40 protein-coding genes and 1 rRNA gene (1 of these 41 only partly in view) are annotated in these 45096 nt (G+C 47.1%); 26 read left to right on the top strand and 15 right to left on the bottom strand.

Going from position 1 to position 45096, the window contains the following annotated elements; genetic code table 11:
• The 9 genes from rrf to QOL41_RS12585 form a co-directional block, all read left to right on the top strand.
• Positions 1–84: ribosomal RNA gene (gene rrf / locus QOL41_RS14290) — 5S ribosomal RNA — on the top strand; the annotation flags it as partial.
• Between the two features lie 138 nt (positions 85–222).
• Positions 223–1065, top strand: a complete 843-nt coding sequence (locus tag QOL41_RS12620; RefSeq protein ID WP_283430046.1) for a hypothetical protein — start codon at positions 223–225, stop codon at positions 1063–1065.
• Between the two features lie 191 nt (positions 1066–1256).
• Positions 1257–3116: an alpha-amylase/4-alpha-glucanotransferase domain-containing protein gene (locus tag QOL41_RS12615; protein WP_283430045.1), complete on the top strand. Its 1860-nt coding sequence runs from the start codon at positions 1257–1259 to the stop codon at positions 3114–3116.
• A gap of 3 nt (positions 3117–3119) precedes the next feature.
• Positions 3120–3809, top strand: coding sequence for a hypothetical protein (locus tag QOL41_RS12610; RefSeq protein ID WP_173653595.1), 690 nt, complete (start codon positions 3120–3122; stop codon positions 3807–3809).
• Positions 3799–4482 carry a lytic transglycosylase domain-containing protein gene (locus QOL41_RS12605; RefSeq protein WP_173653594.1) on the top strand — a complete coding sequence of 228 codons (684 nt, stop codon included), beginning with the start codon at positions 3799–3801 and terminating at the stop codon, positions 4480–4482. The genes QOL41_RS12610 and QOL41_RS12605 overlap by 11 nt, the downstream gene beginning before the upstream one ends.
• Positions 4483–4550: 68 nt before the next feature.
• Positions 4551–5912 carry a TolC family protein gene (locus QOL41_RS12600; RefSeq protein WP_283430044.1) on the top strand — a complete coding sequence of 454 codons (1362 nt, stop codon included), beginning with the start codon at positions 4551–4553 and terminating at the stop codon, positions 5910–5912.
• Positions 5913–5928: 16 nt separating this feature from the next.
• Positions 5929–6507, top strand: coding sequence for an MlaC/ttg2D family ABC transporter substrate-binding protein (locus QOL41_RS12595; protein ID WP_173653593.1), 579 nt, complete (start codon positions 5929–5931; stop codon positions 6505–6507).
• A gap of 4 nt (positions 6508–6511) precedes the next feature.
• Positions 6512–7480 carry a hypothetical protein gene (locus QOL41_RS12590; RefSeq protein ID WP_283430043.1) on the top strand — a complete coding sequence of 323 codons (969 nt, stop codon included), beginning with the start codon at positions 6512–6514 and terminating at the stop codon, positions 7478–7480.
• A complete protein-coding gene (locus QOL41_RS12585; RefSeq protein WP_283430042.1) occupies positions 7480–8184 on the top strand; it encodes a pseudouridine synthase in 705 nt (234 codons plus the stop codon). Before QOL41_RS12590 ends, QOL41_RS12585 begins: the two co-directional genes overlap by 1 nt.
• A gap of 72 nt (positions 8185–8256) precedes the next feature.
• Here QOL41_RS12585 and QOL41_RS12580 read toward each other — a convergent pair whose 3' ends face one another.
• Positions 8257–8643, bottom strand: coding sequence for an HU family DNA-binding protein (locus QOL41_RS12580; RefSeq protein ID WP_163437895.1), 387 nt, complete (start codon positions 8641–8643; stop codon positions 8257–8259).
• Between the two features lie 105 nt (positions 8644–8748).
• Between QOL41_RS12580 and QOL41_RS12575 the strand changes: the two genes are divergently transcribed.
• Both QOL41_RS12575 and QOL41_RS12570 read left to right on the top strand, forming a co-directional pair.
• Positions 8749–9846 carry a tRNA dihydrouridine synthase gene (locus QOL41_RS12575; RefSeq protein WP_283430041.1) on the top strand — a complete coding sequence of 366 codons (1098 nt, stop codon included), beginning with the start codon at positions 8749–8751 and terminating at the stop codon, positions 9844–9846.
• A 241-nt stretch (positions 9847–10087) separates the two neighbouring features.
• Positions 10088–10288, top strand: coding sequence for a type II toxin-antitoxin system RelB/DinJ family antitoxin (locus QOL41_RS12570; RefSeq protein ID WP_072977994.1), 201 nt, complete (start codon positions 10088–10090; stop codon positions 10286–10288).
• 98 nt (positions 10289–10386) lie between these two features.
• Here QOL41_RS12570 and QOL41_RS12565 read toward each other — a convergent pair whose 3' ends face one another.
• Positions 10387–10953 (bottom strand): hypothetical protein, encoded by a 567-nt coding sequence (locus tag QOL41_RS12565; RefSeq protein WP_283430040.1) that lies wholly within the window; start codon positions 10951–10953, stop codon positions 10387–10389.
• Positions 10954–11232: 279 nt separating this feature from the next.
• On the opposite strand from QOL41_RS12565, the gene QOL41_RS12560 reads away from it, so the two are divergent.
• The 5 genes from QOL41_RS12560 (at position 11233) to QOL41_RS12540 (ending at position 19446) form a co-directional block, all read left to right on the top strand.
• A complete protein-coding gene (locus QOL41_RS12560; RefSeq protein WP_283430039.1) occupies positions 11233–12345 on the top strand; it encodes a radical SAM/SPASM domain-containing protein in 1113 nt (370 codons plus the stop codon).
• 28 nt (positions 12346–12373) lie between these two features.
• A complete protein-coding gene (locus QOL41_RS12555) occupies positions 12374–12673 on the top strand; it encodes a hypothetical protein (protein WP_283430038.1) in 300 nt (99 codons plus the stop codon).
• A gap of 250 nt (positions 12674–12923) precedes the next feature.
• Positions 12924–14795 (top strand): calpain family cysteine peptidase, encoded by a 1872-nt coding sequence (locus QOL41_RS12550; RefSeq protein WP_283430037.1) that lies wholly within the window; start codon positions 12924–12926, stop codon positions 14793–14795.
• Positions 14796–15037: 242 nt separating this feature from the next.
• Complete coding sequence (locus QOL41_RS12545; RefSeq protein ID WP_283430036.1) at positions 15038–16873, top strand: calpain family cysteine peptidase; 1836 nt, start codon at positions 15038–15040, stop codon at positions 16871–16873.
• Positions 16874–17046: 173 nt separating this feature from the next.
• The gene (locus QOL41_RS12540) at positions 17047–19446 is read left to right on the top strand and encodes an HD domain-containing phosphohydrolase (RefSeq protein ID WP_283430035.1); all 2400 of its coding nucleotides are present in this window, start codon (positions 17047–17049) and stop codon (positions 19444–19446) included.
• A gap of 61 nt (positions 19447–19507) precedes the next feature.
• Here the strand turns inward: QOL41_RS12540 and QOL41_RS12535 are convergent, their stop codons facing one another.
• Both QOL41_RS12535 and QOL41_RS12530 read right to left on the bottom strand, forming a co-directional pair.
• Positions 19508–20797, bottom strand: a complete 1290-nt coding sequence (locus QOL41_RS12535; protein WP_283430034.1) for a citrate synthase — start codon at positions 20795–20797, stop codon at positions 19508–19510.
• Positions 20798–20828: 31 nt separating this feature from the next.
• On the bottom strand, positions 20829–22121 hold the full coding sequence (locus QOL41_RS12530) for an aminotransferase class I/II-fold pyridoxal phosphate-dependent enzyme (RefSeq protein WP_283430033.1): 1293 nt from the start codon (positions 22119–22121) through the stop codon (positions 20829–20831).
• A 252-nt stretch (positions 22122–22373) separates the two neighbouring features.
• Between QOL41_RS12530 and QOL41_RS12525 the strand changes: the two genes are divergently transcribed.
• Entirely contained in the window at positions 22374–23318 is a 945-nt protein-coding gene (locus QOL41_RS12525; protein ID WP_283430032.1) for a hypothetical protein, read from the top strand.
• Between the two features lie 54 nt (positions 23319–23372).
• Here the strand turns inward: QOL41_RS12525 and QOL41_RS12520 are convergent, their stop codons facing one another.
• Positions 23373–25973, bottom strand: coding sequence for a DEAD/DEAH box helicase (locus QOL41_RS12520; RefSeq protein WP_283430031.1), 2601 nt, complete (start codon positions 25971–25973; stop codon positions 23373–23375).
• A 77-nt stretch (positions 25974–26050) separates the two neighbouring features.
• Here QOL41_RS12520 and QOL41_RS12515 point away from each other — a divergent pair, with 77 nt between their 5' ends.
• Together QOL41_RS12515 and rfbA are read left to right on the top strand one after the other, a co-directional pair.
• Positions 26051–28147: a polysaccharide biosynthesis tyrosine autokinase gene (locus QOL41_RS12515; protein WP_283430030.1), complete on the top strand. Its 2097-nt coding sequence runs from the start codon at positions 26051–26053 to the stop codon at positions 28145–28147.
• Positions 28147–29034 carry a glucose-1-phosphate thymidylyltransferase RfbA gene (gene rfbA, locus QOL41_RS12510; RefSeq protein ID WP_283430029.1) on the top strand — a complete coding sequence of 296 codons (888 nt, stop codon included), beginning with the start codon at positions 28147–28149 and terminating at the stop codon, positions 29032–29034. The genes QOL41_RS12515 and rfbA overlap by 1 nt, the downstream gene beginning before the upstream one ends.
• A gap of 118 nt (positions 29035–29152) precedes the next feature.
• On the opposite strand, the gene rph is transcribed toward rfbA, so the two are convergent.
• Genes rph through QOL41_RS12495 form a run of 3 tightly spaced genes read right to left on the bottom strand, consistent with a single transcriptional unit; the run spans position 29153 to position 31445 of the window.
• Complete coding sequence (rph, locus tag QOL41_RS12505; protein WP_088628574.1) at positions 29153–29878, bottom strand: ribonuclease PH; 726 nt, start codon at positions 29876–29878, stop codon at positions 29153–29155.
• Between the two features lie 11 nt (positions 29879–29889).
• On the bottom strand, positions 29890–30741 hold the full coding sequence (locus tag QOL41_RS12500; protein ID WP_173653570.1) for a prephenate dehydratase: 852 nt from the start codon (positions 30739–30741) through the stop codon (positions 29890–29892).
• A 14-nt stretch (positions 30742–30755) separates the two neighbouring features.
• Complete coding sequence (locus QOL41_RS12495) at positions 30756–31445, bottom strand: C40 family peptidase (protein ID WP_283430028.1); 690 nt, start codon at positions 31443–31445, stop codon at positions 30756–30758.
• 30 nt (positions 31446–31475) lie between these two features.
• Here QOL41_RS12495 and QOL41_RS12490 point away from each other — a divergent pair, with 30 nt between their 5' ends.
• Positions 31476–32237: an acid phosphatase gene (locus QOL41_RS12490; RefSeq protein ID WP_283430027.1), complete on the top strand. Its 762-nt coding sequence runs from the start codon at positions 31476–31478 to the stop codon at positions 32235–32237.
• Between the two features lie 126 nt (positions 32238–32363).
• Here the strand turns inward: QOL41_RS12490 and thrS are convergent, their stop codons facing one another.
• Positions 32364–34301 carry a threonine--tRNA ligase gene (gene thrS / locus QOL41_RS12485; RefSeq protein ID WP_283430026.1) on the bottom strand — a complete coding sequence of 646 codons (1938 nt, stop codon included), beginning with the start codon at positions 34299–34301 and terminating at the stop codon, positions 32364–32366.
• A gap of 439 nt (positions 34302–34740) precedes the next feature.
• Complete coding sequence (locus QOL41_RS12480) at positions 34741–35241, bottom strand: hypothetical protein (RefSeq protein WP_283430025.1); 501 nt, start codon at positions 35239–35241, stop codon at positions 34741–34743.
• A gap of 101 nt (positions 35242–35342) precedes the next feature.
• Between QOL41_RS12480 and QOL41_RS12475 the strand changes: the two genes are divergently transcribed.
• The 6 genes from QOL41_RS12475 to QOL41_RS12450 all read left to right on the top strand — a co-directional run bounded on the left by QOL41_RS12475 (position 35343) and on the right by QOL41_RS12450 (position 41222).
• Positions 35343–37676: a DUF4419 domain-containing protein gene (locus QOL41_RS12475; RefSeq protein WP_283430024.1), complete on the top strand. Its 2334-nt coding sequence runs from the start codon at positions 35343–35345 to the stop codon at positions 37674–37676.
• Positions 37677–37713: 37 nt separating this feature from the next.
• The gene (locus QOL41_RS12470; RefSeq protein ID WP_283430023.1) at positions 37714–38226 is read left to right on the top strand and encodes a ribonuclease domain-containing protein; all 513 of its coding nucleotides are present in this window, start codon (positions 37714–37716) and stop codon (positions 38224–38226) included.
• Between the two features lie 323 nt (positions 38227–38549).
• Positions 38550–38723 carry a hypothetical protein gene (locus QOL41_RS12465; protein WP_158213015.1) on the top strand — a complete coding sequence of 58 codons (174 nt, stop codon included), beginning with the start codon at positions 38550–38552 and terminating at the stop codon, positions 38721–38723.
• 41 nt (positions 38724–38764) lie between these two features.
• Positions 38765–40414, top strand: coding sequence for an ATP-binding protein (locus QOL41_RS12460; RefSeq protein ID WP_283430022.1), 1650 nt, complete (start codon positions 38765–38767; stop codon positions 40412–40414).
• A gap of 3 nt (positions 40415–40417) precedes the next feature.
• Complete coding sequence (locus tag QOL41_RS12455) at positions 40418–40672, top strand: hypothetical protein (RefSeq protein WP_073114676.1); 255 nt, start codon at positions 40418–40420, stop codon at positions 40670–40672.
• Positions 40665–41222, top strand: coding sequence for a MarR family transcriptional regulator (locus tag QOL41_RS12450; protein WP_283430021.1), 558 nt, complete (start codon positions 40665–40667; stop codon positions 41220–41222). The genes QOL41_RS12455 and QOL41_RS12450 overlap by 8 nt, the downstream gene beginning before the upstream one ends.
• On the opposite strand, the gene QOL41_RS12445 is transcribed toward QOL41_RS12450, so the two are convergent.
• From QOL41_RS12445 to QOL41_RS12425, 5 genes are all read right to left on the bottom strand, one after another.
• A complete protein-coding gene (locus tag QOL41_RS12445; RefSeq protein ID WP_283430020.1) occupies positions 41203–41607 on the bottom strand; it encodes a GNAT family N-acetyltransferase in 405 nt (134 codons plus the stop codon). The two genes, QOL41_RS12450 and QOL41_RS12445, sit on opposite strands and share 20 nt — an antisense overlap.
• Positions 41604–42443 (bottom strand): hypothetical protein, encoded by an 840-nt coding sequence (locus tag QOL41_RS12440; protein ID WP_283430019.1) that lies wholly within the window; start codon positions 42441–42443, stop codon positions 41604–41606. The genes QOL41_RS12445 and QOL41_RS12440 overlap by 4 nt, the downstream gene beginning before the upstream one ends.
• 20 nt (positions 42444–42463) lie before the next feature.
• Entirely contained in the window at positions 42464–43396 is a 933-nt protein-coding gene (locus QOL41_RS12435; RefSeq protein WP_283430018.1) for a bile acid:sodium symporter family protein, read from the bottom strand.
• A gap of 53 nt (positions 43397–43449) precedes the next feature.
• Positions 43450–43890: a very short patch repair endonuclease gene (locus QOL41_RS12430; RefSeq protein WP_283430017.1), complete on the bottom strand. Its 441-nt coding sequence runs from the start codon at positions 43888–43890 to the stop codon at positions 43450–43452.
• Positions 43891–43986: 96 nt separating this feature from the next.
• A protein-coding gene (locus tag QOL41_RS12425) for a family 8 glycosyl hydrolase (protein ID WP_283430016.1) crosses the window boundary here: on the bottom strand, positions 43987–45096 show its 3' portion. It continues 480 nt past the right edge of the window; only the last 1110 of its 1590 coding nucleotides appear in the window; its start codon lies beyond the right edge, outside the window — the gene reads right to left on this strand; it ends in the stop codon at positions 43987–43989.

Here is a 45096-nt window from a genome sequence, read left to right as displayed (position 1 = left end):
TTCCCTTTCCGAACACGGAAGTCAAGCCCCTCATCGCCGATGGTACCTGGCCTACGGGCCCGGGAGAGTAGGTCGCCGCTGGATTCACGCCCCTTCCACTGTAAACAGTGGAAGGGGCTTTTTTGTTTTTATACCGAATTTCCCGCCCGCGTCATGCTGACGAAGGTCAGCATCGGCTTCTCGTGCCTGCTAGGGGTTGTTGTTGATTATATTTGATCTTACATGCGTCTGATTAGTTTATTTGCACTCCTATTTCTTCTTGTTGCTTGCAACGAGGAAAAGGAATTTATGACTCCAAAACAGGGTGAAGTTGTTTTGGATGTAGGGGTTGATGAATACTCGTTGAACGGTAAGATTCTCGGAAAGACTGCTACCGATTTCTCTGATGACGATGTGTTGGTAGATTCCTTTAATATTGAATTGAAAAAAATGCGGGAAAACTTGGGGGATGAAGTCCTGCAGATGCTCACGACTGAGAATGATTCTGTAAAACGAACGCAAATCCGTAATGATTATCCTTTAGTCAAAATTCATTATGACAGCAATGTTCCCTATGATGTCTTCTATAAATCCTATATGACGGTTTTATTCAATTTTGATTCATATCAATTAGCTTTTGGATCCAATTATAAAGAAATTTGCTGGTTGCATGAACCCCATGAGCGTACTTGTCTACTTTATTCTTTTTGGTGCGAGCAACTGAATAATGCAAAATTATCGGATGTTCTTTTTGGGACAAATCGTTTTCCTAAGACGCTTGCAAATCTGGATCTCAGTGGTGATGATTTACAATTGTGCGCAGCTCTGCTATCATTGGCTTTGGGCAAAAAAGATGGGAACCTGGTTTACGTGGTTAGTTCGAATGAAACAGGACGGACCGATGGATTTAGAATAGATGTTTTTAAGGAAGAGAAGTGCTTGTGGGAGTTTATAGAAAAGAAGACGGGTTATTCTCATTTGACGTTACGAGTCCAAAATGATATTTTGGTGAAGGATTTTGCCCCAATCATCAAAAAGTTAAATAGCTACGGTTATCAAATAAAATTTGCCGCTTTAGGTAATTAGGGGTTTTAGGGGTGGAACCCCTAGGCGAGTGGGTACTGTAAGCCACGGCGATAGCCTGTCCGCTAAGCAAACATTAGAGGCCGTAGGCCGAATCCCTGTTTGCGTGCGGAGCAGGCTGAGTTGTGGCTGAAAGTAGGGAGACTCTTCTCCCTTTTTTCATAGATTTACGAAAAATTTCTATCCTTTACCATATGAAACCGACGTTATCGTTTGTGTTGCAGTTGCCGCCATCGACGGCGTATGCAAAGCTTGAATCTGTTGTAGAGAATTTGCTGAAGGGCGTCTGCATGATGCTCGATTCGGGTAAGGTGAAGTTTTCGCTGTTCCTGGATGGTCCGACGATTGAGGTGGCGGCCAAGTCCCCGCGCCCGCTTGTATTTGGCAAGTTGCGTCGCGCGATTGAAGACGGTTCGCTTGAACTTTTGGGCGGTGGTTATTACGACCCGATGCTCCCGCTTTTCCCGACGGAACTGCAGTCCATGCAACTCAAGAAGCATAGCAAGCTTCTGTGGAAACATTTCGGCATCGAACCTTCGGGCTATTTCAATTCCTCGATGGTGTGGGAAATGGAGATGACCGAACTCCTCGAGAAACACCGCTTTGAATACGCGCTTGTACAAGAGGCTTCGCTTCAGGATGCTCTAGGCCGCACGACTCCCGTTTCGGGTTGGTATACGGTCGAAGACAAGGGTTCTATCATGCGCGTGGTTCCTGTTTCGCAAAAACTTTCCGAAGCGATTTCGAACGATGACTTCCAGTGGGAACAGATTGCAGAACCCTATTGCCGTGGCGGAAAGGCCGCCGTTGTGGGCCTGGACATTCCGCCTCAGCCGGGTGACATTATCCCGTTCTTTGAACGCTTGATTGAATTTGTCGAGATGAACGAGATTTCGACGAAGACGGTTGCGAGCGCTGTGACCGAGCAGAATACCGAAGGCCGCGTGAGTTTCTTGCTTTCGGCGGGTCGAAAGATTGGCTTGCCGGCAACGGCGAAGACTTGCCGCGAGCTCCTGATTCGTAGGCCCGAAGTCAACCTGCTCCATAAAACGCTTTTGGCTGAATTCCACCGTGCTGCGGCGTTGCTCAAAGGTCACGAACGTGACGACTTTTTTGAAATGCTTTTGCCTGCGATGTCGCCTATCTATTACCGCGACATGCAGGACTCTGAAGGCATGCGCACCCCGATGGTCCGCTGGTGGGGTACTCGCTTTTTGCTGCAGGCCGCGAATCGCTTGACCGACCTCGTGTCCTTTGACGGAATCCGCCTGGATATTGCCGACTTCATGCTCGAAGGCAGCAAGAGCATCTGGGCCGAAAACCACTCGTATTCATTCTTGCTGGACTACCTGGAAGGCGGTATTCTGAATATCTTGAATGCGAAGGATGCCGAAAATAATGTTCTGGGGGCATGGCGTGACGACGGAAATCCGGCTGTCGGGTTCCTTGATTTCTTGATTCCCAATGTGGAACTGAAGGCCGAGAAACTGGACCAGATTCTTTCTGATCGCGAGGGCATGCTGTCTGCCGCATACGATTACCAAATCAAGCGCCACGATGCCGGCACTGATATCGCACTCTTGTCGGATATGCAGCCGGTATTTGAAAACCAGACGTTCGATTTGCATGCCGAAAAGAATTTCGAACTTTCGTCTACGGGTTCTGAATTCTCGGTTGAGTACAAGCTTTTGAACAATTCCGCTGACGCAATTAAGGGATTCTTCGGGACCTTGTTGGATACGGGGCTCCTCGCTTGCGGCCATACAGACAGGGACATTTTGATAGATGGCGTCCCGCTCAAGTTCAATTTCCGAGACCCGCTCATTTTCCCGGATGCATGCTCTCTTGAAATTGCGGACAAGACGACTAGTTCCAGAATTGAGCTTGTGTTCAAGAAAAAGGCCGCCGTTTTGGTGTCGCCTATTTTCGGTGCGTCGTCGCTTGCTGCTCCGGAAGCCTTGCAGGGTATTCGCGTGTTCCCGTTCTGGAAGATCAATCTTGCAAGCCAGACGGAATTTGAATTGTTGATGACGGCTAAAATTTCCAAGAGGTAAACGATGAAATCAGATTTGATTGATATTCAGGTGGAATCTCGCGGAAACGACGTCGAACTTTCTTTGTCGGGCTCACTTGGCCTGCCTCAGCTTTCTGCCGTAAAAGAAAAGCTGGATATGCTTGTCGATGGGCCGGGCTGCTTTTTCTTCTTGAATTTGCAGAACGCTCACTTTACGAGTGACCGCTATCTTGATGTTTTCTTGGAACTCTTGAACCGCGTCAAGGCGCAAAAGTCGGCTTTGATTTTGATTTTTGAATCGGCGGAACAGTACGATTATTTCTCGAAGTATCTGAACATTTTTGAGGTTTACGAGAACCGTAAGGCTTACAAGAAGTCGGGTACGAAAAAGCAATTGCAGCAAATTGGCCTGCATTACGGGCTTCGCTCGGGCATTACCGTGAGTTCGGGTGTCGCTGTTGCGCTGATTTCGTTGATTCTCGGCTGGATGATTACCTTGTTTGTAATTATTTCTTCGCAGGGGCACGAAATCTCTGACAAACAGGCTCAAATTATTGCGCTCCAGAACCAGAAGGACCGCTACATCAAGGAAATTGACAAGCTGGAATCTTCGATTGGCCCGCTCCGTAAGCTAGGAGTGGTGCAAGATACGACAAGGCTCAGTTCCTTCGGACTCATTCAGGATTGGGTGAGCTACCTGGAATATCTAGAGAATACAAGGCGTGAAAAGTAACGTTCGCATATCCAAGCTCACGTTTGCGATTGCCCTGGTGTTATGCTTTGGGGCTTTAGGGCTTTTTGTGTCTTACTGGTATGCGCGTCAAGCTGAAATCAAGGAGTTGGCTGTAAAAGAGTCTGTTTTGCGAGGCGAACTTGAACAGCTTAGCGCTTGGGGCAAGTGGACTATTGACTATGTCAAAATCAGTAGGGCGTTGGATTACCTTTCTCAGGGGCGCTTGACCGAAGAACAGCGTGAAATGCTGACGGAACAGATTTGGCAGATTTCGAGGTCGTATGCGACTGACCCATTGCTTATTTTGGCGGTGGTAGCCCAAGAAAGCCGAGGAAACCCCAATGCCCGCGGCCGTAAACAGTCCGGTGCTTTTTCGGGAGCTTTGGGCCTGATGCAAATCAAACTTGAGACGGCTAAGAAGATGGGGGCCCACTTCGGACTCAATGTCGAAACCGAAGAGGACTTGCTCAAGCCAGAAATCAACGTGACGGTGGGAACCGCTTACTTGATTCGCTTGATTTCTAAATATGGCAATTGGAAGGACGCTCTAATTGCGTATAACTTAGGGCATTCGGCAGTTGACAGAATGCTAGAATCGGGCAAACCTTTGCCGACTAAGTATTACGAGCACGTGATTTCTAAATACAGAAATCTCTTGAGCCTTGAATTTTAGAGACAAGAAGCCGATAACAGGGGACAAGTTGTAGGTGAATTTTTTGCAAATTTGCTAAATTTGAGCATATGTTTCGTGTATTAGCAGTTTTGTTCTTGGCCACATGTGCGCTTGCCGGCGAAATCCGGTATAGCTTGGAGCAGTTTGTGGAAGAAGGACTTGCTGCTGATCCGCAGGTGGCTGAACTCAAATTCGGGACCGAAGCCAAGAAAGACCAGATTCGAAAATTGCAGGCCGAAGCCATTTTACCGACTTTTTATGTGGGCATGATGGTGGGGCCTGCTCCGGGTCTAAAAGATGAACTCCAAAATGGCGATACGGTCGAAGTCTATGATTTTACCAAAATGGGCCCGTTTTGGGGGGTGCAGGCAAGATTTGTTCAGCCTTTGAATTTGGGACAGTATCGTGCTGGCAAAATGGCTTTGGAAGCCGACTTGCAGCAAAAAAGTTTCGATATTGAAAACCAAGTCCACAAGAAAGATGTGGAACTGCAGACCTACTATTACAACTACCTTTTGGCGAAAGAAATGATTCGCATTGCGGGTGATGCGCAGTCGAAGGTCGATGAAGCCTACGAAAAGTTGGAAGAGGCTTTGGACGATGATGACCCGAATGTATCGCAGATGGATCTTTTGAACCTGAAGGCGAAAATGCATACGGTCAAGGAAGGCGTTACCGAAGCCAATTTGGGCATGAAGCGCGTGATGCTTGCTATCCGTTTTTCGCTGAGAATGAATGAAAACGATTCCTTTGTGGCCGACGATTCCGTGTTGGTGCCGCGAACGGAACCATTGCCGTCTTTGGACGAAGTTCGCAATATGACTTTGAAATACCACCCGGAACTGCGCCAGCTTTCGGCAGGAATTCGCGCCAGAAGAATCCAGATGGATTTGGCTGAAGCAAAGCTTGCTCCTGAATTCTTTATCATGGGTGAAGTGGAATATGTCAAGAGCTGGGCTGGTAACAGAAATGTTTTGCAAAAGAGCGCTTTTGCCGAAGATGCTGTGAACAAGCTCGATGGTGTGCTTGGCGTGGGCGTTCGCTATAATTTGAATTTCTGGAAAAATTGGGAAGGCTACCGTTCTGCCCGTACGGATATGCGTAGTCTTCAACTTAAAGAATCTTACGCTTCGGAAGGCTTGATGGCCAAGGCCGAAGAACAGTATTACCAGGTGGTTGCCGCTAAGGAAAAACTGGATGCCATGAAAGAAAGCCTGCGAGCATCTGAAGGCATTCTGAAAGGGGCGGCAATGCAGTACGATTTGGACAAATCCAAGACGGGAGACCTGGTTTCGGCTTATACACAAAACATCACAATGCAGAAAGATTACTATTTTGCGGTATGCTCGTATAATGTGGAATTTGCCCAGTTGATTGCCAAGATGGGTATGTCTCTGAAGGATTTCCACACCATTTATATGAATCAGTGAGCATAAGGGAGAAGATATGGTCAAGAAAATTTTAATTGCAATCGCCTGTGCCTCTTTGGTTGCTTTTGCTGCCGAAGACCCGGTTGCCGCCATCAAGAAAAAAGATGCTGAACTTCAGACTCTTTTGAAAAAGTCTAGCCGCAATGCCAAGGAAACGGAACGTGTCAAGAGCTTGCTCAGCGATTCCTTTGATTTTGCCTTGCTTGCAAAGAAGTCCTTGTCTAGCAAGGATTGGGATGCTCAGGACGCCGCTTCGCAGGAAAAGTTTGTGACGGAATTCCAGCGCATGGTCCGTAATTCTAGCGCCAAGCGCTTGGAACTTTACCGCGCTGATTCTACGATTTATGAACCCGCCAAGATGAAGAAGGATAGCGAAGCCCGCGTGGTTGCTCACCTTTGGAACAAGGGCAAGGAATCGGTGCTGGAATACAAGATGAGCCTGGTCGACGGCAAGTGGAAGGCTTGGGACTTGGTGATTGACGATCTTTCTACCGCCCGCAATTACAAGGACCAGTTCTCGCAAATCCTCAAGAACAAGAGCTTTGCCGAACTGATCGATATCATCAGCAAGAAGGCTGACGAATCGGAGAAGTAACCTTTTGATTTGGGTTCTGGGCGTACTTTGTGCTTTGGCGCTTGTCGCCCTGTTCTTCCCGTTTATATTCTGGGTTGATTTTTCTGCGGACTTTTGTGAAATAATAGTCCGCGTTCGTTTTTTCAAGAAGGTCGTTTATACCTACGAAAAGAAGTTTGGCAAGAAGGAACCGCTTGATGACGAGGACAGTGCGCTGTCTGACGATGAGGGCGGTTCCGTTGCTGTAAATGAAGAGGTTGCAAAGGCTCCAGAAAAGCCTGTGGAATCGAAGGCTGCTCCGAAGGTTGAGCAAGAGTCTAAACCTGAAAAACCGGCTGAGCCGGAAAGCAAACCGGAACCAGAGAAGAAAATAGAACCGGAACCTGAAAAGAAACCTGCAGAGAAGAAAGACGAGCCGAAACCGGTCGAAAAAAAGAGCGAACCGAAGCCGGTTGAAAAATCGAAATCAGATGATGAACCGAAGCAGAAAGAAAAAACTTCGGAAGAGAAAACATCGGACGATGAAAAAGAAGAAAAGCGTTCGCTGACCGATCAGGAATTTTGGACGCTCTTGCTGACACCGGAATTTGATACACGTGCTTGGTGGGCGGTGCGTCATGCTTTGTCCGCTTTGTTTAAGTTGTTCAGAATTCGATTTGTGAATTGCTTTGTAGAAGGAATCCGCTTGCAGGAATACGAAAACATGGGCTATGGCGCGGCGTTGAACGGAATCTTCAAGAGCTATCCTTACATTGGAGCTTGGGATTTCCGTATGGACTGGACGCGCGACCACGAACTGCATGCCGAAGGTCACATGCGAGCATCGATTAATGTTTGCCGTGTGCTGGGCTTGATTATAACAACCCTGTTCTATGGTGGCATTGTGGCGTTTACATTCTGGCGTCGCCGCGCTAAGATTCTTAAGACGGGAGAACTCCCGGAACTGGGCTTTGTCCGCAACAAGATTGTGAAAATGATGTCGGAGGATGACTGATGCCTGCTTTGACTTTGGATAGACTGCTTGCCTCTATCGGATTTGGTTCGCGTAAGGAAGCGCGTGCGCTGGTGCGTATGGGCATGGTAGAAATGGATGGCAAGGTTCTTGACGACCCGTTTATCGAATTCAAGGAACGCCCGGAATCGATTACGGTGAATGGCGAAGAAGTCCCGACGATTGAAAAGCTCTATATCATGATGGACAAACCGCTCGATGTAGAATGCAGTCACAACGCCCGCGACCACCAGTCGGTGTTCGAACTGCTGCCGGACCGTTTTACCGCGATGGGAATCCAGACGGTGGGACGCCTGGATGCAGATTCTTCGGGACTTTTGCTGTTTTCGAATCAGGGCGATTTTATCCACAAGGTGGAAAGCCCCAAGAAGGGCTACCTGAAGCAGTACCGCGTGACGCTAGCGCGCCCGTTTACCGAAGAACAGAAGGCGGAGCTGTTGCGCGGCGTGATGCTTAAAGACGAGCGTCGCCCTGTGCTGGCTCGCGAACTTTCGGTCGATGGTGACTCTGTGTTGATTTCGATTGGCGAAGGACTGTACCACCAGGTCCGCCGTATGTTTGCCGCCGTAGGCAACCATGTGGAAACCCTGAAGCGCGAAGCAATTGGCCCGGTGGTGCTGGATCAAACGCTTGGCAAGGGCGGCTGGCGTTATCTGACGGCTGAAGAAGTTGCCTCGCTGACCTAAGATAAACCCATTAAGATTAAAGCAAAAAGCCTCGACAATGTCGAGGCTTTAAAACTTTTGTGACAAAGTGAATTAGGCTTCTTCTTCGGCCTGAATTTCTTGCGGCTGGGCAGAAATCATGACGTCGCGGTCTTCGGCTTCGAGTTTGGCGTTCACGCCTTCGACCAGAGCTTCGAGACTGTTGATCTTGTCCTTGATATCGTTACTGAACTTGAAGGAGGGAACCATGCGTTCTTCGATAAGGACTGTTTCGCCGGTGCGGGGGTTGCGGGCCGGGCGAGCCTTACGCGGCTTGCAGCTGAAAGTGCCGAAACCACGAATCTCGATGGTGTTGCCTTCGATCAGTTTTTCGCCCAAAAGGTCGAGGAACTGTTCGATAACGGTCTTAATATCGTTGCGCACAAATCCTGTGGACTTGGCGATTTCTTGAATCAGTGCTTGTTTAGTTATATTTGCCACGGCTTAAATATAGGTTTATCAATGAGTTAGCGTACCGGTCCCGCTGAAATTAAATAATTTTTTCGGGCTCTAGTTGCGGAATATTTGTGAATAATTGTGGTTAAAATGTTGAAAAGTTTCAAGCTCAGGAATTTGGATGTTTTTCCGAACACAATTCTTAGCCCCATGGACGGGGTGACGGATGCTCCGTTCCGTAGACTTTGTCGCGTTCTTTCGGGCAATCGCATGGGTCTTTTGGTGTCGGAATTCGTTCCGACCGACGGAGATGCCGTTTTTTGCCTGGATGGCCACAAGCAACTTAAGTTTTTCCCCGAAGAACGCCCGTTTGGAGTCCAAATTTTCGGGCGGTTCCCTGACAGAATGGCCGCTGCCGCTAAAAAGATTGCTGAAAACCTTCACCCGGAGTTTATCGAGGTGAATGCGGGTTGCCCGGCACCGAAGGTGGCGGGAAAGGGGAGCGGTTCTGGCCTTTTGCGTGACCTGCCGCGCCTGCAAGAGATTTTGCACGATGTCCGTGCTGCGCTAGATTCTTCGAGTGTCGATATCCCGCTGACGCTCAAGTGCCGAATCGGCTGGGATGACCAGAGCATTAACGTGATGGAAACGCTTGCGATCGCCGAGGGCGAAGGCGTGGAAATGCTCACGGTGCATGGCCGTACCCGCCTGCAGGGGTACAACGGCCTTGCCAACTGGGAATGGATTGGCAAGGTCGCGGCCGCGGCCAAGATTCCCGTCATCGGGAATGGCGACGTGAACAGCGTCGCGACCGCCCGTGAAAGACTTGAAACCTATGGCGTGTCGGGCGTGTCTATTGGCCGCGGCGCCATGCACAATCCGTGGATTTTCGGACAAATTGCCGACGCCTGGGAAGGTAAGCCGGAACGGCAGATGACTGCTATCGAAGCGCTGGATGTTTTCCCGCTTTACTACAAGTTTAAGCTAGAAGATGGCTCTACCGAAATGGGGGCGCTAGGCCGCCTTAAACAGCTTGCGGCAAGGCTTTGTAAGGGATTTGATGATCCTGAAATGCACGTGCGCCAAACCCTGCTTACCGCACAGAATGCCGATGAATTCTTTAGCCGATTGCAGTCGCTCAAAGAGGGTGTTGCCCGCGATATGTTGTTCTCGCCGGACCGTTTGGTGAACCTGAATGGAGCTAAAGAGACCGAATTGAAGTTTGGTGACCAATTTGTCGGAAGGTAAACATTTTTTTATCTGATTTTTTTTAGATAAACTGCGTCGAATATTTGTTCGAGTTTTTTGAGTTTGTCTTAAAATGAAAGATTGCTGTATTGCAAATGTATTACTGTTGTTTACGGTTTTATAAAACTCCGATGAAACAATTGTTATTTTGTGCGGAAAATGATTATTGTAAATAAATTGTAAATTTGACAACAGATAGAAAATAAGCTATAGTTAAAGAGCTTTTTTAAGGGTAGGAACTATGGCAATAGTAAGTGTAAGAATGGAAGACGAAACAAAAAAGAAGTTCGAAACCTTCTGTGATTCCGTGGGAATCACTGTTTCTGCGGCAGTAAACATGTTCGTGAAGATGACGATTCGTGAAGATCGTCTGCCTTTTGATGTCAAAGGGCATTCTTTTGAACCGCTGGGAAAAGTGGTTCAAGCAAAGGATGTTGGCTAGATTTTTTTTCTTGCTTAATTCATTGTGAAAGTAAAACGGGTCTCGAAATAGAGGCCCGTTTTGTTTTGTGAGAAAGAGGTGTTTGTTGAATTGCTCTTTTATTTCGTGAATGCGGATACTTTTTTCCCGTCAATGGCTAGCCACAGACGGATTGCACCTTTAGATTCTCCCCAACCGTTTGCAGGTTCGACGTATACGAAGCCGCCTTCAATAGAGGCTCTTTTCAGGATTACAGAAGTTGATGCGACTTTTGTAATGAGCGTTGTTTTGGATGATGTTTTCTGATAGTATACATAATATTGGTTGGCTCTTGAAACGGCTTCCCATGACAAATTGATTTCGGCTGTTTTCGCAACATCTGCTACTAACTTTGTAATTGAACCTTGTGGGCACGTTCCTGGTTTTGTGTCTTTTGTTGTTCTTGAACCGCTGCTTCCACGAGAGTTCATAGCCGTGATGACATACCTATACTCGCTGGTTGCTGAAATTTTAGTGCTTGTATCGTTGAATATAATTTTGTTCCCTTTTTGATATTCGTCAGCTGAAATGTTGAAGGTCTGTTCTGTTTTGTCTATTCCAGTGGTTACTCTTTTTCGTTCGATTATATATGAAGTGGCTCCGTTGGAACAATCCCATGTAACAACAAATCCTTTTACGAGATCCATTGCGACGCATTTTAGATTTTTTACGGCGTTAGGCTTCTTTAATATAATACTCCTTTTGTTATTTTGTTTGTAGTTTGTTGTGTAAAATTATATAAAATGTATTATTTGGAATGTAAAATTTTTGTGTAGGAATTAACATTGTTTCGTTTGTAATGCAATGTAATGTGTTGTGTAGTCGTTGTTTTGCTTATTTGTAAAATCTATACTTTGTTAGAAATTTCTGTAAATATTTTGTCTATATTTGTTTGATTTATTATATATTGTTGATGGAAATAGATTATGAATTTGCTATTAAGTTTAACAGAAAAGTGCAATTTACGCTGTAAGTATTGTTATTATAAAACGAGCCAAGTTGATCGCAAGCTTGAAATGAATGATGAAATTCTTGGAAAGGCGATAAAACTTGGCTTGGAAAGAGTGATTAAATTAAAGCACGAATTTTTCAATATCACTTTTTTTGGTGGCGAACCTCTTTTACGAATGGATGCTATTCAAAAGGGTGTGAATCTTGCTAGATCGTTGGTTGAATTTAGACGCTCGGAGCTTCCTGAACGCTTTGAATTGCGGTTTGCCGTGAATACGAATGGAACCCTCTTTAGCGATGAAATTTTGGACTATTTTGAAAAGGAAAAAGTTCAAATATATCTGTCTTTAGATGGGCCTGAGAATAAACACGATATTGCTAGAGTGAAAATTGATGGGTCAGGCTGCTTTAAAGATATTGCTCCGTTTATTCCGAGATTGGTTAATATGGATGCGACCGTGTTGTCGGTGGTGACTCGCGAACATGTGCGAGGCTTGGCTGACTCTGTTAAATGGGTGTTTGGACAAGGCTTTCGTGGGATGTCTACGGCTTTGAATTATGATGGTAAGTGGACTGGTGAAGATTTAGATGCGCTTGCTTTGGAATATCAAAAAATGGCCATGCTTTGGTTTGATTTCAGAAATGCGGGAAAGGATCTTTATTTAGGGACGATACAAGATAAAATTACCTATGCCGTTTTGAATACCAGATTGAAGGATCAATCGTGTTCTGTTTCTAAAGGTGGTTTTGGTGTTGCTGCGAATGGAAATGTTTTCCCATGCAGTCGTTTTGTAACGAGTGCTCCTGGTGCAAAGTATGTTTTGGGAAATGTTTTGAGCGATGGTCTTGAAATGTTTTCTGGTCCGGTGGCAAAAGATTTATGTCATTTTTATGAATCTGATAAACCGGAATGTAAAGGTTGTGCGATTAAATATCGCTGTTCTGCGCATGAATGCAGTTGTACGTCTTTTTACACGACCGGCTCGATTTATGGGGTGTCCCCTGAAGTGTGCACTCATGAGCGAATACTGGTTGCTATTTGTGATGAAGTCCTCGAAAAGCGTCGGGCTCAAGGCGAATTTTTTTAACTCACTAACCCTAAAAAAGGATAAAACAATGGCTACAAAAATCGAAACCAAAGCAGTTGCTGCAAAGTCTACCGCTAAAGCTGCCACCAAAAGCAATAAGGTTCTTGCTTATGATGGAACAAAAGGCATTATCGTTGAAAGATGGGCCTTTGAACATCTCAGACCTGTAAGACGTGGTGGTTCTCTTGTGGGTTACATTATGGACCGCGATCTGTTTAGAGCTGCAGACTTTAAGCAGGTGGAAAAGGCTGTAACTCTTGCAAAGGCTGCTGATACTAAGGTTGCAACCTCTGCTGTGAAGGCCAAAGCTGTGGCCAAGAAAAAGTAATTTTTCCTTGTTGTGAAAAAGCGAAAGTCTAGTTTGCTACGCAAACTAGACTTTCTTTTGTGTAGAGGATGTAATACAAATGAGATAAAATAGTTTTATGAAGTAATATATTTTGGATAAAGTTGTAAAAATAAATAAAAAATGTACTTTATTGTTATGATAACATTATATTGATAATGTTGTTTGAAATCTATAACAACGTAAATCTCTTGCCCTTAACACTCAACTTATTATAAAGGAAACAAATAATATGGCAAATAATAATGACTTCGTTTGTGGTTGCCCAGATCCGTTTAGTGTTGCGGAATTCGTCAGTGGAAAAAGTATTAATTGGTCAAAGGAAAAAGATGACCTTGATACAGTTGCAAAGTGTTTTGGAGTTACTAAACAGGGCTTTATGCGAAATGCAACGGCGCTTTTGAATCCTCAGGTTACTGTAGATGCAAAAGGTAAAAAGTTGGTTCTTTCAGAAGAGAATGCTCGACAAAAACTTGATGAAATTTTGAAAAAAAATGCAAGACCGCTGAAGTCTACAAAAAATATTTCAAGAAAAAATAACGCAAAAAATGTATTGATCATTGATCAGAAACGTGAAAAGATTGTTGATTCGTTGCTAAAAAAAGAAATTGATGTGTCAAAACTGAAACAGAATGTTGAAATTTTTGAAGAAAAGGTTGGTAGTAATGATGAGGTGTTCCTGCCTTCTGGCATGAAATGGCAAGACAAGGGCTACTTCTTTAATGAAATTGTTGATTGGCGAGATGTTTGCCAAAATGGTATTGGAGACTGCTATTTTCTTGCGGCGCTTTGTTCTGTTGCCTATGTTAATCCTTTCTTGATAAAAAATGTGACAGCTTTTCGTGGAAAATGGAATGAAGGTGCTGGATGTGTTGAACGTGAATCTCCGTGGCATGCGATTGATTTCTATGTTCCTGATGGAACAAGTGAAGCTTCTTTAGCATGGAATGATAAAAAGAAAACCGTGCAAACAGTTGTAACTTCAGAAGAGGTGCTTGTTAAAAGTGATGGACTTAATTATGGAGTGTGCGGTCAAAAAGAAAAGTCTTGCATGTTGAATCGTAATCCGCTTCCAACGGCTAAAGCAGATAAGGATTCGTGCTGGGCCGCTGTTTATGAGAAGGCTTTTTCCAAATTTTTAGAGAAAAGTACATCAGATTGTCCAAATATGCTCTCTGTTGGAGATGCTAGGAAAAATGGAAAAGAGGGTGCTTTGATACATGGTGGTAGTGCAAGTAATGCTTTAAAAATCCTTCTTCACACAGAGCAGGTGACTGTAAAGAAACTTGATTCTATGTCGGAAAGTCAAATTTGGCAATGGGCGGTGTCCGCTTCCGAAAATCCGTCTTGTGCGTCGATTCATGGTGAAACGAAGGAAGAAAATGGTACCAAAGTAAGCTATGGCAAAGCTGGAACCGAAGAATATTACTTGGAGCGAGGACTTCACATTTCACATGTGTATTCAGTGTTAAATGGGTATGCTTGTAATGGGAAAAAATATGTAGTTCTCCGTAATCCACATGGAAAAAATAATAGCAATCTTAAAAATAACTCTAAAGTCTATCATGGGAATTGGAAGTATAGCACTGGCTACAACGTGATGGATTCTTATCGAGGATTGTTGGATATTTACAAGGAAGTTGAAGGTAATGATGACCCATATAATTCTAATGGAGTATTCTTGTTGGAAATAGCAGAATTCAAGCGATTGTTCCACGATGTTTCGTATTATAGTGGACCGTCTTTGACCTATGGCTATACCAATTTGGTGTCGGAAGAGCCGGTTCGATTTGTTGAGTTGACCAATAAAATTATGTTAATGGATTTTGCCAAGAGAGTATCGGTGAAATTGGAATGTATTGAGCCAGGCAGTGCCGAGATTGTCTCTCTACCTGCATCTTTGATTTTGAGGGCTAATGGAAAGACTACGATTGATTTGTCGCAAAAGAAAATAAAGGATCGTTCTAAAGTAAGAGTCGTTGTTTTGTCAAGCGGGAATGTACTGCAGAGTCGTACGTATTATTCTAGATATTTCTATTATCATAAAAGTGCGTCTAAAACGATCCATTATGAATGTACTTCAGGTTCAATAATAGAGCTGTAGACTATTTAAGATTGTTTTGGTAGATTAAAGCTCCTCTTGTGTTTACGAGAGGAGTTTTTTTATAGATAGAACTCTGTTGCATTTCAAAGAATATTGAATGTTGTACAAAATAATACATTGTAAACAAAGTAGTAAAATTATTGAAATAATTTACTTTTTGATTACAAAAACATTATATTAGCAATGTTGTTTGCAATCAACATTTAACTCCTAACCCAAAACCTTAAAAAGGAAAATCGTAAATGGCTAATAAAAATTATATTGGTGGTTGTCCTGACCCGTTTAGTGTTGCAGAACTTATTAAGGGCGAACGCATTAATTGGTCAAAGCAAAAGGATGGCTTTGATGCTGTAGCAGAATGCTTTGGCGTTACAAAAGAGGGCTTTATGCAAAATGCAACATCTCTTTTGAATCCGCTAGTGACTGCTGATGCAAATGGCAAACTCAAGGCTGTTTCAGAAGAAGATGCTGAGAAAAATTTGGATGCGCTGCTGAAAAAGCATGCAAGACCTCAAGTGGCTGCTAAAACGTCCAAAAAGGCGACCTCGACTAAAACATTGTCGGCTGCGCAACGACGTAAAAATATCATCAATCTGTTGCTGCATAAGCAGGTGTCTGATAAAGTCAAAAATCAAATGATTGATAATGGTGAAGTTTCCGGTGTTGGAAGCAATGATGATGTGTATATGCCAACAGGAATGAAATGGCAAGACAAAGGATATTTCTTTAATGAAATTGTTGATTGGCGTGATATCTGCCAAAATGGTATCGGAGACTGCTATTTTCTTTCGGCACTATGTTCTATAGTCTATGTTAATCCGTTCTTGATAAAAAATGTGACTGCACTTAGAGGTAAGTGGAATAATGGAGCTGGCGGTACTGAGAAGTATGCTCCTTGGCATGCTATTGATTTCTATGTCCCCGATAGCACGTACTATGAATCGTCGGTAGCTTGGAGTGACAAAAAGAAAACGGTACAGACAATCGTTGCCTCAGAAGAGGTGCTTGTATATAACAATGGCTTGAATTATGGCGTTTGTGGCCCTAAGGAAAAGAATTATCGCATTAATGGAGGGACGCTTCCGACATCTAAGGCTGATATGGATTCTTGTTGGCCTGCTGTTTATGAAAAGGCTTATGCAAAGTTCTTGGAAAAGTGTACTTCCGATTATCCGAATATGTTGTCGTCGAATGATGCTGCAAGAAATGGAACATCTGTAGGTATTATTCATGGTGGTAACGCAGATGCGGCTTTGAAGGAACTTCTGCATACAGAAAATGTTACCACCAAAAGCCTTTCTGCGATGACGGAAAGCGATATTTGGAGTAGGGCAATGTCTGGTCGTAATTGTCCTGCGTGTGCCATGATTTACCGTAGGGTACGAATTGAAAATGGAGTTTCAGTTAACTATGGCAAAGCCGGCACGGAACAGGATTACTTGAATTTGGGACTCTATATTTGGCATGCCTATTCGCTTTTGGATGTCTATAGTTCGGGCAATACAAAGTATGTCGTTCTTCGTAACCCGCATGGATATAATCCTCTGACTCTCAAAAACAATCCTAAAGTTTATCATGGATGTTGGGGGTATAATTTCGGGTATAATATCATGGATACCTATCGTGGCCGATACGATATTTATAGGGGTGTTAGTGGTAATGATGATCCGTATAAATCTAATGGCGTTTTCCTGTTGGAAATTAACGAGTTTAAACGTCTTTTTGATGACATTTGCTACTATGACGGACCGTCGTTGAGCTATGGATCTACAAATTTGGTGTCAGAAGAACCGACTCATAACGTAAAAGTAACCAACAATTATAGCAGTTCTGTGTCTGTAAGGGTACAATATCAGGATCCGGATACGGGATCTACATCTACATGGACGTATGGCTCGTTGGCGCGAAACGGTTCTGCTACGATTGATTTGTCAACGAAAAATATCAAGGATCGCTCTAAAGTGAGAGTTGTTGTTTATGTTGGCGGTAGGTATTCTTATTCTAGGTACTTCTACTATCATAATAGAGCCTCTAAAACACTCAATTTCAAATATTCATCTAGTGGTTTGCGTGAATAGCTGCAAAAAATAGGGAGCCGCGAGGCTCCCTTTATCTATTTCTAACCCCCAATTATTCCAATTTGGACTAATTTATAGGCGATTTTTGGGGGCTTTTTGAAGGGGGAGCTGTTGCAACACCCCTATTTTCTTATATATATTAAAGTCATCTATTGTCCTTAAGAAGGGAAAATATGAAGAACAAAATTTTCGCCTATAAAAATGCGGTGGAGTTCGAAAATGAACTTTTCCTGTTTAGCAAGTGGTACAAGGAACATGGGAATCCTCTCATGTGCTTCCAAATCCACACGGCCATATTGGATCCCGAAAAGCTGAAGCTGATCTGGGATGTTATTGAACGGGTGTTCCCCGATGTCCCTTGGTTTGGCAATTCCACTAGCGGAAATATTGTTGATTGCGAACAGACGGTCGATATTTCGGTGTCTGCAATTATTTTCGAAAAGCCGGCGAGCAAGTTCCGGGTTTTCCAGTATGACTTTTCTAAGGAATCGGTTGGCGGCATTGCGAATGAAATCGTAAAAGAGGCGGACCGCAATCCGTGGGTGAAGGCGGTCGAAATTTACCACTGCATTTCACCGTTCTCGACTACGGCTCTTTGCGAGGGGCTTGACGCTTTAGCTCCTGATATCCAGGTTTTCGGTGGTATTGTCTGTTCGCCTGATATTACGAGCCCGAATTCCTGCGTGTTTTCGTCGGTGGGTGGGTTCTCTAAATCGGGCCTGTTGGTTGTTTTTTATGGTGGTGCGGACTTGCATGTGGATTCCCGTAAGATTAGCGGCTGGAAACCGATTGGCCGTAATTTCCACGTGACGCGTTCCGAGGGCAACATTCTTTATGAATTGGGTGGTGTTCCGGCATACGAAGTCTACAATAAGTACTTGAATATTAAGAATGACAAGAACTTCTTCTATAACGCGCTTGAATTCCCGATGCTTTATGAACATAACGGGGTTTCGATTGTGCGTGCGGCGGGTGCTAGTAACCCGGATGGTTCGCTAACGATGTCGTCTGATATTGACGAAGGCTCTATTGTGCGCTTGTCGTATGGTGAACCGCAGCTGATTGTGCAACGCATTAAGGAAGAAAGCGAAAAGTGCGTAAAGTTTGCGCCTGAAGTTCAGCATATTTTCTCTTGTGCGGCTCGAAAGGCTTTCTGGTCGCAGCGTGAACCGACTTACGAAATTTCTCCGTTCAAGGGCTTGGCTTCTAGTACCGGATTTTTCTCGCATGGTGAATTCTTGCGTGAAAAGGGTCATTTGAACCAGCACAACATTACGCTTGTATTTGCCTCGATGCGTGAAGGTCCTGCGGTAAAGCAAGAACATGTCAAGGTTGAAGATATTCAAGAAGGTATGTCGACGAGGCTTCCGCTTGCGGCCCGTATGGCAACGTTCATTCGCGAAACTTCGTTCGAATTGGAGCAGATTAACAGCAAGCTTCGTGTGATGAACGAACACCTGCAAGATGTCGCGACAACGGATTCGTTGACGGGGCTTGAAAACAGGCTTGCTTTTGATGAAATCCTGAGGAAGATTAGCCAAGAGGACGCCGATGCTTCGGGCACTTGGACTATGGTGCTGATGGATGTGAACGGCTTGAAGTACGCAAACGACACCTTCGGTCACCAGGCGGGTGATGCCTTGATTGTGGCTGCGGGCGAAGCGATTAAGAATGCTTACGGCGCGGCCGGAAACTGCTTTAGAATCGGTGGTGACGAATTTGCCGTGGTGACACATGCTCCGCTGGATTCTCTGTTTGTGCTGTATAGCAACTTGAAAAAGTGCATTGAAGAATACAACAAGGGCGCTTTGTATCACTTGTCTATTGCGGTGGGCGAAAGCCGTTTGCGCAGTGATTCGGGCATTCGCAAGTCTATTAGTGACTGGAAAATGGAAGCTGACTTGAATATGTACCGCGACAAGGTGCGTTACCACAAGCCGGTGGAAAACAACGAAAACCAGAACCTGAAGGACTTGATTTCTTGCTTGATTACGGTGGAAGAAGCAAAGGATTCTTATACGGCGCATCACTCCGATCGTGTGAAGGCTTTCTCAGAACAGATTGCTAGGTTGCTGGGCCTTTCGGAAGGTTCTGTTTCGCTGATTACCCATGCTGCACATTTGCATGATATTGGTAAGATGGGCATTAGCGATAACGTGCTCGGCAAGCCCGGTAAGCTTACGGATGATGAATTCTCGATTATTAAGCAGCATCCGGTGATTGGTGCCAAGATTTTGATGCAGTCCAACTACACCCATGAATTGGTGCAGATTGTGTTGCATCACCATGAACGTTACGATGGTCGCGGTTATCCGGAAGGCTTGAAGGGTGAAGATATTCCTATTGGAGCCCGTATCATCGCTATCGCAGACTCTGTTGATGCAATGACGAGTAAACGTGTTTACCGCGATGCCTTGTCGCTGGATTACTGTCGCCAGGAAATCGAGAAGAACTTGGGCGTGATGTACGATCCGGCCATTGGTAAGGTGGTGTTGGATCATTGGAACGAGGTTGCCGACTTGCTGATGAAACTGCAGAGCGGTCGTCCGAAAGTCATTGATCGCACCAAATAATCTTATAGCGAAAAAAGCCGCCGGAACAAATCCGACGGCTTTTTAATTGCTTCTTTGATAATTAGCGTTTATCGCGGTCGACCCAGGCGCGAGCCGTGTGGCCCGTGTAAATCTGGCGCGGACGGTTAATCTTGGAATTCGGATCGTCGTGCATTTCCTTCCAGTGGGCAATCCAGCCGGGCAAGCGGCCGATAGCGAACATCACGGTGAGCATGTTCGTCGGAATGCCCATGGCACGGTAGAGAATGCCCGAGTAGAAGTCCACGTTCGGGTAGAGCTTGCGTTCGACAAAGTAGTCGTCCTTGAGTGCAGCTTCTTCGAGCTTGAGCGCAATGTCCAGCAGCGGATCGTGGAAATGTTCACGTTCGAATACCTGGTACATGAGCTTCTTGAGCACTTTGGCGCGCGGGTCGTAGCTCTTGTACACGCGGTGACCGAAGCCGGAAAGGCGGAACGGATCGTTCTTGTCCTTGGCCTTTGCCATGACCTGTTCGATGGTCATGCCGCTCTGCTGAATGCGGAGAAGCGTTTCGAGCACGGCCTGGTTTGCACCGCCATGGAGCGGGCCCCACAGGGCGCAAATGCCTGCACAGATACTTGCGTACAAGTTAGCGTGAGAGCTACCCACCATACGCACCGTAGACGTAGAGCAGTTCTGTTCGTGGTCGGCGTGTACAATCAGAAGCGTGTTCAGTGCCTTTTCCATAATCGGATCGGGGTGGTAAGAACGGGCCTTACTGCTGAACATCATGTTCAAGAAGTTGCTGCAGTAGCTGCGTTCTGCTTCGGGGTACACGAACGGTTCGCCGATGCTTGCCTTGTAAGAGAAGGCGGCAATCGTGCGGATCTTCGAAATCAGGCTTGCGGTCGTCAGGTCGAACACGTCGGCGATGTTTTCGTCGTCGTAGAAACGCGGCGTAAACAGACCGATGGCGTTCACGATGGAGCTCAGAATGCCCATGGGGTGGGCACTCGGCGGCATCTGCCTAAAGAAGTGCAGAAGGTTTTCGTGGAGGAGCGAGTTCTCGGTCAACAACGTGCGGAAACGCGCCAGCTGCTGCTGAGTCGGCAGTTCGCCGTAAATCAGAAGCCAAGCGGTTTCGGGGAAGGTTGCCTTTTCGGCTAGGTCTTCGATACTGTAGCCGCGATAACGCAGGATTCCGTGTTCGCCGTCCACGTAAGTGATGGCGCTTCGGGTGCTACCAGTGTTCAGGTAGCCGTAATCCAAGGTCACCAGGCCGGTTTCCTTGCGGAGTTTGCAGATGTCGAGACCGTGTTCGTTTTCAGCACCTTCAACAACAGGGAGCTCGATGCTCTTTCCGTTGTAACTTAAAATGGCGTTGTCGGACATTATTCCTCCAGGAGGTACGGGTTCCCGTACCTTACTTCATCTTCAAAATGCAATTATAGATATTGTCGAACAGCTTGGGAAGCTTTTCGGTCGGCACGGCAGAGAATGCGAGGCGAATCAGGCCGGAAAGCGTGATCGTACCGGTGCTGTAGTCCTTGATGAGCTTTTCGCGGAGCTGTTCTGCGTCAACGCCCTTCGGCTTGATGCACATAAAGTAACCGCTGTTGCACGGCATCGGGTCAAAGGCGTCCTTGTATTCCGGATGGGCGGCCAAGACTTCCTTGATGATGTCGTAGCGCTTCTTGAGGGTAGCGTACTTTTCAGCCTTCTGCTTGGCGTATTCTTCGCTCTGGTAAGCGGCGAGCAGGATCTTCTGGCTGATGCTCGGGGCGTTGGAGATGTTGCCACGGACGGTACCGGCGGCTTTGTCTTCGAGAGCCTTGAGCTGTGCTTCGCTTGCACCCTTGAAGCCGAAACTCATGAAGCCCACGCGGAATCCCCATACGTAGTCTTCCTTGGTCGGACCGTCGAGCTTGACGGCGAGGAGGTTTTCGTGAGCGTCAACGAGCTTCACGAAAAGGGATTCCTTGGTCACGCCTTCTTCGTACACCAGTCCGAAGTAAGCGTCGTCGAGGAGGGCCACCACCTTGTTGCCCTTGGCGGCGCATTCGGTGAGGATCTTGGCGATTTCGACGGCTTCCTTTTCAGTAGCGGTGTAACCGGTCGGGTTGTTTGGGAAGTTCAGGAGAACGACCTTCTTGTCGCCCTTGCTGGCTTCGAGAGCGGCCTTGAGGGCTTCAGTGTCGAAGCCGCCGTTCTTGAAGGTGTTAAAGGTCTTGATCTTGGCGCCGCGGGCGTTTTCGAACACGAGTTCGTAGTTGTCCCAGTACAGGTCCGGAATGATCACTTCGTCGCCAGCGTCGAGGAACATGTAGCCGGCGCAGCTGATGGCGTGGGTGAGGGCGCAGGTCACGACCGGGTTGCTGAAGTTCTTCTGCTTGAGGGTCGGGTTCTTGATGATGACCTGTTCCTTCCAGGCCTTGCGGAGGTCCGGGTTACCGAAGCTCGGGGCATACAGGAAAGAAGTCTTGGGGAGGTTCAGGGACTTGAGAACGCAATCCAGCACCAACGGGCTGCCATCGTCTTCGAGGGCGGTACCGATCGTAGCGTTGATTTCGGAGCCCTTGGCTTCGGCACCCTGGCCGAGGATACCCTTGCGGGGGAAGAAGATTGCCTTGCCCTGTTCAGAGAGCATGTCGAGAACTTTGCAGCCGTTGGTTGAAAGTTCGGCGTTGAGAGCCTGTGCTAAAGGATTGTAGTTCATAGTGGAGTCCTTTTAAATTTTTGCGGGTGCAAAAATAGAAAAATTTGGGATATTTCCCACCCTGTTCGCCCTTGCTTAGCCGGGAATAACCTGTTCTAACGGCTAAATAAGCAAAAAAATATTTTTTGAAAACAGTAATTACAGATTTGCCTGTTTCCCGTGACGAAAAACACTGGATATTGCAAAAACTGTAAAGTCCCTTGTGCAGAGTAGTGGATTAATTTATATTGAAAGGCGTCTTAGGAGGCTTTTATGAAAAAAGTTTGGGTTTGTTGTGCCGCGCTTTCGCTTGCGCTCTTGGCGTGTAGCGATGATTCTTCGTCGAATTCTAACGGTAATCATGCTTCGGCAGGGTCCAATAAAGTCGAACTGATGTTGGGCCAATGCCTTGATAACGGCTTGGGCGTTTTATACAAAAAAGCGGGCTCCGATGAATTGGATAAAGCGTACCTAGTTGAAGATTCAACGGGAAACAATCAAATCTTGGTTCCTGAATTGAATGATTACTGCGGCATTATGGCCGATTTCAAGTCTAAGCGATTGGGCGATACCTTGGAAATCTGGTTCAATCTGGAAGATGCCGCCGTGACAAGCTGCATGTGCATCAAGGATCACCTGTTCAGTATTAAGTCAAGCGATGCCGATGCCAAGTATTTCAAATATTCTGGTGAAGTTTTTGCAGTGACTTCTGAACCTGCGCCTGTAAGGCCCGAAATCGAAGTCCCCTTTATTCCCGATGCACCGGAATTTGATGAATCGGAGCCGCATCAAGAAGTGACGGATGTGATAGGTCATTGCGATGCAATGCTCGATGAAAATGAAGATCTCTTGAGTAACAAGTATCTCTATGTAGACGCCTGGAATGATTTTTCGGAAAGGGATTCTAATGGGGTAGGTGCGCCGTTTGCAAGAACGCATTATGACGGAGATGATGTCGTATTGGTTTTTGAAAAGGGGTTTAATTGCGATGAAAAAGTTGCAAGTGCTAATGTGTTCCCTTCGGGCGATACACTGTACGTAAAGCCCGAAATGACGAAACTAGATTCCGTGAAATTAGATCCGGGCGAAAGTTGTTCCTGTATGACACGAGCTGCGTTTAAGCTCAAGAATGAAGGTGTTTATGCCGATGCAAAGTATATGGTTTTTGGAAACCACATGGAATATGTGTATACGCTGAAACCAGGAAAAAAAGATTAATCATCACCTAGCTCCTTGGAATGATTAGCGCACCCCTTCGGGGGTGCGTTTTTGCTAAACCTCGCCGATGCGAGTCATTTTGAGGAGCGGCATGCCGGCGTCGCGGCATTCGGCAAGATTCACGTCGAAATCGATGCTCCAGTCGTTGAAATCTTCTTCGTCTTGCAGCATTTGCTGAACGTGCATGATTTCGCCTTCGTAGGTGATAATCGTATGGTGTAGCGAGCGGCCTTCGACATCGAGGCGGAACTTGTGATGTTCTGCGGTGTAGGCGGCCATGATTTCCATGAGCATCGATTCGGTCCAGGGCTTGCCTTCGCCGTCCACGAGCATTTGGCCTTCGGCGAGGTCGTCGGCGAGCATATCGAGCACATCGCCATAGGCTTGTTTCTGGAGTGCTGACATAAGCTGGAATATGCGCTGGCGTACCATGACAATAAAGCGCTTCTTGTCGTAGGTAATGTCGGCGGCCACCTTGTCGGCCCCGAAGGCGGTTTCGAGTTCCGTGGCGCCTGCGGCTTCCATGCGTTTCTGGTAGTCTTCGGGGTGGGCCATCTTTTCCCATTCTTCGAGCAAGCTTGAGTCGGTGCGGCGAATCATGTCGCCGAGATAATCTTGCATGTCGAGGAGTTCTTCGTTCTTGTAGCCGTCGGGAACGGTCTGCGAAAGCACCTTGTAAACGCTATTCAAGTGTCTAAGCAAAATGGCTTCCATGCGTTGCAGGCCGTATTGTTTGACGTACCCGCTGAAGGTGCTGAAGTTTTCGAACATTTCGCGCACAATGCTCTTGGGCTCAATATTCACATCGACCCAGGGGTGTTCTTCGGCGAAGGCATTGTACGTGTCGTAAATGAAATCGCGGAGCGGCTTGGGGTACTCGACTTTTTCGAGTTCTTCCATGCGCTGGTTAAATTCCATGCCTTGCGCTTTGAGTTCGTCGAGTTTGGCGTTGCGCGCCTTATTCTGCTGAATGCGCAAGATGGCGTCTGGATTTTCGACGATGCTTTCGCATAAAGTAATCACGTCGAGGGCGTATTCCGGGCTTTCGCGGTCCAATTTGGGCAAGGTATCGACCAAATACAGCGAAAGCGGCTGGTTCATTGAAAAGTCGTCTTGCAAGTCCATATTCACGCGGAGCTTACTGTAGCCGGGCGCAATTGGTGTAATAAATTCGATGATATTCTTTTTGACGAGGCTCTTGAAGAGTTGGAAGGCGCGGTGCTGCAATTGCTTTTTGCTGGCGGCGCTTTCGTGGCAATCCTTGAGCAGGTTGCGCATGGCAAGGCAACCATCGGTAGGGCGGCTCAGAATGTTCAAGAGCATTCCGTGGCTCACCTGGAAACTAGAAGTCAGCGGTTCTGGCGATGCGGCAATCAAACGCTTGAAGGTGCTTTCGTCAAAAGGAACGTAGCCGTGTTCAGGCGGTTTCTTTTTCTGGAATTTTTTGCCAGTCGTTTTGGTCTTGGCTTCGAGTTTTAGATTTTCAATCACGTGTTCGGGCGCCTGCGCGACCACATAGCCGATGTCATCGAAACCCTTGCGGCCCGCGCGGCCTGCAATCTGGTGAAAATCACGGGCGGTCAGAATCGCCGTTTTGTCGCCGCTGTACTTGCAAAGTTGTGTGAAAAGAACCGTTCGAATCGGAACGTTTACGCCCACGCCAAGCGTGTCGGTGCCGCAAATGACTTTGAGCAACCCTTTTTGGGCGAGTTTTTCGCAGAGAATGCGGTACTTGGGCAAAAGTCCGGCGTGGTGCAAACCGATGCCCTGCTTGAGCCAGCGTTTGACTTCGGGGCCGTAGGGACTGCTGAATCGGACTTCTTTGATTGCTTCGTTAATGGCTTGCTTTTCTTCTTTATTGCACAGGTCCAAACTCATGAAGTTTTGGGCGTTCATGGCGGCTTGTGCCTGCGTAAAGTGTACTACGTAAACGGGGGCCTTGCCGTCGTTTACAAGTTTTTGTACAGCCGTCGAAATTTCTGTGGTGCTGTAGCTGAAATCGAGCGGTACGGGCCTTTGGCTGGAACGCACCGTGACGGATTCGCGGCCCGTATGTTTTGTCATGTCGCGTTCGAAAAATTCGGTAGCGCCGACGGTTGCGCTCATGAGCAGGAATCGTGCCTGCGGAAGGGTCAACAGCGGTACTTGCCAAGCGACACCGCGTTCCTTGTCGGAATAGTAATGGAATTCGTCCATGACCACGTCGGTAATCGTGAGCATTCCGCCTTCACTTAGCGCCATGTTACTTAAGATTTCTGCGGTACAACAAAGGATAGGAGCGTCATGGTTGACGGTCGCATCTCCTGTCGAGAGCCCTACATTCTCGGCGCCGAATTCTTTGCTGAGTGCCATCCATTTTTCGTTGACCAGGGCCTTGATGGGGCAAGTGTAAACGCTACGCCTGCCGTGGGCCAAACTGTCGAAATGGAGGGCCAAGGCGACCATCGATTTTCCGGAACCCGTGGGCGTATTGAGAATGACGTTCTTGCCGTCCAAAAGCTCCAAGATGGCTTCTTCTTGAGCGGGGTAGAGTGATGTCCCGCGAGACTCAGCCCATTCCATAAACGATTCCAATATGGTTTCGGCGCCTTCGCCAGCGTTAAAAGGGGTTTGGGGCAAGAAGTCTTTCAATGTTTTGCGGGTGTTTTCACTCATAATGCCAAAGATAGCTTTTTGAAAATAGTTCGGTTTTGCTAAATTTTGCCTTGTATTGAGTTTGAAGGAAACCAGTTATGGCAACAAAGAAAAAAGAAGAAACCGATGTCGGTGAATATTTAAAGGAACTTGCGAAGAATTGGGCGATTATGGTGCCCAGCATTCTCCTTGCGGCGTTTGTCGGCGTGTTTGTTGCCATGTGGATTAGGCCTGTTTATCAGGTTGATGCCTTGCTGCAGATTGAATCGAAGAGCAACAAGAGCGCGGGCCTGGTTGGTGGTCTTGGAAATCTGTTCGCAACGAGCAGCCCTGCCGAAACGGAAATGGAACTCATCAAGAGCCGTCAGGTGATGGGTTCTGCTGTAGAAAAGATGCGTTTGGACTTGGTTGCCGAACCGTTGAACAAGTTGGACCGCTTGCTGCATAAGGAAGGCCGTGTCGACTTGATGAACTTTAGCTATAACAAGGAACGCTTGCCGGCCGATTTGCGCGAAGAACCTTGGATTCTTGAAACGAAGGATTCTTTGGGCAATTTTGACCTTTATGACTATAAGGATAGCCTGGTGCTTTCTGGTACGGTTGGTCAGACGTATCACTTTGTCTATGCGGGTGATTCGGCTACGTTTGGCATTTTCAAGGCTGATGTGCGTGAAGGACAGCGCTTTGCAATATCCAAGTTTAAGCGTCTCGATGCAATCGCCAAGTTCCGTTCCGCATTCGATGTCAAGGAAAAAGGTAAAAAGACCGGAATTCTTGAATTTTCGTACCAGGATATTTATCCAGACCGCGGCGTGGAAATCTTGAATGAGGTTGCTTCTTCTTACTTGCGCCAGAATGTGGAAGAACGCAATGCCGAAGCTCAGAAAACGTTGGAATTCCTTGAAAAGCAGTTGCCGGATGTCAAGGCCCAGATGGATTCTTCGCTGTTGAATCTCAATACTTACCGCAATCAGGTGGGCTCTGTCGACATTAATGCCGAAACGCAGTTGGTGCTGCAACGCCGCATGAAGTTGCAACAGGATATTTTGTCGCTGCAGCAGAAAAAGCAAGAAGCGATTCGCTTGTTCCATTCTGAACACCCGACGGTCAAGACTCTCGAAGATCAAGAAAACGCCTTGAAGCGTGAACTTGCCGGAACGTCTAGCGAAGTCAAGAAACTCCCCGCTACCCAGCAAGAAGTGCTGAAACTCCAGAACCAGGTGGAACTCACCAAGGTCATGTACACCTCGCTTTTGAACAATATCCAGCAGTTGCGTCTGGTGTCTGCTGGCGAAGTGGGTTCTGTGCGTATTGTGGACTTTGCAGAACAGGTGACCAAACCGACCAAGCCTAAGAAGCGCGTGATACTTTGCATTGCCCTGTTCCTTGGATTCTTGCTCGGAGCAACGATTGTTTCGATCAAGTCCAAGTTTAGCAGTGGCGTAAAGAGCGCTTCGTTCATTGAAAAGGAAACGGGCTATACTGTTTACGCCAAGGTGCCGAAGGGCAACCCCAAGGGAACAAAGGGAACAAGGCCTTTGGCTGTGGTGGAACCCGACGACGTTGCTGTGGAATCGTTGCGTGCTCTCCGTTCTTCGTTGGAATTCTCGATGATGGACGAAGGTGGTTCTGTGGTTGGCGTGAGCGGCCTTATTCCGGGTGTGGGCAAGAGCTTTGTCTCGGTGAACCTGGCAGCTCTGTTTGCTGGCCTTGGCAAGAAGGTCTTGCTGATTGATGCGGACTTGCGTAAGGGTAGACTCCACAAGGAATTCGGTATCAAGCGCAGTAACGGTCTTTCGCAGGTGCTGCTCCGCGAAGTGAAGGTCGAAGAAGTTGTCTTTAAGACCGAAGTTGAAAACCTGTATGTAATGCCGTGCGGCAATGTGCCTGCAAACCCGGCCGAACTGCTTGGTTCTAAGCACTATGCAGAATTGATTGAACAGTTCAAGAATGATTATGATTTGGTGATTGTCGATACGCCGCCGATTATGTTGGTGACTGACGCAGCCTTGGCTTGCCGCGTTGCTGCCCAGATTGTGATGGTCATTGAATACAACAAGCATTCGATTGAAGCGATTAAGGATGGCATGGCCCAGATTCTTAAGGGTAACCCGCAGGCTCACGCCTCTATCGTTATTAACAAATACGAACACAGTCGCACCGAAGGGTATGGCTACAAGTACGGGAAATACTAATGAAAGGAATTGTTCTCGCCGGAGGCTCCGGTACCAGGCTTTACCCGCTGACCATGGTGACGTCTAAACAGCTTTTGCCTGTTTACGACAAACCCATGATTTATTACCCGCTGTCGACTTTGATGCTTGCGGGTATTCGCGATATCCTGATTATCTCGACTCCGACGGACTTGCCCAACTTTGAACGCTTGTTGGGCGACGGTTCCTCGATGGGCCTGAACTTGAGCTACAAGGTGCAGCCGAGTCCCGATGGCCTTGCCCAGGCATTTATTCTGGGTGAAGAATTTATCGGTAATGACTGCTGCGCCATGGTGCTGGGTGATAACATTTTCTACGGTAACGGCTTTAGCCCGCTTTTGAAAGCTGCAGTGAAGAATGCCGAAGAAAATGGCCGCGCAAGTGTGTTTGGCTACTATGTCGAAGATCCGGAACGCTTTGGCGTGGTGGAATTCGATGAGTCGGGTAAGGTGATTTCGGTTGAAGAAAAACCGAAGGAACCCAAGAGCAACTATGCGATTACGGGTCTTTATTTCTATGACAATCGCGTGTCTGCATACGCAAAGGCTCAGAAGCCGAGTGCTCGTGGCGAACTTGAAATTACCGACCTGAATCGCGTGTACTTGGAACAAGGCGAACTCGACGTGAAACTCTTGGGTCGCGGCTTTGCTTGGCTCGATACCGGTACTATGGACAGCCTGATTGAAGCGGGCGAGTTCGTGAAGATGGTGGAAAACCGCCAGGGAATTCAGATTTCTGCAGTTGAAGAAATCGCCTACATTAACGGCTGGATTACCAAGGATAAGCTCTTGGAGTCTGCGGCCAAGTACGGAAAGTCGCCTTACGGCCAGCACCTGCGCAAGGTTGCCGAAGGCAAGATCCGTTACTAATTCAATTGTGAGCTATTGAAAAAAGCCTGGTGTAAAAACCAGGCTTTTTTATGAATGCGATAGAGCCGAGCGGTCTCTTGTGAGTCGCAAGCGACTCATCTTAATGAGTCGTTGCCTTTTACGGCAGTTCGCCGCCGATCAATTCCATCTGCTTTTTGTAGATGTCCTTGCAAGCGTTTTCGCCGAGGTCAAGGAGCGTGTTGAGCATGTTGCGGTCAAAGCTGGCGTGTTCGCCAGTGCCCTGCACTTCGATGAAGTTCTTGGCGTCTTGCATGACCACGTTCATGTCGACATCGGCTGCGGAATCTTCTACATAGCAGAGGTCGCAAAGCGGTTTGCCCGCAACAACGCCGACAGAAATTGCCGTAATGCCGTGCTGCAGGATTTGTGCGGTAATGCCGAGGCGTTCTTTGATTTTCTTGAGAGCGAGCGCAAGGGCTACGAAGCCGCCGATAATGCTCGCGGTGCGAGTGCCACCGTCGGCTTCGATCACGTCGCAGTCGACCACGATGGCGTTTTCACCGAGGGCGGCCAGGTCGGCTGCGCCGCGCAGCGAGCGGCCCACCAGGCGCTGGATTTCTTGCGTACGGCCGCTCGCGCCCTTGCGCTCGCGTTCCACACGCTTACCCGTACTCTGCGGGAGCAGACTGTATTCAGCCGTAATCCAGCCCGTGCCTTTGCCGGCAAGCCAATCCGGAACCTTAGGGAGGAGAGTCGCGTTACAGATAACGCGGGTACGACCCATTTCAATCAGAACAGAACCGTCGGCGCTTGAAATAAAGCCCGTGGTCATTTTAAGGTTGCGGTATTCGTCAAACTTTCTGTCGGTACGTTCGTAAGCCATAATTCTACCTCTTAGTATTTCAAAGTCTCGATTACGCCTTTCTTGAAGGTGCCCAGAATGTACATCTGGCTCGTGTAATTCTTGAGTTCTACAAGGGCTTCTTTTGCTCGGTCTTCGTTCACGTTTGCTTCGAACGAAACGTGGAAAATGTATTCCCACGGTTTGTCCGGGTGCGGGCGGCTTTCGCAACGGGTCAAGTTGATGCCGCGCTTGGCAAAGCAACCCAGCGCATTGTAGAGTGCGCCCACGGCGTTATTGTCAGCCAGTTCGAATAGCATGGTCGTCTTGGCGCCTTCAATGGTATCGAAGGCTGCGGGAATTTTTTGAATCCCGTAGAAACGCGTGAAGTTCGTGCCCTTCAAGTTTTCAAGGCCTGCTTTCAGAATGTCCAAGTTGTAAATCTTTGCGGCGTAGGCGCTTGCGATGGCGCCTTCGTCTTTAGCCTTGCGAGCGGCAAGTTCTTCGGCAGAGCCTGCGGTATCGAAAGCCGGAACCGCCTTAATCTGCGGGTTTTCGGCAAAGAATTTGGAACACTGCGCAAGAGCCTGCGGGTGGCTGTAAACGCGCTTCAGGTCGCCAAGCTTGACACCAGGCATCACGCACAAGGTGTGCTCGATGCGAAGCATGACTTCGCCCACAATGCGGTGGCGCCACTTGTACAGCAAATCGTAGTTTGCCTCGATGGAGCCTGCTGTCGAGTTTTCGATAGGAATGGCACCGCCGTCGGCTTCGCCTGTTTCGATTGCTTGGTAGATTTCTTCGAAAGTGTCCATCGGGAGCGTTTCGATGTCTTCACCAAACAGATAATGCGCGGCACAGTCGCTGTAGGCGCCTTTACGGCCCTGGAATGCAATCTTTTTCATAGGTAGAAATATAACTATTTAAATCTTCTGGCGCCTTGATACTTGTGGCCCCAGTACTTGTCCTGCATGGGCGAAATCATCACGCCATGTTTGGTGCTTGCGTGAATAAATCGGCCTCCGCTCAGGTAAATGCCCACGTGGTCGATTTTCCAGAGGCTTCCGAAAAATACGAGGTCGCCTTCTTTCAGGCCGCCGCGGCTCACCGATTTCCCACGGCTGTCTTTGTACATCTTAGAGGCGCTATGGTCGAGGGCGATATTGTAGTAGCCCTTGTAAACTTGCATCACGTATCCAGAGCAGTCCGTTTTGGTTCGGGTTGCCTTGCCGTAAACGTACTTGGCTCCCATCCATTTTCTGGCGTAGGTTTCTAGGTCGCTTTTGGGCGTTGCCTTTTTAGCGGCCTTGGCAGCCTCTTTCTTATTGATTGCGGCGCGCGCCTTTTCTACGGAATTCAGATGCTTTGTAGAGTCTTGTTGCGTAGAGTCCTGTTTTGTGGAATCCGGAGATTCGACTTGGGCCGTTTGCAGCTCTGCCTCGTCAGGAGTTTCTTCTTTAGGTAGGGTTGAAGCGGTTTCGCTTGCGGGAACGCTCTTGTAGTCGCCAATGCTTCGGTCGTAGCCCGTGCGCACCGGGAAAGAGCAACACGTAAGTCCTAAACAGAGTAGGGCTAGTAAGGGAACTACGGTTCTGAAATGAGAAAACATCAAGTGAAAAATAGTTAATATTTGAAATGTATGAACATTATCAAGAAAACCTTAGTCGCGATTGCCTTGTGTGGGACTGTCCTGTGCAGTTTTGCTGCCGATGTCAAACCCTATGTGGAAGCCGATGCGCTTCCGGACGCGCTGAACTATTACCCTGCACCTCCCGATACCATGTCGCCGCAGTTCATGTACGACATTTCGCAGTACATGTGGGGTAAAACGATGCGTCTAGACTCTGCCCGTGCAGCCCTTGCGGTGGCACAGGCGGCAGAAACCGTCGAAGAGATGGCCGCAATGTTCAGTGAACCTTTCGGGATGGAAATATCGGCAAAGAAGACGCCTGCCATCATGAACCTGCTTGAACGCGGAATCCGGACGCTCAAACAGGTGGGAAGCAAGGCCAAAAGGCACTACATGAGGCGCCGTCCTTACGACCGCTTTAACGAACCGACGCTTGTCCCCGCCGAAGAAGAAAGACTAAGAACAAATGGATCCTATCCGTCAGGACATACTATTCGTGCATGGGCGATGGCTCTGTTGCTGATTGAAGTGAACCCGGCTGCTCAGGATGCCCTGCTGAAATACGCCTACGAATGGGGACAGAGCCGCGTGATCGCAGGCTTCCACTGGCAAAGCGACGTGGATGCCTCCAAGGTGCTTGTCTCGGGCGCCTACCCGAGCTTGCATACAAACGAAATTTTTATGGCCGACATGCGCAAGGCCCAGGCCGAATTCAAGAAGCTGAAGGCCGCTTCCGGGAAACCTGCCGCAACGAAAGCCGGGAAAAAGTAAACCCGCTTACTTGATTGAGGAATATGAAAAAACGCAGGCTCAATCAAGTCTGCGTTTTAAAATTTAAGGTCGGTGAGCCTGTCGAACCGACCGAATCGGCGCTCTCTTCGGCAAGCTCAGTGAACTTTACCGCACAACCTTGCGGTCTTCTTCCGTCATCTTGAGGAAGTCAGCGACGGTCATCTGACCCTTATCCCCTTCCTTTCTCTTGTTGACAGCGATGAGACCTTCAGCCTGTTCCTTTTCGCCTACAATAATCTTGTACGGAATCTTCTGCAATTCGCACTGGCGGATCTTGTAGCCGAGCTTTTCGTTGGACTCATCCACTTCAACGCGGACGCCGGCGTTCACGAGTTCCTTCTCGACCTGCTTCGCGTAGTCAACGAACTTCTCGGAAATCGGGAGCACGCGAGCCTGAACCGGAGCGAGCCACAGCGGGAAATCGCCCATGAATTCTTCAATCAAAATGCCGAGGAAGCGTTCGATGGAACCCACGGCGGCGCGGTGCAACATCACCGGAATGTGCTTCTGGTTGTCCTTACCGACATACTCGGCACCCAGACGCTGCGGGAGGTTGAAGTCCACCTGGATGGTACCGCACTGCCAGTCACGTCCGAGGGAATCTTTCAGCGTGAATTCGAGCTTCGGGCCGTAGAAGGCACCTTCACCCGGGTTCAGGATGTAGTCGAGGCCAGCGAGCTTCGTGGCTTCGGCGAGGGCGGCTTCAGCCTTGTCCCAGATTTCGTCGGAACCCACGCGCTTTTCGGGGCGGGTGGAGAACTTCACCACGATATCGTCGAAACCGAAGTCGTGGTAGATTTCCTTGACGAGGGCGCAGAAGTCAGCCACTTCGCTTGCAATCTGGTCTTCGGTACAGAAGATGTGGGCGTCATCCTGCACAAAGCCGCGCACGCGCATCAGGCCGTGCATGGTACCGGCAGGTTCGTAACGGTGGCACTTACCGAATTCGGCAAGACGCATCGGCAAGTCACGCCAGCTGCGGAGACCCGTGTTGAAAATCTGGATGTGGCAGGGGCAGTTCATCGGCTTCACGGCCATTTCCACGTCGCCAGCCAGCGTCTTGAACATGTTCTCGTTGTACTTGTCGGCGTGGCCGGACTTGATCCACAAAGTCTTGTTCACGATTTCCGGCGTGATCACTTCGAGGTAGCCGCGACGGTCAATCTTACCGCGGATGTAGTCCTTGAGGGCGTTCACCATCTTGGTGCCCTTCGGGTGCCAGAACACCATGCCCGGAGAATGGTCTTCGATGTGGTAGAGGTCCATTTCCTTACCGATCTTGCGGTGGTCGCGCTTTTCGGCTTCTTCCAGGAACTTCAGGTAAGTTTCAAGGCCTTCCTTGTCGGCAAAGCAGGTGCCGTACACGCGGGTCAGCTGGTCGCTGTTCTGGTCGCCATGCCAGTATGCACCGGACATGGAGAGCACCTTGAAATTCTTGAGCTTGCCAGTGGAGGGCACGTGAGGACCGGCACAAAGGTCTTCAAAGTTCTTGCCCGGTTCGCCAGTCACGTAGAAGCTGAGCGTACCGTCGCTACCTTCGCGGGCGAGAGCGCGTTCAGCGTTGTCCGTCTTGTACTTGTCGCCTTCGGTGCGCTTCAGGCCATCGGCGGCGCTGACTTCGCAACGGGTAAACGGACGATCTTCCTTGATGATTTCCTTCATGCGCTTTTCGATGCGCTCGAAATCCGACTGCTGGATCGGGGTCGGTGTCATCAAATCGTAGTAGAAACCCTTTTCGATAGCCGGACCGTAGGCGAGCTTGGTGCCCGGGAACAGGTCGCAGATGGCTTCGGCAAGCACGTGGCTGCAGCTGTGACGCAGGAGCATCAGAGCATCCGGGTCGTCGTTGCTCGGCGTGATAATCTTGATGGTGCCGCTCTCGGTGAGCGGGCGCGTGAGGTCGAGGACCTTATCGCCGAGTTTGACGCCAAGCGCCTTGCGTGCAAGACCTTCGGAAATGCCCTTTGCAATTTCGAGGCCGGTGGTGCCCGATGCTACGGAACGTACGGAGCCATCGGGGAAGGTGAGTTCGATTTGAGACATAAATAATCCTTTTTGTGGGCGGTTCTCGCCCGGTTCCCCAGAAATACGACATCTGGCGGTGCGCGCAAAGATAGAATATGGTATAAGATGTGGCTAGTGGTTGGTGGTTGGTGGTTAGGGAATGTAATCGGAAATTGACCCGAAAAACGTCATTGCGAGGAATGAAATGACGAAGCAATCCATACAAAAAGGGAGGGGAAAGCCATGGTCTTTCGCTGCGCTCAATCCCCAACTGTTCGGCTCGGTCATGCCAGTTTGCAAGCAACCTGTCGCGACACTCGCCTTGGACAGTTGTCCCCTCGCTTCAACCGCCTTCGGCGTTTTCCGCTACCCCTTCTAGCGGACGCTCAGTCGCCGCGCCCGCAACGCCCTTCTCTCAGTTATTGTTATAATAAATAATTCGTTTCCTTCGTTACGATGTAGTATAGAATGTGAAATATTAGAATTTTCTCATTCTAAACATAGTTCTTGGTTTTGCCTTTCCGTCATCATCCGATATTGAAAAATCATAATATAAGCCTATTCCATCGGAATTTATGACGATTGAGTAATTGTCCCAATCCCATCTGCGGTCTAGCCCTTGGCGGTAATACTTTGCTACTACCCCTTGTGAACCGCCTTCATATAGAACAAAACCGATTTGATTGTCTATGAAATAGCCTACTTGAAAACGCACATAAAAATCGCCATAATTGTCTACCGCATACCATCGTTCAACGCCTCCAAAGTCACTTTCTGAAATCTGTTCGTTGCCTAAAAGAAGAATCCTATTCCTTGGGGCATCTCCGATATATCTTGATTGTACTTTGTTGGAAATAGATGCGGGCTTGGTTGAGGATGAATCTGACGATTGTGTATTAGCTGTAGTTACAGAACAAGAATCAAAACATACCAATATGGTTATGGCAAGCAGTGCTCGAATAAAAATTGCTTTCATCATTTTGACACCTTGGTTGTAAGTCAATTTCTAAATTGACCCTAATACTTTAAAGATAAATTTTGCCGCTGCAGCCGTCAATACCTTTTTCTATATTCATTTTTATGAAAAACTTTTTGCTTTCGTTCACGTTTTTACTCTCTACATTCCTCGTCGCAAGCGTTCTGCTCTCTTGCGATAGTAAACAAGCGGATAAACCGACGATTTTTTCGCATCAAATTTATGGTTTTGTCCGTGACACGAGTGCTTACGCAATGATTGTCGATACAACCGTGCATGATAGCGCATTCCGCGAAGAGACGGTCCCTGCAGAGCAAGGGGGCTTTTCGGAATATTTTGCAAGCATGCATCAAGAGAGTTCTTCTGAAACTAAGATTTTCTATGCCTATTCAGATTCTATAAGTCCGTTTGTAAAGGATCATTCCGAAAAGCCGACTTTTATAGATTTAATCGCTTTGGCCTATGCTAGGCATTATGAAATGGAAATCAGTCCAGATGATATTTGGCTGCTGATTCTAGATGGATTTCGATTACATGTAAAGAGTAATAGAGATGCTTTGAAAGACCGTTTTGTAGGGGCTGATGTTGATACGAATATTAAAGTTCAGGCAGATTGGCTGACACAGGAATCTACGCACGAAGAATGGTTTGGCGTCATTACGGATTTTTTTGACAATCTTCAAGAAAAATTGCCTGCAGAAACGGGTGCTCCGTTGCGGACGAAATTTTCGACGACAAGCCCGGTCGATTACAATATTTCCCGTTCCATGGTTATGGCCATAGCGTCTGAATATTATACGTATTCTGCTTTTACTTTATGCGGCATTCCGAAAATAAAGATAAATGGCACGAAAGAGGACTGGCTCTTATTAAGGGATTCCTTTAATAAGCTTGCGACTCGCCTTGATATGGAATGGTGGTCACAACAGTTAAATCCAATTCTCGATGAATTTGTTAAAGCTTTCGATGGGCAAAGTTCGGTCTCTTTTTGGAAGGGTATCTATAAACTATATGATCCTGAAGGCTGTGGAAATCCTAAGTTCAGTGGATGGTTTTCCAAATTCTATCCGTATTTGATGGAATTATCTGATAAAATGGAATTTAAAAAACGCACGGATTGGGAGCGTGATGTCGATTTTGAAGATTTGCCAAATGTTGTTACTTCTGTTGATGTTGAATGGAAATATTTGGGCCAAGATATTCCCTTAAAACTTTATACAGGATTTGTCGGAATTCAAGTGGATACGGCTTCGAAAATGCTGAAAGCTGCAAGAGGATACGCGTTGCGCTCGCGATGTGGCTGGTGTAATATAAAGAATGTTGCGGATACATTGACTTACATTCCTGGAAAGCTGTATCGTTTGCTGGAGATGTTGGCTATTTCGGATTCAATGAATGTCTATGACAAGAACGGGTTGGCGTTTGCAACGCATGATCGCAAAGAAATCGAAAATTTTATAAAGTCATCGAACTACGAACAAGAATATATAGATCCTTCTATACAATCCAATTTTGAAGGAAAATATAAAACGATTTTGTCGGTCAACTTGTTTAAAGATGGAAAGTTGTTGGATCACATACAGTATTTCGTTGTTCCTGAAGTGAATGCTAGCGGGATTCTTACCCTCCAAGGGGTGGTTGAAATTAAAGACAAAAAGCGTATTGAATCCTTCTTTAAGGAACGAAATATCGCCACTGATGGCGAGGTTAAGGAATTTGAAAATGAAAAATCCCTCCCGAAATTGAATTTTGATATTCTTGTGGATTCGGTTGCCCTTAAAGAAGGAACAACTCTTAGGATTGGTCTAGAAATGAGTGAATTTAAAACTGGGATAATCCGAGCCTTGAATAGTTCTATGGGTTGGCGACTCAAGAGATTGTTGTATCGCTATTATAAAGATGATTTTAATTTATCCGCAGATGCAGGAATGGGCTATAAAGAAAAAGGGCGTGTGGATGATTATGTTGCTTTGTCTTTGACGCCTGATTCCAATAGAAATTTTAAAATGGAATTGAGGGATGTGCTACATTACGGTTATATGCCTCCGAAAGTTCGTACGGATGTCGGCAATGACGAAATTGCTCAAGGAATTGTGGATTTCGTCAAGATACATCTTGCTTTTACAAGAGATTACCATATGCTCTGCAAACAGAATGGGCTGGAAGCCAAAGATTCAGTCGATATTGTCGGAACGCCATCAGCGAAGAAGAACCTTTGCAGTGAAATTAAGTTCTCGAAAGACCTTGCGACTGGCGGTGTTGTTCGCTATGAATGTATAGAATACAATAAAAAAGTGGGGGCTAGTGAAAGAGTTGTCCCTCGCTATAATAATGAGTATTTTAACAAGCGTCATGACGTATATGATTCTCGGTATAATCTCCCGATATCGCAGGTCGTTAAACTTGAAATTCCGCCGTGCTTTGTGGAAGAGAAGTAAAATTTAAAAGCCCTGCTTATTTATTAAATTTTGAAATATGAAAACCTTATCGCTATCCATCGCTCTTCTTTTTTCTGCATTCTATGTTGCGTGTTCTACGCCGACAATTTCTAGCGATGATTCCGAAGAGTGGGTTAGACCTACAAAGAATCCATCTTCCTCTAGCGTTGCAACAAAATCGATTTACGAAGCGGTGGAAGAATCCGGTTTGTATACCACGAAGGATTCTGTGGCCGCGTACCTCTGCAAGTTCGATAAATTGCCGGGCAACTATGTTGGCAAAAATGAAGGCATTTCGCTTTACGAAACAAAGACGGGGAACACCTTCTCGAAGTGGAATTTTAATCCGTGGACAACGCTTGGCGTGATGATCGGCGGTGATGTCTTTGAGAATCGCGAAGGTCTGTTGCCGAGCGGAAGTTACCACGAAGCGGATGTCGATTACTCTGCCAAGAACCGCGGAACAAAACGCTTGATTTATCAGTCTGATTGCGTAATCTATTATACCGCAGACCACTACGAGACATTTAATAAACTGGATGTCCATTGACATCGACAATCTATTTGTATATATTGTAGCTGATATTCGATAATCCTCGTGACAGTCGACATAGACCTTCGGGTCCGTACGTGCATTCGCGGCGAGGCGCATCCACCTTCTTGTTGATGCTGTTGGATAGCTGGTAGGAACACGACCTACTCGAGTGCGCTCGCTAAGGCGGGTGCCAAGTAACGCCGGGGAAAGCCCCCGCCAACAGAATCGCAAGACCATCCCATAAAAAAGAAAACAATGCCATAGTTGTCGCAAAAAATGCGACAACTGCTCAATACGCATTTTTTGCGTGTTGTTAAATCATTTTTTAAGGAGATATCATGTTCGATGAAATTTTCGGAAAATTCAACGGAGGCCCGAATCGCGGTGCTAACAACGCCATCGGGGATTTTGCCAAGGTGCTAGAAGAAAAAGATGCCGAAATCAAACGGCTTAAGGAACTGATTCTGCGTTGCCCTAAATGCGGCGCTAAACTGCGTTACCCGAGAGGATAAAAGGAGATGAAAAACTTTAATAGCGAGGCTATTTGATGACTTTGGAAGAACTCAAAAAACTGATTTCTAAAGATGAAACGAAGAATATTGAACTGAAAAAATCTACCGGCGAACTTCGAGAAGGCATGCATACGGCATGCGCCTTCCTGAATTCCGATGGCGGCGTTCTCGTTTTCGGTGTCACGCCTTCCTTGAGTATTGTTGGGCAAATCGTTTCTGAATCTACCCGTCGCGATATCGCGCAAGCGTTAGCGGGAATAGAACCTGCGGTCACCCCTGTTATTGAATATGTAGACATTCCCGACAAGGACAACCATCAAGTAATCGTACTGAGGTTCAATCCGTGGGTCTATGGGAATGACCCGTACACATTTCATGGAAGACCATACTATAGACTGGAAAGTGTCACTAAAGCAATGCCTAGGGATATGTTTGATGCTAGAATTCGGATCAACATGCCGCACAAATATTCGTGGGAAATGAGGGTGGCTGAGGGGTATTCTATAAAAGACCTTGATGTCAGCACAATTCGTGGCGTAGTCCGTCTCGGAGTCGAAGAAAAACGAATTCCGGTGGGGTCACTCAATGAGTCAATTAAAGTAATATTGAAAAAATGGAACCTGTTGGATGGCGACAATTTGCGGAACGCCGCTGTGTTTCTTTTTTCTAAGAGATTTTCGTATGATTATGAAATTCGAATGGCTCGTTTTAGAGGAACGGACAAAAATTACTTTATCGACAACCAGCAGGCTCATGGCAATTTCTTTGAACTGCTTGATGCGGGCATGTCGTTCTTTTTCAAGCATCTTTCTCTTAGCGGAGAAATCAAGGGGTTTAAAAGGGAAGAACACCTTGATGTTCCTGCAACAGCATTGCGCGAGGCACTGATTAACGCCCTTTGCCATAGGGATTATGACATACACCAGTGCTCTATCGGCATTGCCATATATGACGACCGTATAGAAATTGAAAGCCCAGGTCTGTTGCCTCGCGAATTGACACCCAAGACTATTAAGCGGTCGCATAAGTCGTACCCACGAAACGAGATTGTTGCGACGGTTCTCTATCAAATAACATACTTAGAAAAATGGGGCTCGGGAATAAAGCGCATAATGGATGCTTGCAAAGCTGAAGGTTCTCCACAACCCTTTTGGAGTGAAGAGGGTGGCTATACCGTGGTGACGTTCCCGCTGGCTAGATTAAACGGCAGAAATGTCCTTCAAAATGTCCCTCAAAATGTCACCCAAAATGTCGCTCAAAAAGATGATGATGTCCCTAGAAGGCAGAAGGTGGAACAGGTCGTTTCTGCAAACTCCATAATATCGACAGATGCTTTAGCAACAATGTTTGGGGTAACGAAAAGAACTATTTTGCGCGATTTAAAAGACCTTGGATATGTTTGGGAAGGAACCGCTAAAAACGGACACTGGAAAACCCGAAATGTCACCCAAAATGTCACCCAAAATGTCACTCAAAATGTCGCCCAAAATGTCACCCAAGACATAGACGACTCCCCTAGAGTGCAGAAGGTTGAACAGATTATCTTAGTAGACTCAATGAAAACAAAAGAGTTTTTGGCGAAGATGTTTGGAGTAAGTACTAAGACAATTTTACGTGACCTCAAGAAGCTTGGCTATGCTTGGGAAGGTGCATCGAAAAATGGTCGCTGGGTGAAAAAAGATAGGGGGTAAGGAATGGGACATCTTGTTGGTGCGAACAAAACGCTGATTGACCATTTTGCCGGCATTGGCAATATGGTGGTCATGAAGTCACAATTTGTGACTTCACCAGATGTCATTCCCGTCTTGACCGGGAATCTCCTATTTCCATTTGACTGGAACTCTAAACGTAACGAATTCGATACCTTTAATCGAAAGTTGAAATTTTTGGCTGATTCTACGGATCATTTTGTTGGCATCAACAAAATGATAAGGAGGATATATGGCTAAAACAATAAATGAAGCTTTTTCTGAATTTATGCAAAATTCGGTAGATTTGGACCCCAAAGATGTTGTAATAGCGAGATATAGCAGGGATAATTTGCTGGAAAATATTGGTGAACTCAATTGTCGAGGTTTCTTTAGGTTGTATCCTGATGTAAATATTCAATTTGGGTCTTTTGCTCGAAAAACGAAGAAACGGCCTCTTGATCATGTGCCAGAAAAGAGCAATGTTGGCGGATTAAATGGCGGATTAAGTGGCGGATTAAGTGGCGGATTAAATGTCCCTGTAAACGGCACATTAAACGGCACATTAAATGGCACATTAATCAAGAATATAAAAGAATCGCTTAACGCATCTCAATCAAAGGTCTTTGATTTTATTATGAGAAATCCTGGCTGTATGGGAAAGGAAATCACAGGAGCCCTTGACATGCCAAGAGATACCTTCAATAAAATCATTCGCTCTTTGTTTGAAAAGAAGATTGTTGAACGCCGTGGTTCTAAAAAGACTGGCGGCTATTGGGTGAAAAAGACCCCTACGTCCACAAGCTGGTAATAAACATGGCACTCGCATCGTCGGCTTTCTTGAAGCCGCAATGCTCGTAGAAGGCGAGTTCTTCGTTGTAGGCGACAACGACTACGCGCAGGTAATCCTTGTAGATTTCCTTGACGCGTTCCACAAGTTCCTTGCCGATGCTTTGGCCCTGGTATTCGGGGCGTACGAGCAGGTAATGCACGTAGGCATTCATGATACCATCGTCCATGGCGCAGATCATGCCGACAAGCTTATCGCCGTCCCAGGCCGAAATGACGGTCTTGAAGTTCTTCATCGCAATGACGAGCTTGTCGGGGAAATGTCCCGAGGACCATTCGACAGAGAGGAAAAGATTCTTTAAATCCTGTTCTGAAAAATCGTGTATGTCTTTGTATTCGATGTTCATATTTTACTAGAGGTGTGATATTGTCTTAATTGTTTCCTGATGAGACGAATCTCAATCGCGGTCGCTTTTTTCTGGTCGACAAGTTCCTTTTTCCCGCCTTCTACCTTATACATCTTGTGATTCTCAATAAGAATCTCTTTGAGCGTTTGTTTTCTTACATCAAAATATTGAAAACGGTTCTCGTTTATGTGTTCAATGTCGTAAAGATGCTCGATGAGGTGAGAGTTGTATTCGGACATTTTGTGAGAGAAAAACTTCCTAGAAATGCCTATAATCTCCGCTATGTAGTCATATGGTTTTGCTAGGTCAATGAGCTTCTTTAGAGGCCAGCAATTCCCCATGTCGCTAGATAGTTCGTAGTAATCCCTGTAGTAGTCTTCGTAAACAGGGGGAGGGATGATGGTTTTGGGATATGTGTTGAGAAAATCAATCTCTTCGGGAACGATTAGGCTGAAATTGACCTTGTCAAAAAGTTTGTAGACTAGCTCAATCTTCTTGTTTAGTTTCTTTTTAACCTTGGGCTCGTTTGTTTTGGCTGTCGTGACTTCCCACCAATAAAGGGTTCCGTGGTCGTCCAACCCCAGAATGTCGAATTCGGCAAGGTCAATGTCGTGTTGGGTGTAGTATATGGATCCGTTGTTCCTGTATACAAATCCGTTTATAAGTTTTGACTTTTGTGTTTTTGAAAGGATGATGTGAATGTCGGGATTGTCGCTTATGATTTTGTCGTAACAGTAGTATTCGTAAATATGGCTATTCAGTATTAGACGGGTTGTTTCTATACCCGTCTTCTTCCATTTGTCGAGAGTCTTTTTTAGAGAAATTTTTTGCGACATTTGTCCTCTGCGAAATCTTTTTATTCCTTTCGGCGATAAACGTTCGCGAGAATCGCGCCGGAGATGTTATGCCACACGGAGAAGATGGCGCCGGGAACAGTCGCCATCGCAAGTGACGAGAATGCGGTGCTCGCAAGGCTTGTAGCAAGTCCGGAATTCTGCATGCCGATTTCGATGGAAAGCGCCTTCGTCTTGGGTGTTGAGAATTTTAGCAACTTGCCGAGGCCAAAACCGCAGCCGTAGCCGAGCAGGTTGTGGAGAATTACCACGGCGAATACGATTGCGCCGGTAGAGAGAATCTTCGAAGCATTGTGCGAGACAACTGCAGCCACAATCATCGCAATCGCAATCACGGAAACGAGCGGTAACACCTTCACAGCGCGGGCTGTCCACTTGCTGAAAAATTTGTTGATGACGAACCCAAGCGCAATCGGCACAATCACGACCTTCACGATAGAAAGGAACATCGCCATCACATCCACGTTCACGGTGGTGCGCAAAAGCAGGTAGGTGATTGCCGGCGTCAGCACAGGCGCAAGCAACGTGTTTACGCTAGTCATGCCCACGGAGAGCGCCACGTCGCCTTTCGAAAGATAAGTGATGACGTTACTGGAGGTGCCGCCCGGGCATGTGCCTACGAGAACAACGCCCGCCATCAATGCGGCGTCAAGTCCGAACGCCTTGGAAAGCAAAAATGCAAGGGCTGGCATCACGATAAACTGCGCTGCACACCCGATGGAAATTTCTTTCGGCCGAGCAAATACAAGTGCAAAGTCGCTCAACTTTAGCGTAAGCCCCATGCCGAACATCACGACCATCAGCAGGTAATTCACCCACGAGAGCTCAATCCAAAGCGTCGATTTCGGGATGAACAACGAGAGCGCCGCAATGGCCAAGACGGCAACGGCCATCCACTTTCCAACGAATTCACTGATCTTTTCGAGAATGTGCATTTTAAAACCTTCTTAAATCAACAAAAAAGATAATCTAATTTCCTGCCCACGTTTCAAATCTCAATAGTTTCTTCGTCGCTTGTGATGAATGCTTTGAGCCGTTCAATGGTGTGGTCAAAATCGTTCTTGATAGAACATTCCCAAACGGTGGCGACGCGGTAGCCTTGTAGCGAAAGTTTCCAGTTCGTTTTGATGTCGCGAACGGTGTTGTTCGTGAACTTTTCGTTCCAAAATTCGGGATTGCTTTTGGGGCGACTCGTGAACTTGCAGCCGTGTTGGTGCCAGAAACAACCGTTGATAAAGATGACCACGCCGTATTTAAGAATATACAGGTCGGGCGTGCCCGGCAAATCGCGGCGGTGGAGTCTGTAACGCAGGCCCGCTTTAAAAAGCGCCCGGCGTACCAAAATTTCTGGCTTGGTATCTTCCGAATGGACCGCCTGCATCATTTGCGAGCGGTTCATGGGTGCGCGCTTTTTTTGGCGATTAGCCATTACAAATTTCCTTGTCTGTCTCCATGTTTATAATATAAAAAAGGCGGGAGAAACTCCCGCCTTTGCTTTTTTGCTTGTAGGCTCTTGTGACCGCGTTTATTTTGCTAGCACTTTTCTGCCGTAGTACATGCCGTGACGGGCTTTGCTCGAATTGTTGACCTTGCAACCCTTCAAGTCGTAGTTACGTTGCATCTTGTATTCGGCGGTGCGTGCGATGCTGCGGTGAATGGCTTCTGTAGAATCGGTGACGGTCGTGTCGCCAGTAACCACGCTGTCTGCGGGCTGTTCGGCGGCCTTAAGGAACGTGACTTTATAAAGCTGGCAATCTTCGAACCAGTCGATGGTATCACCTTCTTTGTATGCGACTCCGTTGATTTCTTGGGCTTCCATTTCCTTGTCTTTAATGACCTTCGGCTTGGGTTTCCAAATCTTGAAGTTTCCGGTCAAGTGGAGCATGGCCAGGTAATGCACCAAGCCGTCATAGTAACGTTGGCTGCCTACAATGGGCTTTGCGTCCCATGCCTTCTGCAATACCTTCTTGACCAAATCCTTGTAGCTATCTTCTTTCAGCAAAGCGTAAGTTGCTACAGCGTTTGCGCCGGCCTGACCAATTGTGAAATCGCCATAACCGTTGGTGCCGTCCCAGTTAAAGTGTCCGTGCTTGTAGCCGTCCCTCTCGAAAAAGTCGGTGATGACCTTCGCAATCTTTGTCTGGCGTTCTGCATCGGCGCCGAACAGGTAGTAATCCATGCCATAGTTCATGGGGCAACGAATAGCGTCAAAGGCGTATCTTGTGGAATTTTCGCTGAATGCGTAATGCGGAGTGCCGTCGAAGTTGCTGTAGTCGCTGCACAAGCCCGACTGCGAATTGGCGGAATTATAGATGTGGTCTCTGGTGGCCTTCGTGGCCTTTTGCCATTTGTCTTTGTTGGTGTCGGACCAACGGCTGAACAAATCTACGAATGCGGGCAAGCTGTAAGAGGCGTCTCCCCAGGTGTTGTTGCCGTCAGACGGCTGGAAGGTCGCAATGTAGGATTGCTCGCTGTACAAAGATTGACCATTGCCTTTCCAGCAGGCTTTCAGAATGCTCTGTGCGTCCTTCATGTAGTTGGCGTCGTCCCAGCGGTTGGCAGCAAACAGGAGCGACATCATGAAATAGATTTCTCCGTCGGGAGCGTTACCCCAGTCGCGCACGGAACCGTCGCG

The organism is Fibrobacter sp. UWB10, assembly GCF_900182935.1.
Classification (GTDB): domain Bacteria; phylum Fibrobacterota; class Fibrobacteria; order Fibrobacterales; family Fibrobacteraceae; genus Fibrobacter; species Fibrobacter succinogenes_O.
Note: the sequence above shows the minus strand (reverse complement) of the source record. Positions and strands in the feature narration are given on the sequence as shown.

Coding starts and splice junctions, on each gene's coding strand:
- QOL41_RS12620 (WP_283430046.1), top strand. CDS start 223: ATGCGTCTGATTAGTTTATTTGCACTCCTATTTCTTCTTGTTGCTTGC.
- QOL41_RS12615 (WP_283430045.1), top strand. CDS start 1,257: ATGAAACCGACGTTATCGTTTGTGTTGCAGTTGCCGCCATCGACGGCG.
- QOL41_RS12610 (WP_173653595.1), top strand. CDS start 3,120: ATGAAATCAGATTTGATTGATATTCAGGTGGAATCTCGCGGAAACGAC.
- QOL41_RS12600 (WP_283430044.1), top strand. CDS start 4,551: ATGTTTCGTGTATTAGCAGTTTTGTTCTTGGCCACATGTGCGCTTGCC.
- QOL41_RS12595 (WP_173653593.1), top strand. CDS start 5,929: ATGGTCAAGAAAATTTTAATTGCAATCGCCTGTGCCTCTTTGGTTGCT.
- QOL41_RS12585 (WP_283430042.1), top strand. CDS start 7,480: ATGCCTGCTTTGACTTTGGATAGACTGCTTGCCTCTATCGGATTTGGT.
- QOL41_RS12575 (WP_283430041.1), top strand. CDS start 8,749: ATGTTGAAAAGTTTCAAGCTCAGGAATTTGGATGTTTTTCCGAACACA.
- QOL41_RS12570 (WP_072977994.1), top strand. CDS start 10,088: ATGGCAATAGTAAGTGTAAGAATGGAAGACGAAACAAAAAAGAAGTTC.
- QOL41_RS12565 (WP_283430040.1), bottom strand. CDS start 10,953: ATGGATCTCGTAAAAGGATTTGTTGTTACATGGGATTGTTCCAACGGA.
- QOL41_RS12560 (WP_283430039.1), top strand. CDS start 11,233: ATGAATTTGCTATTAAGTTTAACAGAAAAGTGCAATTTACGCTGTAAG.
- QOL41_RS12555 (WP_283430038.1), top strand. CDS start 12,374: ATGGCTACAAAAATCGAAACCAAAGCAGTTGCTGCAAAGTCTACCGCT.
- QOL41_RS12550 (WP_283430037.1), top strand. CDS start 12,924: ATGGCAAATAATAATGACTTCGTTTGTGGTTGCCCAGATCCGTTTAGT.
- QOL41_RS12545 (WP_283430036.1), top strand. CDS start 15,038: ATGGCTAATAAAAATTATATTGGTGGTTGTCCTGACCCGTTTAGTGTT.
- QOL41_RS12540 (WP_283430035.1), top strand. CDS start 17,047: ATGAAGAACAAAATTTTCGCCTATAAAAATGCGGTGGAGTTCGAAAAT.
- QOL41_RS12535 (WP_283430034.1), bottom strand. CDS start 20,797: ATGTCCGACAACGCCATTTTAAGTTACAACGGAAAGAGCATCGAGCTC.
- QOL41_RS12530 (WP_283430033.1), bottom strand. CDS start 22,121: ATGAACTACAATCCTTTAGCACAGGCTCTCAACGCCGAACTTTCAACC.
- QOL41_RS12525 (WP_283430032.1), top strand. CDS start 22,374: ATGAAAAAAGTTTGGGTTTGTTGTGCCGCGCTTTCGCTTGCGCTCTTG.
- QOL41_RS12520 (WP_283430031.1), bottom strand. CDS start 25,973: ATGAGTGAAAACACCCGCAAAACATTGAAAGACTTCTTGCCCCAAACC.
- QOL41_RS12515 (WP_283430030.1), top strand. CDS start 26,051: ATGGCAACAAAGAAAAAAGAAGAAACCGATGTCGGTGAATATTTAAAG.
- rfbA (WP_283430029.1), top strand. CDS start 28,147: ATGAAAGGAATTGTTCTCGCCGGAGGCTCCGGTACCAGGCTTTACCCG.
- rph (WP_088628574.1), bottom strand. CDS start 29,878: ATGGCTTACGAACGTACCGACAGAAAGTTTGACGAATACCGCAACCTT.
- QOL41_RS12500 (WP_173653570.1), bottom strand. CDS start 30,741: ATGAAAAAGATTGCATTCCAGGGCCGTAAAGGCGCCTACAGCGACTGT.
- QOL41_RS12495 (WP_283430028.1), bottom strand. CDS start 31,445: ATGTTTTCTCATTTCAGAACCGTAGTTCCCTTACTAGCCCTACTCTGT.
- QOL41_RS12490 (WP_283430027.1), top strand. CDS start 31,476: ATGAACATTATCAAGAAAACCTTAGTCGCGATTGCCTTGTGTGGGACT.
- thrS (WP_283430026.1), bottom strand. CDS start 34,301: ATGTCTCAAATCGAACTCACCTTCCCCGATGGCTCCGTACGTTCCGTA.
- QOL41_RS12480 (WP_283430025.1), bottom strand. CDS start 35,241: ATGATGAAAGCAATTTTTATTCGAGCACTGCTTGCCATAACCATATTG.
- QOL41_RS12475 (WP_283430024.1), top strand. CDS start 35,343: ATGAAAAACTTTTTGCTTTCGTTCACGTTTTTACTCTCTACATTCCTC.
- QOL41_RS12470 (WP_283430023.1), top strand. CDS start 37,714: ATGAAAACCTTATCGCTATCCATCGCTCTTCTTTTTTCTGCATTCTAT.
- QOL41_RS12465 (WP_158213015.1), top strand. CDS start 38,550: ATGTTCGATGAAATTTTCGGAAAATTCAACGGAGGCCCGAATCGCGGT.
- QOL41_RS12455 (WP_073114676.1), top strand. CDS start 40,418: ATGGGACATCTTGTTGGTGCGAACAAAACGCTGATTGACCATTTTGCC.
- QOL41_RS12450 (WP_283430021.1), top strand. CDS start 40,665: ATGGCTAAAACAATAAATGAAGCTTTTTCTGAATTTATGCAAAATTCG.
- QOL41_RS12445 (WP_283430020.1), bottom strand. CDS start 41,607: ATGAACATCGAATACAAAGACATACACGATTTTTCAGAACAGGATTTA.
- QOL41_RS12440 (WP_283430019.1), bottom strand. CDS start 42,443: ATGTCGCAAAAAATTTCTCTAAAAAAGACTCTCGACAAATGGAAGAAG.
- QOL41_RS12435 (WP_283430018.1), bottom strand. CDS start 43,396: ATGCACATTCTCGAAAAGATCAGTGAATTCGTTGGAAAGTGGATGGCC.
- QOL41_RS12430 (WP_283430017.1), bottom strand. CDS start 43,890: ATGGCTAATCGCCAAAAAAAGCGCGCACCCATGAACCGCTCGCAAATG.